Annotated in this window: 49 protein-coding genes (1 of these 49 running past the window's edge); 32 read left to right on the forward strand and 17 right to left on the reverse strand. The window is 47.5% G+C overall.

What is annotated here, in order from left to right; all coding sequences use genetic code 11:
- Positions 1–415: 415 nt before the first annotated feature.
- Positions 416–8,725 (reverse strand): T9SS type B sorting domain-containing protein, encoded by an 8,310-nt coding sequence (locus tag SD450_RS00005; RefSeq protein WP_318342613.1) that lies wholly within the window; start codon positions 8,723–8,725, stop codon positions 416–418.
- Between the two features lie 153 nt (positions 8,726–8,878).
- Here SD450_RS00005 and SD450_RS00010 point away from each other — a divergent pair, with 153 nt between their 5' ends.
- Complete coding sequence (locus SD450_RS00010) at positions 8,879–9,997, forward strand: PQQ-dependent sugar dehydrogenase (protein WP_318343080.1); 1,119 nt, start codon at positions 8,879–8,881, stop codon at positions 9,995–9,997.
- A gap of 2 nt (positions 9,998–9,999) precedes the next feature.
- On the opposite strand, the gene murQ is transcribed toward SD450_RS00010, so the two are convergent.
- Both murQ and SD450_RS00020 read right to left on the reverse strand, forming a co-directional pair.
- Complete coding sequence (gene murQ, locus SD450_RS00015) at positions 10,000–10,812, reverse strand: N-acetylmuramic acid 6-phosphate etherase (protein WP_318343081.1); 813 nt, start codon at positions 10,810–10,812, stop codon at positions 10,000–10,002.
- Positions 10,813–10,817: 5 nt separating this feature from the next.
- Positions 10,818–11,567 carry a DeoR/GlpR family DNA-binding transcription regulator gene (locus SD450_RS00020; protein WP_318342614.1) on the reverse strand — a complete coding sequence of 250 codons (750 nt, stop codon included), beginning with the start codon at positions 11,565–11,567 and terminating at the stop codon, positions 10,818–10,820.
- 223 nt (positions 11,568–11,790) lie between these two features.
- Between SD450_RS00020 and SD450_RS00025 the strand changes: the two genes are divergently transcribed.
- The 9 genes from SD450_RS00025 to SD450_RS00065 all read left to right on the forward strand — a co-directional run bounded on the left by SD450_RS00025 (position 11,791) and on the right by SD450_RS00065 (position 23,011).
- Positions 11,791–11,973: a hypothetical protein gene (locus tag SD450_RS00025; protein WP_318342615.1), complete on the forward strand. Its 183-nt coding sequence runs from the start codon at positions 11,791–11,793 to the stop codon at positions 11,971–11,973.
- A 23-nt stretch (positions 11,974–11,996) separates the two neighbouring features.
- A complete protein-coding gene (locus SD450_RS00030) occupies positions 11,997–14,972 on the forward strand; it encodes a SusC/RagA family TonB-linked outer membrane protein (RefSeq protein WP_318342616.1) in 2,976 nt (991 codons plus the stop codon).
- Between the two features lie 17 nt (positions 14,973–14,989).
- Positions 14,990–16,330: a RagB/SusD family nutrient uptake outer membrane protein gene (locus SD450_RS00035; protein ID WP_318342617.1), complete on the forward strand. Its 1,341-nt coding sequence runs from the start codon at positions 14,990–14,992 to the stop codon at positions 16,328–16,330.
- 92 nt (positions 16,331–16,422) lie between these two features.
- Positions 16,423–17,907: a glycoside hydrolase family 10 protein gene (locus tag SD450_RS00040; protein WP_318342618.1), complete on the forward strand. Its 1,485-nt coding sequence runs from the start codon at positions 16,423–16,425 to the stop codon at positions 17,905–17,907.
- Positions 17,908–17,913: 6 nt separating this feature from the next.
- A complete protein-coding gene (locus SD450_RS00045; protein ID WP_318342619.1) occupies positions 17,914–18,396 on the forward strand; it encodes a GNAT family N-acetyltransferase in 483 nt (160 codons plus the stop codon).
- Entirely contained in the window at positions 18,393–19,673 is a 1,281-nt protein-coding gene (locus tag SD450_RS00050; RefSeq protein WP_318342620.1) for an MFS transporter, read from the forward strand. Before SD450_RS00045 ends, SD450_RS00050 begins: the two co-directional genes overlap by 4 nt.
- Complete coding sequence (locus SD450_RS00055; protein WP_318342621.1) at positions 19,666–21,270, forward strand: glycoside hydrolase family 3 protein; 1,605 nt, start codon at positions 19,666–19,668, stop codon at positions 21,268–21,270. The genes SD450_RS00050 and SD450_RS00055 overlap by 8 nt, the downstream gene beginning before the upstream one ends.
- On the forward strand, positions 21,267–21,932 hold the full coding sequence (locus tag SD450_RS00060) for a class I SAM-dependent methyltransferase (RefSeq protein ID WP_318342622.1): 666 nt from the start codon (positions 21,267–21,269) through the stop codon (positions 21,930–21,932). The genes SD450_RS00055 and SD450_RS00060 overlap by 4 nt, the downstream gene beginning before the upstream one ends.
- Positions 21,929–23,011 carry an anhydro-N-acetylmuramic acid kinase gene (locus SD450_RS00065; RefSeq protein WP_318342623.1) on the forward strand — a complete coding sequence of 361 codons (1,083 nt, stop codon included), beginning with the start codon at positions 21,929–21,931 and terminating at the stop codon, positions 23,009–23,011. The genes SD450_RS00060 and SD450_RS00065 overlap by 4 nt, the downstream gene beginning before the upstream one ends.
- On the opposite strand, the gene SD450_RS00070 is transcribed toward SD450_RS00065, so the two are convergent.
- A complete protein-coding gene (locus SD450_RS00070; protein WP_318342624.1) occupies positions 23,008–24,222 on the reverse strand; it encodes a multidrug effflux MFS transporter in 1,215 nt (404 codons plus the stop codon). The two genes, SD450_RS00065 and SD450_RS00070, sit on opposite strands and share 4 nt — an antisense overlap.
- A 288-nt stretch (positions 24,223–24,510) precedes the next feature.
- Here SD450_RS00070 and SD450_RS00075 point away from each other — a divergent pair, with 288 nt between their 5' ends.
- Positions 24,511–24,831: a GIY-YIG nuclease family protein gene (locus tag SD450_RS00075; RefSeq protein WP_318342625.1), complete on the forward strand. Its 321-nt coding sequence runs from the start codon at positions 24,511–24,513 to the stop codon at positions 24,829–24,831.
- A gap of 91 nt (positions 24,832–24,922) precedes the next feature.
- Here SD450_RS00075 and SD450_RS00080 read toward each other — a convergent pair whose 3' ends face one another.
- Genes SD450_RS00080 through SD450_RS00090 form a run of 3 tightly spaced genes read right to left on the reverse strand, consistent with a single transcriptional unit; the run spans position 24,923 to position 28,403 of the window.
- Positions 24,923–26,464: an acyl-CoA carboxylase subunit beta gene (locus SD450_RS00080; RefSeq protein WP_318342626.1), complete on the reverse strand. Its 1,542-nt coding sequence runs from the start codon at positions 26,462–26,464 to the stop codon at positions 24,923–24,925.
- 4 nt (positions 26,465–26,468) lie between these two features.
- The gene (gene accC, locus SD450_RS00085) at positions 26,469–27,911 is read right to left on the reverse strand and encodes an acetyl-CoA carboxylase biotin carboxylase subunit (RefSeq protein WP_318342627.1); all 1,443 of its coding nucleotides are present in this window, start codon (positions 27,909–27,911) and stop codon (positions 26,469–26,471) included.
- Positions 27,912–27,917: 6 nt separating this feature from the next.
- Positions 27,918–28,403, reverse strand: a complete 486-nt coding sequence (locus SD450_RS00090; RefSeq protein WP_318342628.1) for an acetyl-CoA carboxylase biotin carboxyl carrier protein subunit — start codon at positions 28,401–28,403, stop codon at positions 27,918–27,920.
- Positions 28,404–28,578: 175 nt separating this feature from the next.
- On the opposite strand from SD450_RS00090, the gene udk reads away from it, so the two are divergent.
- From udk to SD450_RS00145, 11 genes are all read left to right on the forward strand, one after another.
- A complete protein-coding gene (gene udk / locus SD450_RS00095; protein ID WP_318342629.1) occupies positions 28,579–29,187 on the forward strand; it encodes a uridine kinase in 609 nt (202 codons plus the stop codon).
- A gap of 2 nt (positions 29,188–29,189) precedes the next feature.
- Positions 29,190–29,522 carry an FtsB family cell division protein gene (locus tag SD450_RS00100; protein ID WP_318342630.1) on the forward strand — a complete coding sequence of 111 codons (333 nt, stop codon included), beginning with the start codon at positions 29,190–29,192 and terminating at the stop codon, positions 29,520–29,522.
- On the forward strand, positions 29,515–30,900 hold the full coding sequence (locus tag SD450_RS00105; RefSeq protein WP_318342631.1) for a methylmalonyl-CoA mutase subunit beta: 1,386 nt from the start codon (positions 29,515–29,517) through the stop codon (positions 30,898–30,900). Before SD450_RS00100 ends, SD450_RS00105 begins: the two co-directional genes overlap by 8 nt.
- The gene (scpA, locus tag SD450_RS00110) at positions 30,893–32,980 is read left to right on the forward strand and encodes a methylmalonyl-CoA mutase (RefSeq protein WP_318342632.1); all 2,088 of its coding nucleotides are present in this window, start codon (positions 30,893–30,895) and stop codon (positions 32,978–32,980) included. Before SD450_RS00105 ends, scpA begins: the two co-directional genes overlap by 8 nt.
- 133 nt (positions 32,981–33,113) lie before the next feature.
- A complete protein-coding gene (locus SD450_RS00115) occupies positions 33,114–33,887 on the forward strand; it encodes a ParA family protein (RefSeq protein ID WP_108423540.1) in 774 nt (257 codons plus the stop codon).
- Entirely contained in the window at positions 33,888–34,796 is a 909-nt protein-coding gene (locus SD450_RS00120) for a ParB/RepB/Spo0J family partition protein (protein ID WP_318342633.1), read from the forward strand.
- Positions 34,789–35,415: a DUF5683 domain-containing protein gene (locus SD450_RS00125; RefSeq protein ID WP_318342634.1), complete on the forward strand. Its 627-nt coding sequence runs from the start codon at positions 34,789–34,791 to the stop codon at positions 35,413–35,415. The genes SD450_RS00120 and SD450_RS00125 overlap by 8 nt, the downstream gene beginning before the upstream one ends.
- Positions 35,416–35,418: 3 nt before the next feature.
- Entirely contained in the window at positions 35,419–36,120 is a 702-nt protein-coding gene (dapB, locus tag SD450_RS00130; protein WP_318342635.1) for a 4-hydroxy-tetrahydrodipicolinate reductase, read from the forward strand.
- Between the two features lie 48 nt (positions 36,121–36,168).
- Positions 36,169–37,911: a signal peptidase I gene (lepB, locus tag SD450_RS00135; RefSeq protein ID WP_318342636.1), complete on the forward strand. Its 1,743-nt coding sequence runs from the start codon at positions 36,169–36,171 to the stop codon at positions 37,909–37,911.
- 17 nt (positions 37,912–37,928) lie between these two features.
- Positions 37,929–38,561 carry a WbqC family protein gene (locus SD450_RS00140; RefSeq protein ID WP_318342637.1) on the forward strand — a complete coding sequence of 211 codons (633 nt, stop codon included), beginning with the start codon at positions 37,929–37,931 and terminating at the stop codon, positions 38,559–38,561.
- Positions 38,554–38,862, forward strand: a complete 309-nt coding sequence (locus SD450_RS00145; protein WP_318342638.1) for a DUF6122 family protein — start codon at positions 38,554–38,556, stop codon at positions 38,860–38,862. Before SD450_RS00140 ends, SD450_RS00145 begins: the two co-directional genes overlap by 8 nt.
- Here SD450_RS00145 and SD450_RS00150 read toward each other — a convergent pair.
- From SD450_RS00150 to SD450_RS00180, 7 genes are all read right to left on the reverse strand, one after another.
- Entirely contained in the window at positions 38,851–39,870 is a 1,020-nt protein-coding gene (locus SD450_RS00150; RefSeq protein WP_318342639.1) for an endonuclease/exonuclease/phosphatase family protein, read from the reverse strand. The two genes, SD450_RS00145 and SD450_RS00150, sit on opposite strands and share 12 nt — an antisense overlap.
- Positions 39,871–39,888: 18 nt before the next feature.
- Positions 39,889–40,752 (reverse strand): rhomboid family intramembrane serine protease, encoded by an 864-nt coding sequence (locus SD450_RS00155; protein WP_318342640.1) that lies wholly within the window; start codon positions 40,750–40,752, stop codon positions 39,889–39,891.
- Positions 40,753–40,755: 3 nt separating this feature from the next.
- Positions 40,756–41,490, reverse strand: a complete 735-nt coding sequence (locus tag SD450_RS00160; RefSeq protein WP_318342641.1) for a rhomboid family intramembrane serine protease — start codon at positions 41,488–41,490, stop codon at positions 40,756–40,758.
- Entirely contained in the window at positions 41,491–43,338 is a 1,848-nt protein-coding gene (mutL, locus tag SD450_RS00165) for a DNA mismatch repair endonuclease MutL (RefSeq protein ID WP_318342642.1), read from the reverse strand. It lies immediately after the preceding gene.
- A complete protein-coding gene (locus SD450_RS00170) occupies positions 43,338–43,622 on the reverse strand; it encodes a riboflavin synthase subunit beta (RefSeq protein ID WP_108423530.1) in 285 nt (94 codons plus the stop codon). Before SD450_RS00170 ends, mutL begins: the two co-directional genes overlap by 1 nt.
- 212 nt (positions 43,623–43,834) lie before the next feature.
- Positions 43,835–44,317 carry a 6,7-dimethyl-8-ribityllumazine synthase gene (gene ribH / locus SD450_RS00175; RefSeq protein WP_318342643.1) on the reverse strand — a complete coding sequence of 161 codons (483 nt, stop codon included), beginning with the start codon at positions 44,315–44,317 and terminating at the stop codon, positions 43,835–43,837.
- Between the two features lie 3 nt (positions 44,318–44,320).
- A complete protein-coding gene (locus SD450_RS00180) occupies positions 44,321–45,082 on the reverse strand; it encodes a tetratricopeptide repeat protein (RefSeq protein WP_318342644.1) in 762 nt (253 codons plus the stop codon).
- A gap of 126 nt (positions 45,083–45,208) precedes the next feature.
- On the opposite strand from SD450_RS00180, the gene recF reads away from it, so the two are divergent.
- From recF to SD450_RS00200, 4 genes are read left to right on the forward strand one after another with little or no spacing between them, the layout of a single operon-like run.
- Complete coding sequence (gene recF, locus SD450_RS00185; protein WP_318342645.1) at positions 45,209–46,288, forward strand: DNA replication/repair protein RecF; 1,080 nt, start codon at positions 45,209–45,211, stop codon at positions 46,286–46,288.
- A gap of 1 nt (position 46,289) precedes the next feature.
- Positions 46,290–46,712 carry a hypothetical protein gene (locus SD450_RS00190; RefSeq protein WP_318342646.1) on the forward strand — a complete coding sequence of 141 codons (423 nt, stop codon included), beginning with the start codon at positions 46,290–46,292 and terminating at the stop codon, positions 46,710–46,712.
- Entirely contained in the window at positions 46,712–47,008 is a 297-nt protein-coding gene (locus tag SD450_RS00195) for a DUF721 domain-containing protein (RefSeq protein WP_072877531.1), read from the forward strand. Before SD450_RS00190 ends, SD450_RS00195 begins: the two co-directional genes overlap by 1 nt.
- Positions 47,009–47,027: 19 nt before the next feature.
- Positions 47,028–47,567 (forward strand): GNAT family N-acetyltransferase, encoded by a 540-nt coding sequence (locus tag SD450_RS00200; RefSeq protein ID WP_318342647.1) that lies wholly within the window; start codon positions 47,028–47,030, stop codon positions 47,565–47,567.
- Positions 47,568–47,582: 15 nt separating this feature from the next.
- On the opposite strand, the gene SD450_RS00205 is transcribed toward SD450_RS00200, so the two are convergent.
- Complete coding sequence (locus SD450_RS00205; protein WP_318342648.1) at positions 47,583–48,002, reverse strand: nucleoside-diphosphate kinase; 420 nt, start codon at positions 48,000–48,002, stop codon at positions 47,583–47,585.
- A 51-nt stretch (positions 48,003–48,053) separates the two neighbouring features.
- A complete protein-coding gene (locus SD450_RS00210) occupies positions 48,054–49,088 on the reverse strand; it encodes an alkaline phosphatase D family protein (protein ID WP_318342649.1) in 1,035 nt (344 codons plus the stop codon).
- 74 nt (positions 49,089–49,162) lie between these two features.
- Here SD450_RS00210 and SD450_RS00215 point away from each other — a divergent pair, with 74 nt between their 5' ends.
- From SD450_RS00215 to SD450_RS00240, 6 genes are all read left to right on the forward strand, one after another.
- Positions 49,163–50,179, forward strand: coding sequence for a DHH family phosphoesterase (locus tag SD450_RS00215; RefSeq protein ID WP_318342650.1), 1,017 nt, complete (start codon positions 49,163–49,165; stop codon positions 50,177–50,179).
- Positions 50,176–50,724: a gliding motility-associated peptidyl-prolyl isomerase GldI gene (gene gldI, locus SD450_RS00220; RefSeq protein WP_318342651.1), complete on the forward strand. Its 549-nt coding sequence runs from the start codon at positions 50,176–50,178 to the stop codon at positions 50,722–50,724. The genes SD450_RS00215 and gldI overlap by 4 nt, the downstream gene beginning before the upstream one ends.
- A gap of 11 nt (positions 50,725–50,735) precedes the next feature.
- Positions 50,736–51,842, forward strand: coding sequence for a peptidylprolyl isomerase (locus tag SD450_RS00225; protein WP_318342652.1), 1,107 nt, complete (start codon positions 50,736–50,738; stop codon positions 51,840–51,842).
- A gap of 87 nt (positions 51,843–51,929) precedes the next feature.
- The gene (locus tag SD450_RS00230; RefSeq protein ID WP_318342653.1) at positions 51,930–53,003 is read left to right on the forward strand and encodes a DUF3810 domain-containing protein; all 1,074 of its coding nucleotides are present in this window, start codon (positions 51,930–51,932) and stop codon (positions 53,001–53,003) included.
- A gap of 64 nt (positions 53,004–53,067) precedes the next feature.
- Positions 53,068–56,007, forward strand: a complete 2,940-nt coding sequence (locus SD450_RS00235; protein ID WP_318342654.1) for an amidohydrolase family protein — start codon at positions 53,068–53,070, stop codon at positions 56,005–56,007.
- 96 nt (positions 56,008–56,103) lie between these two features.
- Positions 56,104–57,372: an amidohydrolase family protein gene (locus tag SD450_RS00240; protein WP_404828215.1), complete on the forward strand. Its 1,269-nt coding sequence runs from the start codon at positions 56,104–56,106 to the stop codon at positions 57,370–57,372.
- A 96-nt stretch (positions 57,373–57,468) separates the two neighbouring features.
- Here SD450_RS00240 and SD450_RS00245 read toward each other — a convergent pair whose 3' ends face one another.
- Positions 57,469–57,671: the 3' portion of a DUF6503 family protein gene (locus tag SD450_RS00245; protein ID WP_318342655.1), read on the reverse strand. Its footprint extends 601 nt past the window's final position; 203 of the gene's 804 nt are visible here — the last part of the coding sequence; the start codon falls outside the window, past its right edge — the gene reads right to left on this strand; the stop codon is at positions 57,469–57,471.

The raw sequence follows: 57,671 nt of genomic DNA on the forward strand, positions 1-57,671 counted from the left end.
TAGATCAAATCTAGGCAGTTCGTTTACCCTGGTCAGTTTCATCCGGCGAAGGTGGGTCACTTTACCCGGCTTATCCAGGGTACCAGACGGAGTCTATCCTGAGCGTAGCCGAAGGGCCACATCCCGTGTTTGACCTTCGGTCAACAATTTCCAATAAACAATACCCAATTTTCAAAACGTCCACTGCTTTAAGCAGTCTGGGTACCAGACGAAGTCCCTGCCTACCGGCAGGCAGGTATCCTGAGCATGACCGAAGGGCCACATCCCGAAATCGGACTGCAAAAATATAAATTTTGATGATATTTTGACCCAGACCCTACAAAACTTTTGTCCATGAATACAAAATAGCCGTACCACCCTTAACGCCAAAATACGCTTCAGTCTTAGTTGTCAATGATTTATAAAATAAATCCTTCTATCTGTAAAGCGTAAAGTGCCCTACAAATCGTTGTTTTTCCCTATCGTTGGCATTCACGACATACCAGTAATCTCCTGTGGGCAGCGGTTTGCCCTCATAGTTACCATCCCACTTTTTGACCTGATCCAATCGCGCCACTACCCTACCATATCGATCGTAAATGATCACGTCGATATTGGGGAAAAACTCACGGTTTTCTGGATACCAGTAGTCGTTCAGGTTATCCCCATCCGGCGTAAAGAAGGGCGGCATTTCGGGCATTCCCTCAAAATTGAACGGCAAGACCAGATTGGCCACACAACCATTGCTGTCCCTCACCATAATATTGATGTTGGAATCCACATTGATATTAAACGTGTTCACATCCCCATAGGATTCTCCTTGGAAGAAATATTCATATCCCCCGAAACCACCTGTGGCAATCGCTGTGACCTCATTGGGCCCGGTTTTCATGGCTTCCAGGGTCAGTGGTTCGTAGGCATCGATCTCAAACTCCACAAAGGTCACACATCCATTGGCATGGTAGATATAGACGGTATGTTCGCCCGGTGGTAAGTCCCCAAAAGTCCTTTGGTTGGTGGCGAGTTGCACATCATCCACATCCAAGGAAAACAACAGGTCGGATAGTTGTGAACTGTCCGCAATACTTACGGTGGCCGTACTGTTCGGGAAAATACCTTCACAACCGTATTCCACAATGGGTTCTGTCACAATATCAATCCCAATGCCTATTTCCGCTATCACATTGGTCTGGCAACCATTGGCATCCCTGATAAAGATGGCATAGGTTTCCCCGCCTTGGAGGTTGTCAAAGAACATGGTATCATTCTGAACAAAATCAGCATCGTCAACAGAATTGATACTGGTATAATAAGGGGCCGTACCCCCAGAAACTTCCAAGGTCAAGGTGCCATCACCATCTCCCATACACACCTCTGGAGTAGTGGAAACCACTGCAGCGATAAGTTCCGTAGGCTGGGTAATCTCCAGTGTTCGAGTAATGGTACATCCCAGATCATCTTGAATAATGATGTCATAGGTCCTTGGACTCAGGTCATTGAATGTTTTTCGGTTCGGATTGTCCGGGTCATCACCTTCAAAGAACTCGCTCAATGTATCCGAAATGGAGTACCTGATTCTACCTGTACCTCCACTGGCCTCGATGATGATCTGACCATTGGTATCCCCAGCACACATAACGGGCACTGCTTCCAGATACTCCAATACCAATGGTGGTTTTGGTTCGATGATTATAGGGTCCGATATGGCCTCACATCCACCACTTTGGGCATACACATAGTAGGTCCCTGCATCCAGGTCCCTAAAGATTCCGGAATTTTGTGATGGGCGGACAATATTGGCGGGCGACACGGGCAAGGTGTTCGCGTTCACCAAGGTGTACATATAGCTTCCAATACCCCCGAATGCCTCGGAACGAATGATTCCGGTGGATTCCCCTGCACAATTGATCGTTGCGTTGGTAAGATCCAAAGCAATCACCAAAGGTGCCGCTGGGTCCAAGGAAATCTGGTTCGATTTTTCAGAAGGACAACCATTGGAGTTCTGAACATCATACTGGAAAGGTCCTGCATCCATAGTAATGTCCACGGCAATCTCCACACTGGTCATGCCGGCGCCAAACGGTGTGAACGCATCTGAAGTTCCCGCCCTGCGGTAAAAATAGTCCACCCCCGGCTCGGGGTTGAGCACCGTAAGTCCCATCCTACCCAGATCACCACAACCAGGAGGCTGCAGTTCCACCAATTCTGCCTCTACAATCTCTGGGTCCGAAATGGTTATCACATCTGTTTGGGCACTACAGTTCCAACCGTCAAAAATGGTGATTCTATAATCCCCCGCCGAAAGGTTGGCAAAGGTCGGTGTGGTCTGGAGTCCACTATTGGTGCCATCGGTGATTCGGTTCAACTGGTACAGATAGTTCCCAGGTCCTTGTCCTCCCGCTTCGTTATAAGCCTCTATTATGGCATCATTGTCATTGTTACAGGCCAATGGACTTACTATTCGAATATCCGCAGAAATAGGTGTCGGCAATGGCAAGTTGATGGTATTGAATCTCTCACAACCTTCAAGATCTCTGATATTCACCGTGTATGTATCTGTGGATAGATTTTCGAATACGGGATTGGTATTGGGATAATCCACCAAAATGGTTCCATCGGATGCCACCAACTGATATTGGTAAGTTCCCCATCCCCCATCGCCAGTAGCTGTGATTTCACCCAAACCGGGCACATTACAGGTCACAGGGGAGGTCTGCAATAGATCAACGGTCAGTTCCCTATCTGGGGAGCGCACTGTGGTCACATTGCTCACCACATCACAGTAGGGCGAATCCAACGCTTCGATACGGACCACCAAGTTACCTGCCGGCACATTTTCGATAAGTTCCGGGGTATTGATGGGCGTATCGGTATCAAAAGTTCCGGTAACCCCCGTTGAAGTTTCCACTCCGGCATTATCGCGTGTGAACACTTCGTAATTGTATTGGCCACTATAATTGTTGATAACTAAACTGATGACCCCATCGGTTCCATTGAAACAGGTCACAGGTTCCACCTCGGCAATCAGGGCCTCTATGGTATTGTATTCGGGCATGTTGATGGTCGTGGTCAAATAGGTACATCCTCCACTGCCCACATCGGTCACGGCAAAAATATAATCCCCAGGTGTGGCGATGTCCCAAGTTACACGGTCACTGCCCCCTGAGCTTCTTGCTGGTTCGGAACCTAAGGGCAATATCTCGACTTGGTAATCTCCTGGACCCTCATTGATGATGATGTCAATGGAACCTGGGCTTACCCCCGTTCCCGAAACATCACAGGTGATGGGGTTCACATCATAACTGAACGTGATGTCCGTTGGCGCATTGATGGTCACGGTCGACGTTTCCTCGCAGCCATTCTGGTCACGGGCGGTAAGAATAATGGTCTGATTGGTTCCATTATCAATCACTTCAAAAGTATTGCTGGTCTGGAAATTGGTCCCATCAAACTGCGGGGTACCATCGTTCATGCTGTAGGTGTATGGCCCAGTTCCGGTTGCAGTGCCTGTACCATCACCATTGGTGTCGGTATAAATGGTTATGGTCGCCGTACTGAACTGATTGCTGGACGGATTACAACTGAATTGGGTATTCACCGCATTGGCCATCAAAAGGGAAGGTTCATCAATGATGATATTATCCGATCTGTCCGTACAGCCCCTATCGGAAACCACTTCGACCTGATAGGTGCCCGGTTGAAGATCATCAAAGACAGAAGAGCCTTGCGGACCTGCCACGATGGTGGAACTGGAACCTTGGTAGAGGATAAATTGTAATGGCGTATCTGTATCCGTGCCAGGCTGAAGCTCCACCGAGATGGTACCGTTATCGGCTCCATTACAGGTCACATCACTACTGGGCGTACCCGAAATTACAGGAGTATCCACAGTGGACACGATAACCTCGGCCTCATCCGAACATAAGGGAGATGTGTTGGAATCCAAGTCGGTTACCAGAATATTGTAATCCCCTGGCATCACATTGGTAAATTCGTTGTTATTCACCTGTGGTGGACCAATGTCCGTCAAAGTGAGGGCATCCCTCAATTGGTATTGAAAATTCCCACTGCCACCAGTGGTGTTCACAGTAATGACCCCATCCCCGGCATTACAAGTAGGGAAAGAGGTCGCATCTGCCGTAATGGCAAAGAAATCGAATACTTCCGCGGTGACGGTGTTGGTACAACCATTGCCATCACGAACCGTGATCACATAGCTCCCTGGATTGGGTACAATGAACGTGGTTCCCGACTGGAAACCGCTTCCAATGTTGTACTGGAACGTATTTTCCGGTTCAGGACCCGTAGTGAGCGGCGATACAATATTGATTTGATATCCGCTTGTGGCCGTACATTGGTTCACCACATCGATCACCGGATTTGGCACACCTGCTTCCTGCGTCACTGTCAGCGTGGTAAACGCGGTACACCCATTGGCATCCTGGGCATAGAAATCATAAGCCGTGGGATAAGGTCCTGGAACCTCAAAAGTGGTTTCCGGTACGAATGTTGTCGGTGCAGGATCTCCCGAAGGCACATAGGCATAAGTGTATGGCCCTGTGCTTCCAAAACCTCTTACGGTCACCAAGGCTCCCGCATTACAAGTGGCTTCCACAAAATTATCGATGGCTATGGAAACAGCACTGATATCAATAAAGACCAAGGTGCTTCCACTACATCCATTGCTATCGTCCGTAACAATGATCTGATAATTCCCCGGAGCCAGTCCGGTCAAGGTTCCATTGTAGGGAATGGTTTCTCCCGTAAATGTTTGGGTCGAAACCATTGCTCCTGTATCGGTATTTTGTACCCTCACAGTAAAGTCTCCAGCTGGTGAAATTCCAGATACCTCAAAATCAATGGAGCCACTTCCTGCCACATTACAGGAGGCTGCCAAGGAGGTAGCGACCACAGTAACAGGATTGGTTGGACCTATGGGATCAATTTCTTCAATATAGGTACAACCGTTGGCATCCCTTACCTCTACAAAGTAGGTCACTCCAGGAACTACCAATCCGGTGACATCAAATATATCATTTCCAGCACCTGACCCCAACTGCCATGTCGGGTCACCCACCAACCTAAACTCGTAGGGTGCTGTTCCTCCAACGGCTTGGACTCGATATGGGAACGAAGTATCAAAACAATCTGTCGGATCTGGGTCCAACGGAATCAAATCCAGTTCATTTTGGTCAATCACCACGGGATCACGGTCCTCACAACCTTGGGCATCGGTAGTGATCAGGGTATAATTGCCTATGGGTAGGTTGGTAAAGTTTACCGAAGTACTGGTGGTTCCTATCGATGACGCCACTGTTCCTCCAAATTCATCTACCACCACATAATCAAAAGGTGCAACCCCATTGCTGATGGATGCCAATATCTCACCGTCGACCGCTCCCGATGAGCACACAGCATCGGCAGGTGTTGCGGTGGCATCCAAAGGATCGCTGGCACCAATGGTCACGGTATAGGCCGGGCTCAAACACCCCCTACTGTCGCGGATGACAAACCCTCCGTGGGTTCCAGGCCCATATCCTGAAAAGATATTCTGGCTACTGAAGGTTGCCCCATTATCATTACTGTACTCATACGGTGGAATACCCTGGGTGGTGTCAGGAATCAATGTTACAATTCCAGAGGTGTTGTCCCCACATTGGGTGTCCGTGCCCACTGCAGATCCTGCTATGAGTTCCGTAGGTGAAATGGTCACCATGTTCGATTCCGTTGTACATCCACGGCTATCGGTGATCAAAAACTGATAGGTGGTGTCCGAAATGATGGAACCATCATTGGGAATACTGTACACAAAGGAGTTTCCAGTGATATTGTTGTTGTCAGAAGTATAGGGTGCCCCATTGATACTGACTTCATAGATACCATAGTTGCCGCCAGAGGTATATCCGTTGCTAATGTTTACCTGGATCTGTCCGGGAGGTCCTGCACAATCCAATTCCTGGGTGATCGTGGCATTGGCCATCACCTGAGGCTGAATGGTGGTTGTGACCGTATCACGACAGTCGTTCGCATCCACCACTTCAATGGTATAGGTTCCCGGAGTAAGTCCGGAAAAGCTATTGCTGGCCCCCAAAGGCCCTCCATTGATCCTGTAGCGGTAAGGGGCCAATCCGCCCGCAGCGTTGACAGCCAAGGTAGATGCATTAAAATTATCATAACAGAAATCCGAGGCTCCGTTGTCCAAAGTCAGGGTGGGTGCATCCAATCTTGTGAGGGTGAAACTATCGGTAACCTCACATCCGTTGGCATCGGTAACCCTCACTTGATAGGTTCCGTCCAAGGAAAGATTGGAAAAGGTACTTCCATTTTTAGGCCCTCTTGTGGAACCATCGGGTTGGATCAAGGTATATCGGTTACCTCCCCATCCGCCAACAGTATTGATCCGGACCGCACCAATGTTTCCATTCTGGCAGCTCATATCCGTCACATCCAAACCTGAGATTGCAAAAGCGGTCGAAGGTTCCTCAATGACCAAGGTGGCCGTATCCGTACAATTGGTCTCTTCATCGGTCACAGAGATCACATAGCTTCCGGCAGTTAAACCCGTAACGGGAATGATGCTTCCATTCTGACCCGTGAAAACGGTACCTCCATCTATGCTATAGCTATAGGTTGAATTGAATCCATCCACCAAAAAGCGACCTTCCCCGTCCGAATCACCAACACAGGTCACTACCTTGGTCTGTTGGGCCTGCACACCGATGGAACTGATATCGGTAATTGCATAATTCTCATCGTAAGAGCATCCTTCATTATCAGTGACCCTAAAAGTATAGGTTCCCAATCCCAATCCGGTAAAGGTATTGTTGTTGCCATTGTTGATGGCACTTGCCGATGGGGCAATGATCTCATAGGTATAAGGACCTGTACCGCCGGTAACGGTCAAATCCAAAGAAGCTGTTGTGGTGATACAGTCCAAACTGGATATACTGAAATCTAGATTGGTGGGCTTGTTCAACGCATTGAACACTATATTGGGAAGTGCCTCAACACATCCATTGGCATCCCTGACCATGGGTGTATAGCTCCCCACTCCCAAATTGGGGAACACGTTATTGGTCCCAAAACCTGCCCCAATACTATATTCGTAAGGAGCGGTTCCCCCTGAAACACCGGAAATGGTAATCTGTCCCCCGTTTTCATTACCACAAGTGGGAAAAGAATTTGGTGTCGCCGTTGCCGTTATGGTCGATGGAGTACCCACGGTGGCCGTTTGTGGTGTTGTGGTACAGGTAAATGAATCCTGTTCGTACCGTAGTACCACATCGTAAGAGCCCGGGGCCAAATTGGAGAATACATTGCTTATCTGAAAGGTTGCCCCATTGTTGATGCTGTATTCAATCTCGTACCCAAATCCATTGGTCACATTGATGGTGACCCTTCCATCGTTGGCACCACCACAATTGGCATCTTCTTCGGTGATGTTGAAAATGGGCGGGGGAATGTTGGGAACATCCACGGAAGCACTTCGTTGGCAACCATTGGCATCTTCCACCAAAATGGAATAGGTTCCCGCTGTCGTCACTGAAAAACTGGTGTTGCCCGTATATGTTGAGCCAAAAGGACCGCCATCCACGCTGAAGCGATAGGGAGCGGTTCCCCCTGATGTGGTCAAATTGACATTCACCGAAGTGGCCCCGCATCCAAAACTGTCCGAAGCCGTGGCCGAAACGGCCAATGGACTTATGCCCCCACCTATCACTATGGGATTTCCATTGATATCGTCGGTAACGGTCTCTGAACAATCATTGGTCTCCACCCGGATGCTATATGTGCCCGGGCTTACGTTGGCAAATGTATAGGTATCGGCACCATTGGGACCAAAAGTATCCACGGTCACGCCGTTCTTCACCAAACGATAGGTATAGAAACCAGGTACGCCGGAAACCTGCACATCTATGCTTCCGAGCTCCCCACTGCAGAGAATATCATTGGCGGTCACATCCACATTGATGTCAAGGTCGTTCACCGTTACCGGGTTTGATGGAAAGACGCAGGCACTGGCCGAAACGTTCTTCAAACGCACATATACCCTGTAGGTCCCTGGTGAAGTGATGTCAAAATAAGGAGTATCCTGATAAGGTCCGGCCGGACTGTTCAAGCTGTATTCATAACCTGCAGGAACATTGGTCACTTCTACCCTGCCCGGATTGCCACAAACAATGTCCTCCTTGATCAATTGTGGGTTCAAGGGGTTGAGTGTGGATTTAAAATAATAGTACTGTCCAGAGTTTACCCTTACTCTGAACTCGCCCGCGGTTGAAAGGTTATATGTAGGTCCCGTGCCCACTGTGTTCCATGTACAGGCAGCATTTATGGTAGGACAATTGTCCACCACCGTAGGGGCACAGCTATTGGGGTCCAACTGCTGCCATTGATAGGTACTGCCGGATTGGCTCAAGCTCAATGTCCTGATGTCACTGGTCCCGCAAAGGAAGAATTTAGCCAGTGTACTTCCATCATTGGGGCAAACCACCTGTTGGTCGCTCCCTTGGATAATGGTCGTGAACATAGCGGCGCTTGTTGGTGCCAAGACAGTTTCAGTGGCCAGCGTTACCTCTGGCACGGACGCCACCTCTTCCTCCCCGGCATCTGCCGCGGATACGGTGGACACAATTCTTGTCAAAATTCCTTTGACGTCTGTTTTTGCTAATACCGTGGAACCAAAGATTGATATGAACACCAGCAACACGGCATATAGCAAATGCCTTGTTTTTTGAGGGAGCATAGGTTAAGTCTTGTTAGCAGAATATGTCAGATTTGGGACCCTAATATTCTAAGTTGTAATTATCTATACTTATAAAATTCTGTTTATCTTACGGCAAATGATTCTTTAGAAATGACCGTTCGTCTATTAAATCTGTTATTTCAACGTAAAATTATAGAAAAAAGTACCTTATTTCCTTATTTTTTCGTTGTACTGCTCAATACATCCTGTGCCCAAAATCCAAATTCCAAGATAAATCTTACAAATAATACGGATTTTACATCTGAAATTGTTGTGGATGGTACTCAAAACCCTTGGGGCATGGTCTTTTTGCCCAACAACAACATTCTCATATCCGAAAAATCGGGAAAACTACTTTTGTACACCTCAGGAAAAAAGGTCGAAGTGGGCAATGCTCCCGAAGTCTATAACCGTGGACAAGGTGGATTGATGGATATTGAACTCCATCCCAATTACAAAAACAATGGCTGGATTTACTTTTCCTATGCCTCAAGCGAGGGCGACAACAAGGGAGGGAACACCGCCATCATGCGGGCCAAACTATCCAACAATAAACTTGTACAGAAAGAATTACTCTACAAGGCCGTGCCCAATACCACCAAGGGCCAACATTTTGGGTCACGTTTGGAATTCGACCGGGACGGATATCTGTTCTTCTCCATCGGCGAACGCGGCGATCGGGACGTGAACCCGCAGGACATTACCAGGGACGGCGGCAAGATCTATCGCCTTCATGATGATGGGAAGGTTCCTGAAGATAATCCGTTCGTGGGCCAGAGCGGTGCCAAGACGGCCATCTACAGCTACGGCCATCGAAATCCGCAGGGATTGGCGCTCCATCCGGAAACCGGACAGTTGTGGGAGCACGAACACGGTCCAAGGGGCGGTGACGAAATCAACATTGTAGAGAAAGGAAAAAACTACGGTTGGCCAGTGATCACCTATGGCATCAATTATAGTGGCACAAAGATTACGGACGAAACCAAAAGACCTGGGATGGAACAACCATTATATCAATGGACGCCCTCCATCGCCCCTTCGGGATTGGCCTTTGTCACTTCCGATAAATATCCCAATTGGAAAAACAGTCTTTTGGTAGGTTCTTTGTCCTTTCAATATTTGGAACGATTGGAAATCAAGGACAATAAAGTGGTGTACCGTGAAAAACTATTGGATGGTATGGGACGGGTCCGAAACGTGCGACAAGGCCCGGACGGCTACATTTATGTAGGGATAGAAGGCAAGGGCATCTATCGGTTGGTACCCAGATGATCCTACTTCAATGCATCTATGGCCCGCTTTACGGAACCGTATTTTTTTAATGCTTTTTCGGCCTCTTCATAGTTCAGCCCCAATTCTTCCATGATATAGCGGGTTCCCCTATCCACCAATTTGGTATTGCTGAGCTGCATGTTCACCATTTTGTTGCCCTCCACGCGGCCAATGCGTATCATGAGCGCCGTTGAAATCATGTTCAGCACCAGTTTTTGACTGGTCCCACTTTTCATTCGGGTACTTCCGGTCAAAAATTCGGGCCCCACATTGATTTCTATGGCTATATCCGAATCTTTGGCCAATGGCGATCCTGGATTATTGGTGATCCCCACGGTCAAGATGCCATGCGTTTTCGCATCCGCAATGCCCCCCAACACATAGGGAGTGGTCCCTGAAGCTGCAATACCGATCAATACATCATTCTCGGTAATGTGATAGTCCAGAAGGTCTTTCCAAGCTTGCCGTGTATCGTCTTCCGCGAACTCAACGGCCTTTCGGATGGCACTGTCACCTCCCGCAATGAGACCGATCACCCGGTCGTAGGGCATCCCAAAGGTGGGTGGTATTTCAGAAGCATCCAGGATTCCCAAGCGTCCACTTGTTCCCGCACCGATATAGAACAGTCTGCCCCCTTTTACAAAACGCTTTGCGGTCTCGTCCACTACTTGAGCCACTTGGGGCAAAACCTGTTCAACAGCGTACGCAATCTTTTTGTCCTCATTGTTGATGTTGGCCACAATGTCCAACGTCTTCATTTCATCCAATCGGTCGTACAAAGACGGTTCCTCGGTAATCTTTATGTGCTTGTCTATCACTATTACAATAATTGTATGTTCATATTTTTAAATGCATCGAGCTTGCTGTCCCATGGCTCCAATTCCGTTATGAGGGCATCGATTTCCTCCACCCCACATATCCTGTACCGCTGCAGTGAACCGATTTTTTCCGATATGCAGGGCGATACTACCTTACGGGCACTATGGATCATGGCTTTTTTCATCTGCACGATTTCCCAATCAAATTCCGTCAATCCTTCCGTAGGATGGATGGAATTGGTGCCCAAAAAACAAATATCCGCTTTGATATCTGAAAGCATGTTGATGGCACTGCCGCCGATCGCTATTTGGGAGTCTGGTGACAGCCTTCCCCCAATGAATATAACCTCAATATTACTTTTTCCCAGCAATTGCACGGCTATCGGCAGGCTTGGGGTAAAGCAGGTCAGTTTCATTTTTGAGGGCAAACGTCTTGCCAGTTCCAAATTGGTGGTACCCCCGCTCAGCAAAATCACCTGTCCCTCTTTGATGAGTCCCAAGGCCTTTTCTGCTATCAATGACTTTTTTTCAAGGGAGTATATTTTTTTTCCGGTGGGGTTGTAATTGTTGAAACCCAAAGAAATAGCACCTCCGTGCACTTTCTTCAGCTGCTTGGCATTGTGCAGTTCCTTTATATCCCTTCGGATGGTATCCACAGAAACATTGAGCAGATTGGCTATGTCTGTCAACAGAACCCTATTGTGGACCCCAACCTCGTTGAGTATAAACTGATGCCTCTCTTCTTTCAACATACAATAGGTAAAGTTAAATAAATCCTAAAAAATTTACCAATATCAGCAAAATACTGCAAAACTATGCATATTTTTAGTGTAATTCAATTAATAACGGCAATATTTAGCAAATCTTGCATGTTTTTGCATATATTTGAAGCTATCATTCCGCTTTTGAGCAAAAAACACATTCATATGCATTGTCAATTTCGAAAGCAAGCAAGATTCAAGAAAATTCCCAACCATGTTCGGGGCCAGGCACATGAAGAATAAAATCAATACCACACGTAATTGTCCGCACCACATGGACAGTGCTGCCTTGGATTATCATCCTGAAAGGATGGTAGGGCAATGGACCACATATAGAAACAAAAAAACCGCAAACAAATACAGTCCCCTCGCCGTGGAGGGTATTGTACACTTTTAACTATAATTAAACTACTCAAATTTATGCGAAAACTACATGACTATTTAGGACGAATGAGGTCCCGACTGGTTTTGATTGTCTTCTTGGCGTCTGCGCTTTCAGCCTTCGCCCAGAATCAATACACCTTTTCGGGGACCGTTACTGAAAGTGGCACGGGAGTGCCGCTTGCTGGTGCTTCAGTGTTCATTGAGAACACTTCGTATGGTTCCGTCACCGATTTTGACGGAAATTACAGCTTTACCGCCTCCTTGGAACCTGGCTCCTACACATTGGCGATCAGTTCCTTGGGATTTTCCACACAGCGAATCGCAACGACAGCGGGCGGAAATTCCTCGATCACTACCGATGTCAATCTTGCCGAGGATTTATTGAGCCTTGACGAAGTGGTTGTCACAGGTACGGGAGCAGGAGCCAACAAAAGGACCTTGGGTAATGCCATATCTTCCGTAAAGGCCCAAGAATTGGTGGACAATGGTGCGACACAGATAGACCAGGCCATAGCCGGTAAGGTCACCGGTGCCTTGGTACAGCAAAACTCTGGTGACCCCGCGGGCGGTATCAGTATCCGTCTTCGTGGGCCAAGTACCATCACAGGTAGCTCGGACCCGCTTTACATCGTGGATGGGATCATCATCAGCAACTCGAGCAACGAGCTCGTGGATCTTGGGGGAAATGCACAGAACCGCTTGGCGGACATCAACCCCAACGACATCGAGAAGATAGAAATCATCAAAGGAGCGGCAGCGGCGGCCATTTATGGATCAAGGGCGAGCAACGGGGTTGTCCAGATCTTCACCAAACAAGGAAGGACTGGCGAGCCCAAGTTTACGTTCATGACCAATACGAGGATCAATGAACTTCGCAAGAAAATTGATTACAACCAAGTCCCCTTGGACTGGGCCGTACCATCGAACCGATTGGACCTTACGACAGTTGAAGTGGATCGTTATGACCTTCAGGATGAGATGTTCGAATCCGGTTTTGGTATCGAAAACTATTTCTCCATGACCGGTGGAACAGAAAAAACATCCTATTACCTGTCCGCTTCCCATTTGGACAATGATGGTATCATAAAGAACACCAATTTCAAGCGATATGGTTTTAAGGCCAATCTTACCCAAAAGGCTTTTGATTGGCTGGATATTACAGGTGGGTTCAATTATGTCAGGAGTGTCAGCAATGATATGCCGAACGGCGGGATCAACAGTGCATATGGTGCCATCACGGGCTTTGTGTTCAGCGACAACTCCATCGACCCGTCTCCCGATGAATCAGGGGTGTATCCCGTTACCTCCCCGGCAGTGCCAAGAACAAACCCGGCTGAGGCTGTGGCTCGGTTTGACTTTGGCCAAAAGACCAACCGCTTCATCACAAGCGTGGCGCTTGACGCGAATTTCACGAAAAATTTGAGCGCTAAATACACCTTGGGATTGGACTATTACAACCAATCGGCCACGGCCTACATCCCGATCAACAACACTTCCCCCAATCCTGATGGGTATGCCAGAAGGGCCGACCTCAACAGTTTCCAGTACAACTCAGACCTTAATTTCACCTATAAAACGGATATTACATCGTCCATCTCCTCCACATCTACATTGGGAGGGTCATGGCAGTATGAGGAACGTGAAAGCATAGGCATCAATGCTACAGGCCTGCCTCCCGTGGTAGAGACTGCCGCTGGCGGAAGCATCTTGGAGCAAGGGGAAAGCCGTTCCCAAATATCCTATTGGGGTGCCTTCTTCCAGCAATCCTTTGGCTTTAACGACAAAATCTACGTGAATGGTGCCGTACGGATGGATGGCGCATCCACCTTTGGTGAGGATGAGCGCAACCAGTTGTACTTTAAGGCAAGTGCCTCCTATGTAATGTCTGATGAGGATTTCTGGAAAAACACTTTTGGTGATGCTTTCAACCTGTTCAAGCTTCGGGCTTCTTGGGGCCAAGCAGGTAACCTGACTGCCTTGAGTGCCTATGCAAGATTTTCCAACTACAACCCATCCGCCTTGACAGGTACTGTAAGTTTGATCCCGAGCACCCAATTGGGCAACGAAACCCTTAAGCCGGAAAGACAAGATGAAACAGAGCTTGGTTTTGACGCTGGACTGTTCAACAATAGGATCGGTATTGAATTTTCTTACTACAAACAAAAGGTTACCGACCTGTTATTGCAAAGGGTATTGGCGCCATCCAGCGGTTTCAGTTCCCGATTCGAAAATGTCGGGAATCTGGAGAACACTGGTGTGGAAGTATTGCTGAGAGGGGCCCCGATCAAGACCAAGGACTTTAATTGGGATCTTACGGCCACTTTCTCAAAGAACAAGAACGAAGTGACCAATGTGGCCGGTGGCGGAAGAATAGCACTTCCCGGTAGCTTTTCCACCAATTATGTGATCGAAGGCCAACCGCTTGGGGTTTTCTACCATGGATTCTATGCGAGGAACGAGGATGGATCCATAGCCCTTGACGATGCAGGATACCCCTTCCGAGGGGAAACCGAGGAAGGCGAGCGCTCCAAAGTTATCGGTGACCCCAACCCAGATTGGTTCGGATCGTTGATCAACGAGTTTACCTATAAAGGCTTTGGCCTCAGGGTACAGTTCGATGCCGTCCAAGGTTACGACGTCTTCAACTGGAACAGAAGATTGCTGGACAACGTTGTCTTTGGTGGTGGTTACAATGTAGGACAGGAACTTTTGGGCAACAGACCTAAGGGCTATGGAAGTGCACAAGCGGGTATTTTTGAGGAATTTGTGGAGGATGGATCTTTCGTGAAACTCAGGGAAGTTGCATTGAGCTATACCTTCAAACCCAGATGGGAGCACATAGACAATGTGAGGTTCAGTTTGGTGGGCAGAAACTTGATTTCATGGGACGATTACTCCGGATGGGATCCAGAAGTAAGCGCAGCAGGGCAGAGCAATGGAGTACGCGGATTCGATTTTGCAACAGTACCGATACCAAGGACCTATCAATTGGGCGTAAACGTTAGTTTCTAATCCTAAAAAAATTGACAATGAAAATTTACAGATATAATACATTAAAACTGATGTTCCTGCTAACGACCCTGTTGGCTGTTACATCGTGCGAAACAGACTTTGATAACCCGAACGCGGCCTCAGCCGATCAGGTTTACGATTCAAGGGAAGGTATTTTGGCCGCCTCGATAGGTATGCAGGAACTTTATTCCACGACAGGCATGCGATGGATGATAGAGACCCCAGCCATCACCACAAGGGAGGTTGGGATCACAAGCACCTTCCAAAACCTCATCGATCTTGAAAACGGCGGGGATATCCCCAACAACACTTCAAACATCGAAGGGCTATGGGCCACCATGTTGCGAGTGATAGGTATTGCCGAGAATATTGCCACCGAAGCCGAAAGCTTGGAAATAGAGGTAGGAACACGAAGTGGCCTCATTGCATATGCAAAATTGTTCCATGCCATGAGTATCGGTGCCATGGCCCAAAACTACGAGCAGGTGATTGTTGCCACTTCAGATGACAACCCTCCTTTCGTGAGTAGGATCGAAGGCTTCAATACCGCCGTTGGCTTGCTGACCGAAGCACAAACGCTTCTGGCCGCGACACCCATTTCTGCTGAATTTGAAGCGGAAATATTGAGAGGAGAGATAGATTTGGAGAATACCATTGGGGCAATGCTGGCCCGATTTAATCTCTATGCCGGCAATTATGATGCCGCCATCGCGGCAGCATCCGCTGTTGACCAAACCTCCGGTTCTGTTTTCTCCTACGATTCCCAGAACCTGAACCCGGTGTGGGCCAGGGTCTATCAAAATGGTGTGGACAACTTTAAGCCAAGGGATAATTTTGGCCTACCGGAAAGCTTTGTCTTTGACGATGCCGATGGCAGATTGGCCTTCTATCTGATTCCTTTGGATGAATTGAACCTAAACCAATTGCCCATCGAGGACCTGGCCGGTTTCTTTGATGGTGAAAATGGTTCGGAAGCAATCCCGGTCTATTTGCCGGATGAAATGAACCTCATCATAGCAGAGGCCAACCTAAGAAAAGCCTCTCCGGACACAGGTGCGGCAATCGCGGCCTTGAATCTGGTATTGACGGACAATGACGACATCTTTGGCGTAAATGCCAATGTGGCTGCCTATAGTGGGGACACCTCTGTGGATGCCTTGTTGGATGAAGTCTATAAAAACAGAAGGGCCGAATTGTTCCTTACTGGAGGTAGTCTTGAGGACAGCAGAAGGTTTGGAAGACCAGAGCCCACCCCAACGGTACAAAATTTTGATGAGGAAAGGAACAGGAACTTTTATCCCTATCCGCTGACGGAAAGGGACAACAATACGAACACTCCTCCCGATCCGGCCATATGATGAAATTTCATTTGAGTTGTTAGTTGTTTTGATTCAATTTTAGCAAAAAGGCCTACATTTAGTGCATACGTAGGCCTTTTTTATTCCATTTCATGAAAAGATTTCTCTACTTGATCCCTTTTGCTTTTCTGATTTCCTGTGCGGTTTCCAAAGCACCCAAGGAGGAATTCAGGGGGGTATGGATAGCCACCGTGGCCAACATCGATTGGCCGAAACACCCATTCGATGATGTTGAAAAGAAAAAGAAGGACTTCATCGCCATACTGGACTTCTACGAAAAACTGAACTTCAATGCGGCCATTGTGCAGGTGAGGACTGCTGGGGATGCCCTCTATCCCACCCAACTGGCCCCGTGGTCCAAATACCTATCGGGCGAACAGGGAGAAGCTCCCGAAGGTTTTGAAGAGCCACTCCAATGGATGATCGAGGAAACCCATAAAAGAGGCATGGAGTTCCACGCTTGGCTCAACCCCTATCGCGCCACATTCGACCTGGACACCTTGGCCCTCTCCAAATCCCATGATTTTTACCATCATCCCGACTGGATGCTCAAGTACGGTAAAAAATACTACTATGATCCCGGCCTTCCCGAAGTGCGGGAAAAATTCAACCAGATCATTGAAGAACTGGTCATCAACTACGAACTGGATGCCATCCATTTCGATGATTATTTCTATCCCTATAAAATTGAAGGGGAAACTTTTGGGGATGCCGAAACTTTTTCCAAATACGGATTGCCCGGACAATCCTTGGAAGATTGGCGACGAAGCAATGTGGATTCCCTGGTGAAAAACGTACACGCCACCATCAAAAAGAACAAACCTTGGGTACAGTTCGGCATCAGTCCGTTCGGGGTCTGGAAAAACAAAAGTACCGACCCAAAAGGTTCCGACACCCAGGCCGGGCAGACCACCTACGAAGACCTGTATGCGGACCCTTTACTCTGGGTGCAGGAAGGTTGGTTGGACTATTTGGCCCCACAAGCCTATTGGAGCATGGATTACCCCGTGGCCTCGCACAAAAAAATCGCTTCTTGGTGGGCCGATGCCACCCCCAATACCAACCTGTACATGGGCAATGGCACCTATAAGATCAACAACAATGCTGATAAGGCTTGGAGCAAGAAAAACGAAATTCCAAAGCAATTGAAACTTGCACGTGATCTGGAAAATATTGATGGCAATATCTTCTTCAGTGCCAAATCATTGATGGGCCAGCATGAAAAGGTCAACCAAAAACTGGAAAAGAAATTTTATGGCCTGCCCGCAGAAAATCCGGGACCCATCAACCAGACGGTAAGAGATGTACAATTGCCCGCAATCGTTTCTTTGGAAAAAACAGGGCAATCCGTGGAAATTTGTATCGACCATACCGATCGTATTCCTCGTTTTCTGAACCTTTACCTTGTAAAAAATGGAAAATCACAATTCCTTGGGAAAAAATATCTTTCAGAAAGTGATATGGAAGGTTGTTTTCAATTCAACCTATCGCCAAAACAGCTCCGAGGTGAACTCGAGATAAATATCAGTGATGCCTTTGGCAATAAATGCGCCATGCAACCCCTGAACATCAAATAGCCCGATATGCACGACATGCTTGTTCGACTTATGGACCTCCCCGATACCTCCAAAGAAGAAAAAGAACTTTCGGAGAAAGAGGGCATCGTTTTCAAAAGGCCCATCCCTCCCGAAAAGAGCATTGTGGTCCAGTGGGTCGGTCAGCATTTTAGTACGAACTGGGCAGATGAGACCGAGGCTGCCTTCACGGCCTTGCCCGTGAATTGTTTTATTGCCCAACGGGAGCAGGAAATTTTGGGTTTTGCCTGTTTTGAGAGTACCGCAAAAAACTTTTTTGGCCCTACGGGTGTCCTTCCTTCCGAAAGGGGCAAAAACTTGGGCAAGATCCTCTTGGTGAAATCATTGCTCGCCCTGAAGGAATTGGGATATGCCTACGCCATTATCGGTGGGGTTGGCCCTGCCAGTTATTACGAAAAAACCGTAGGTGCCACCATTATCGAGAAATCGGAAAAAAGCATCTACCAGAACCTATTAAAACATCCCAAATGAATGTAGTTCCAAAAGACAAAAACGCCTGGCTGTGGATTCCCTTTTTATACTTTACCCAAGGGATTCCCTACATTCTGGTGGTCACGGTCTCCGTGATCATGTACAAGCGTTTGGGCATCGGCAATGCCGAAATAGGACTGTACACCAGTTGGCTCTATTTGCCTTGGGTCATCAAACCCTTGTGGAGCCCCATTGTGGACCTGAACGGCACCAAACGAAAATGGTTCCTGGGCATGCAATTGGTCATCGCCCTTGCATTTTTGGGAATCGGGCTGTTCCTGCCCTCCAATTCCTTTTTCACCATCACCTTGGCGTTTTTCTGGATGGCCGCCTTCGCCTCCGCCACCAACGATATTGCTTCGGATGGCTATTACATGATCGGCCTTACCCAGAAAAAACAATCGTTCTTCATTGGGCTCCGCAGCACTTTTTACCGATTGGCCATGGTGACCGGGCAAGGGCTCTTGGTCATTTTTGCTGGATTTTTGGAGAACAGATATGGTGACAACACCAAAGCATGGTCCATTACCATGATCAGTGCCGCCGTTTTGATGATCGCCCTCACCATTTCCAACTTTTTTGCCACGCCCAAGTTTGAAGAAACTGCACCCCAACCCAAAGAAAAACAAGTGGGTTTTTTTGAAGTGTTCGCTTCCTTTTTCAAGAAAAAACAGATAGGCTGGGCACTCCTGTTCATCCTCACCTACCGCTTGGGCGAATCCCAATTGGTAAAAATGGCCTCCCCCTTCCTTTTGGATAAACTCGAGGTGGGCGGACTGGCCTATTCAACGGAAGCCGTGGGCACCATTTATGGCACGGTGGGCATCATCATGCTATCCTTGGGCGGAATCTTGGGCGGAATCCTGATCTCGAGAGATGGTCTAAAAAAATGGATGCTGCCCATGTTACTGGCCCTGAACCTGCCCAATGCCCTGTATGCACTTTTGGCGATAACCCAGACCACCAGCATGTTTGCCGTGGTGGGCACCGTGGTGATCGAGCAATTTGGTTATGGCTTTGGTTTCGCTGCATTTATGATGTACCTCATCTATGTGGCCGAAGGGGCCTCCAAAACATCGCACTATGCCATCGCCACCGGATTCATGGCCCTCGGGATGATGCTCCCTGGTATGCTCAGCGGATACATACAGGAATGGTTGGGATATGGCGGCTTTTTTACCTGGGTCGTGATCGCCGCCCTGCCCGCATTTGTGGTACTGCGCTTTTTGAAATATCCTGCGGATTATGGCAAAAAAACTATCGACACCAATGACTGATACCCTTCCAACTTATACGCTTCCAAAGAAAGAATTGACCCTAAGACAAAAAGTAGGGCAATTGTTCATGCCCGCCGTTTTCATCAACGATACTGAGGAAGAAGTCCAAAAAATGGAAAGGCTCATCAAAGAATACCATGTTGGGTCTATCTGCTTTTTCCACAGTAGGGCCAGTGCCGCCACCAATTTTGAAGGGAAGAAAAAAGTGGTGCACAATGCCAAAAGCTACGATCGGTTAAAAGAACTCATTGCCCGCTATCAGAAAGCCGCTGAAGTTCCGCTTTTGGTAGCCATCGATGCCGAATGGGGGTTGGCCATGCGTATTGAGAATACCCCCCAGTTTCCCTACGCCATCACCTTGGGCGCCCTGAACGGGGATGAAAACCTCATCTATCAAGTAGGACAGCATATCGGATGGGATTGCAGGACTGCTGGCATTCAGTGGAACCTTGCCCCAGTAGTGGACATCAACAACAATCCTGAAAACCCCGTCATCGGCTATCGTTCGTTCGGGGAAAACAAAGAAAAAGTGCTGGCCAAATCCGAAGCTTTCATTCGGGGAATGAAAAGTACCGGGACGCTGAACTCCATCAAACACTTTCCCGGTCACGGTGATACGGCTACCGATTCCCATTTGGGACTGCCCGTCATCGATAAATCATTGGCCGAGCTAAAAGAGAACGAACTGTTCCCTTTTCAGGAACTCATCAACATAGGAGTGGACTCTGTGATGGTGGGCCATTTGTTGTTGCCTCAATTGGACGCCGAAAATCCATCGACCACTTCATCAAAAATCATCACTGATCTCCTTCGGAAACAAATGGGTTTTGAAGGTGTGATCATTTCAGATGCCTTGAACATGCATGCCGTCTCCAAAAAATATCACCAAAAAGGAAAATTGGAAGAGGCCGCTTTTGAAGCAGGGATGGACGTACTGTGCTTTAGTGAAAATGTTGCAGAAGGGATACAACTGATAATGGACACGGCCTCTGAAGGTCGAATCAACGAAAGTTTTGACCGAGTGTGGCAATTGAAGAAAAAAGCCTTTTCCCCTGAAAAAGAGATGGTCGCACCCAATGACGGCTCCGCATCTGTATTGAACCGTAAGATAGCCCTCGAAAGCATCACGGAGCTCTATGGAAACCCAAACGACATTCAAAAATTCAAAGCAGAGGGATTCCTCAACATATCCTGCAACAACGGGAAAGAAAACATCTTTTCCCAAAAATTGAAGGACGAATTTGGGATTGAAACTCTGGATATTGCTTTGCAAACGGACATCATCGACCAAAAGATCAAGACCACCAAAAATGTGGTTCTCTCCTTATTTCCTCCTGCCGTGAAACCCAAAGACCAGTTTGGGTTTGATGAAAACGTATTGGAAACCGTCAAAAAATGGGTCGAGGAAAACAACACCTTGATCTATCTTTTTGGCAATCCCTATGTTTTGGACCTTTTAGGATTGAAACCGACCTCGAATGTGGTTGTGGTGTATCAGGATTTTCCTGAATTTCAAGAAGTAGCAATCGAGCATTTCAAAGGAACGGTTTTAGCAAATGGAACACTTCCCATCCAACTCAAAACGTTTCAAGCATGAACGAGGACATTTTAAAATCGTGGGAGAAAAATGCTTCGGAATGGGTCAAGGTCATTCAAAGCAATAGCATTCCATCAAGGAAATACACCAATGTGGCCATTTTGGATACCATCAGGCAATTGAAAGGCAAAAAAATCGTGGATATTGGTTGTGGTGAAGGTTGGCTGACCCGCGAAATGGAGAAAATGGGATGGCAGGCCACCGGACTGGATGCCATAGAAGGTCTGGTCTTGGAGGCCAGAAAAAATAGCGAGGCGGATTTCCATGTTTTCACCTACGAAGACATTATCGAAGGAAAACCCATACCTAATGCTCCTTTTGATGCCGCGGTGTTCAATTTTTGCCTTTATCTAAAGGAAGGACTGCAGCAACTATTGGCCCACACATTGCAACAGCTTTCACCGAAGGGTACCCTGGTGATACAGACCCTTCACCCTTTCTTTTTGCTACAGAATGGATTGCCCTACGAAAGCCAATGGCTGGCCGACTCCTGGAAAGGGTTGCCCGGCAACTTTACGGATGGTCATTCGTGGTACGCACGTACATTCAAAGATTGGATCTCGGAGCTGAACCAATTGAAAAACATCAATACCCACTGCAAAGAAATAACCAACGACGAGGGCAAACCTGTTTCTTTGATCCTTAAACTAGAAAAACGATGAGCAGCTATAACGTATTGGGGTTGATGTCAGGCACATCATTGGATGGTCTGGACATGGCCCTTTGCCATATCTGGGAAGAAAATGGCCATTGGAACTTCACCATCAAACACACCAAGGATATTGCCTACTCCGATGAAATGAGGGAACAACTCAAAAATGCCATTTACCTATCCGAAAAAGACCATGCGCAGTTGCACAGGGATTATGGTATTTGGTTGGGGGAACAGGCCAGAAGTTTTATGGAAGAATTTGGTCCAGAGATAGATTTTATTGCCAGTCACGGGCATACGTCCCACCATAGACCGCACGACGGCATCACTTTTCAATTGGGTGATGGACAACTTTTGGCGAATACCAGTGGAAAAAAAGTGGTCTGCGATTTCAGGACCAAAGATGTGTCCCTAAAGGGACAAGGTGCCCCCTTGGTCCCTATTGGTGACAAATTGTTGTTCCATGAATATGATTTTTGCCTGAACTTGGGTGGAATCAGTAATATCTCTTTTGATAAAGAAGGGGAACGGATTGCCTATGACATCGGGTTGGCCAACATGCCCTTGAATTATATTACCCATAAAATGGGCCTGGCCTACGATGAAAATGGAAAATTGGCCCGTTCCGGGAAACTGAACCACGGTCTTTTGCAACAACTGAACGCCTTGGCGTATTATCAGCTTCCCTATCCGAAGTCCACAGGCTATGAATGGTTCACTGGCGAGATTGTTCCCTTGATCGAAGCTTCCAAAAGTGCCGAGATTGACCTTTTGCACACCTTTATCCACCATAATTGCGAACAGATTGCCATTTCGGTCCATAAGCATCAAAGCAAATCCCAAAATAAATTATTGGCAACAGGTGGAGGGGCCCTCAACCAATTCTTTATGGATACCCTCCAAGAAAAGCTGGGCTCCCATACGGAAGTGGTCGTCCCGAGCAGAACATTGATTGCTTACAAAGAAGCCTTGGTCTTTGCATTGATGGGCGTGCTCCGTTTGGAAGGCCAGACCAATGTGTTGCGTTCCGTCACTGGTGCCACATCAGATTCTTGCAGTGGGGAGATTTTCCTTCCCAACCAGGGTTAAACAGCGGCCAGTCTTTTTCTTCGAGGCTTTCGCACCATAAGAAAAATGGCAAGGGAGCAAAGTCCGCAGATGGCCAAACCAGCAAAAAGAGGCCATACACTATCTTTCACAAATTCCCCGATGAAGGTCGCAATGGGAATGGAGAGCAGGGTGGACACAAAACCATTGATGGCCGCCCCGATTCCTGCAATATGTCCTATGGGCTCCATGGCAATGGAACGGAAGTTACCCCACATAAACCCAAGACAGAAGAACTGCACGGACAGAAACCCGACCAACACATAGATGCTTGGATTGGGCGAGTTCAGGTACAAAAAGGAATACAGTAGGGCCACCGAACAGAACACGATGGTAGCCATCAAGGAAAGTTTTCGCATCCCGAAACGCATGACCAAGGTACCGTTCAAAAAAGTGGAAAGCCCAATGGAAATGGCCAAGCCAGCAAAAATATAGGGGAACATCTCCTTCAGCGCATATTGGTCCTCAAAAATATGCTGGGCCGAGCTCAAATAGACCAAGAATGCCCCGGTGACCAATCCAGAGGTCAAGGTAAAGGCAACCGTTTCCCTATGTTTTACAAATTCCTTGAGACCATCGATAAAGACATGGCCCGAAAACGGAATCTTGTATTCGGGGTGTAAGGTCTCTGGCTGTCGCTTCCAAAACCAAATGGCCACCATGAGGGCAAAAAACAATTGTACGTAAAAAATGGCCTGCCATCCTGCGGCATCCAGTATCAATTTGCCTATGGCAGGGGCCACAACCGGCACGAGAATGAAGAAAGCCACCACAAACGACATGATCTTGGCCATGTAATCACCTTCATAGGTATCACGGATGATGGAAATGGAGATAGTTCGGGGAGCGGAAAGTCCTATCCCCTGAAAAATCCTGCCAACGACCATGACTTCCAATGATGGGGCATAAAGACAGATGATGCTGGCCACCAAAAAAATGGTGAACCCAACATACACCACAGGTTTTCTGCCAAAACTATCGGATATGGGCCCAAAGAACAATTGCCCCACACCCAAGCCCAAGAAAATCATGGTGACCAACAATTGATTGTCCGTTGGATCCAAACTGTTGATGGCCTCACCGATATTTGAAATCGCGGGCAGAATGGCATCAATGGCCAAGGCAACTATGGACATCAAGGCGGCCATCATGGCCACGAATTCAAATTGGGGTTTTTGGGTTTCTTTTTGCATGGCGCAAAATTAGGCATAGCCCACGGACCAAGAAAGCTTTTAAGATAGGTTTAATGTTATATTCATATAGGTTTTGTCAATAAATACATTTTTATCCCTTTTCCAAATCTTCGTATCGATTTCAAAAATTTCGTTAGGTTTGGGTTGTCAGATCGAGCGCTGTCAAAATTAATTTCTCAAAAATTTCATCAGGTTTGGAATGTCAGGTCGAGCGCAGTCGAGACCCATTACTGAAATTTTGTTAGGTTTGGGATGTCAGGTCGAGCGCAGTCGAGACCCATTTATGAGATGAATCTTTATTTTGTTTACATATTGAAATGTTCCGATGGATTGTTCTATACTGGCATCACAGATGATATTTCCCGGAGATATGCTGAACACCAAAATGGTTTGAACAAATCTGCATTTACTTATCGAAGAAGACCCGTACAACTCGTTTTTCAACAAGAATTCAATGATGTTTTGCAGGCCATCTATTTTGAAAAGAAGATAAAGAAATGGAGCGCCCAAAAGAAATTGGCCCTGATCAATGGAGACTATGATCTGCTAAAAATTTTGGCCGAGTGCAGGAATGCCACACACCATACATATAATCCTGACTTAGATTGAGGTCTCGACTGCCTGCCCGTCCGGCAGGCGGGCGCTCGACCTGACAGTTGACAACTATATTAATGAAACTCGTGTCAAACCACTACAAAGCCTACAACGGAATGTTCCCATGCTTCTTCCATGGGGTCCGCACTTCCTTTTTTTCCAACATGGCAAAAGCCTTCAACAGTTTGCGCCTTGTGTCCTTCGGCAAAATCACCTCATCAATGAAACCTCGTTCCGCAGCTCGATAGGGGTTTGCAAATTTTTCCGCATATTCGGTCTCTTTCTCCTTCAGTTTGGCTTCGGGGTCGTCTGAATCGGCAATCTCACGCCTAAAAATGATCTCACTGGCTCCCTTGGCCCCCATCACGGCAATCTCGGCACTGGGCCATGCAAAATTGAAGTCGGCCCCAATGTGCTTGGAATTCATCACATCATAGGCACCACCATAGGCCTTTCGGGTAATCACCGTCACCCGTGGCACAGTTGCTTCGCTCAGGGCATAGAGCAATTTGGCCCCATGCATGATAATCCCGCTCCACTCCTGGTCCGTTCCCGGCAAAAATCCAGGGACATCCACCAAAACGAGCAATGGAATGTTGAAAGCATCACAAAAACGGGTAAAACGGGCCGCTTTCTGTGAACTTCGCACATCCAACACCCCTGCCAAAAACATGGGTTGATTGGCAATGATTCCGATACTTCGCCCTCCCAAACGGGCAAAACCTGTGATGATGTTTTCCGCAAAGTCCTTGTGGATTTCATAGAACGTATCGTTGTCGATGACACCATGGATCACGTCGTGCATATCGTACGGCTTGTTGGGGTTGTCGGGCACAATGGTGGAAAGCTGCTCCCGAAGCTCATCGCCAAGCTCATACGGTTTTATTTTGGGCCGTTCGGTATTGTTCTGGGGCAGGTAATCCAACAATCGTTTGATATCGTCCAGGCAAGTGGCATCGTTGGAAGCCGTCCGGTGTGCCACGCCCGACTTCGCTGCGTGTGTGCTGGCCCCTCCCAATTCTTCGGAAGTGACCTCCTCATTGGTCACCGTTTTCACCACATTCGGGCCTGTGACAAACATGTAACTGGTATCCTCCACCATCACGATAAAATCCGTCATGGCCGGGGAATAGACCGCACCACCGGCACAGGGACCCATAATGGCCGAAATCTGCGGAATCACGCCCGAAGCCTGTACGTTTCGGTAAAAAATATCGGCATAGCCTCCCAAAGACCTTACTCCTTCCTGGATCCTTGCCCCTCCAGAATCGTTCAGCCCCACAATGGGCGCCCCGACCTTCATGGCCAAGTCCATCACCTTGCAGATTTTTTCGGCATGGGTCTCGGACAAAGCACCACCAAAAACCGTAAAATCTTGGGCATACACATACACAAGCCTACCGTTCACGGTGCCATACCCTGTCACCACCCCATCCCCGTAGCAAATCTCCTTGTCCATTCCAAAATCAGTGGTCCGATGGGTGACCAAGGCGCCCATTTCTTCGAAGGAACCTTCATCCAAAAAGTAATGGACCCGCTCACGGGCCGTCAATTTCTTCTTTTGATGCTGTTTTTCAATCCGTTTCTGCCCGCCCCCCAAAAGGGTTTGGGCCATTTTATCCTGAAGTGTCTTTATTTTGTCGTCCATGGGTTCAATTTGATGGCAACCGTACTTTTTTTTTGTCTTCCAAATACTGATAGAGTGCGACCAGTGCAGCTACTTCGGCTTGTTTGGCATTGCGCTCTTTGATGTCGTCGGGGGCATAATGGTTTTTTACAAAGTGGGTGTCAAAATTGCCTGACCGAAAGGCTTCATGGGCAAAGACAAAACTCCCGAAAGGCAATGTGGTCTGTACGCCCTTTACCTTATATTCCTTGATGGCGTCCAGCATCAGCGCTATGGCCTCTTCCCTAGTTTTACCATAGGTAATGAGCTTGGAAAGCATGGGGTCATAGTAGATGGGCACGTCCATACCTTCCTCAAAACCATCGTCCACGCGGATACCTTGTCCGCTGGGAGGTCTATATATTTCCAAGGTGCCCACGCTCGGCAAAAAATCGTTCAAGGGGTCTTCCGCATACACCCGGAGTTCCACGGCATGCCCTTGGATTTTCAGGTCCTCCTGCTTCATGGGCAGTTCTTCCCCACGGGCCACCCGAATCTGCAATTCCACCAGATCCACTCCTGTGATCATTTCGGTAACGGGATGTTCCACTTGCAAACGGGTGTTCATTTCCAAAAAATAGAAATTGTGGTCGGCGTCCATCAGAAATTCCACCGTACCGGCCCCGATATAATCGCAGGCATTGGCCACTTTGGTCGCTGCCACGCCCATTTTTTCCCTCAGTTCTGGGGTCAAGATGGAGGAAGGGGCCTCTTCCACTACTTTTTGGTGCCGTCTTTGCACACTGCATTCCCGCTCAAAAAAGTGAAGGACATTCCCGTGGGTGTCCGCCATCACCTGTACTTCGATATGTCTGGGGGACTTCACATATTTTTCCAAGAAGACCGAACCATCCCCAAACGCAGAGGTGGCCTCGCTGATGGCGCGTTTCATGCCCGATTCCAGTTCCTCCTCCTTCTCAACAATACGCATTCCCTTGCCCCCACCGCCTGCGGATGCCTTGATCAATATGGGATAGCCCACCTCCTTTGCAATTTTCTTGGCTTTGGCCACATCGGTAATGGCCTCGTCTATGCCGGGGACCATGGGAATATCGTAAGCTTTGACCGCCTCTTTGGCCGCCAATTTGCTCCCCATCATTTGGATGGCCTTGGATTTGGGGCCAATAAAGGTGATCCCGCTTTTTTCAACAGCTTCGGCAAATTCTGCGTTCTCGCTCAGGAAACCATATCCGGGGTGGATACCATCGACACCGAGCGCCTTGGCCACTTCAATGATCTTATCTCCTCTCAAATAGGATTGGTTGGAGGGCGCCTCGCCTATGCAAACAGCCTCATCGGCAAACTTCACATGGGGTGCGCTCCTATCTGCTTTTGAAAATAGGGCCACGGTTTGGATACCCATTTTTTTGGCGGTTTTCATCACACGGACCGCAATCTCGCCGCGGTTGGCAATCAGTATCTTTTTCATATGATGTTATTCGAACGCTATCAACAATTGTTTTTTATCAACCGTATCACCTTGCTTCACGGCCACCTGTTTGATCACTCCTTTTCTCGGCGAAGTGATGATGTTCTCCATTTTCATGGCCTCCAAGACCAACAGTTGGTCCTCTTCGTCCACTTCTTGCCCTTCCTTTACCAAAATATCCAAGATAAGGCCTGGCATGGGGGCGGAAATGGAGTCGATGTTCTTGGCCCCGTTGGTGGCAAAACCCATTTTCAGAATGAGTTCATCCAATGGCGTGTGGACGGATGCCGAGTATTCACTTCCATTGACGGAAATGGTATAGGTGCCCGCATTGAAATCGGATTCCAGGATTTTTACATGGTAGGATTGCCCGTCTTGAAGCAAATGAAAGGCAGTCTTGCCAGTTTTGATCAAATCCAATGCCGCAATCTGTTCTTGGGAAAACGTAAACCCAGCATTGTCGTCCACTTTTACCGAGTACGAACCATCCATAGATATAACCTTTAGTTAGTTTGATAAATATAAGGGTATTGGTTTGGAATTGCACAAGACATTCCCGTTATCCTAGGCTGTGATTTGTGGATGGGCATGATTTTGCCATCATACTGACATTTGAATGGGCAACAGATATATTCAAATGTTTATTTTTGGGGTTAAATTGGTTCGTATGCTGATCTTAGGGATTGCCGGGGGCACCGGTTGTGGAAAAACGACGGTCGTCAATCAAATTGTTGACCAACTTCCTGAAAACGAGGTAGGTGTTATTTCACAGGACTCGTATTACAACGACCTTTCCCACATGGACCGAAAGGAGCGGGGAAAAGTCAATTTTGACCATCCGAACTCCATTGATTTCGACCTTTTGATCTCCCATATGATGCAACTGAGGGAAGGAAAGACCATCCAGATGCCGGTATATTCCTTTGTGGAGGAAACACGTTTGGAAGAGACGGTACCGACCCCTCCCCGAAAGGTGATGATCGTAGAGGGGATTTTGGTATTGAGCAATCCAAAGCTCCGCGATCTGTTCGACATCAAAATTTTTGTGCATGCCGACTCCGATGAGCGGTTGATCCGCAGGTTGCAGCGCGACATCAGGGAACGGGGGCACGACCTGGACAAGGTGCTCACCCGCTACCAGACCGCCGTAAAGCCCATGCACGAACAGTTCATTGAACCTTCCAAGGAGTTTGCGGACATCATCATCCCGAACAACCACTACAACACGGTGGCCGTGGATATTGTACGGACCATCATCAACAATAAACTGGCATAGCCATGGGCCTGAAGGAATTAAAACAGAAAAAATGGTTCAAAGTCTTTACCAATACGTATATTTTGGTACTGACCATTTTTGTGATATGGATGGCCTTTTTCGACACCAATTCCCTATTGATCCACCTAGAGTTGCGAAACGAGATCAAAAAACTGGAAAAACAGAAGGATTTCCTCAAAGAGGAGATTGCGAAGGACAAGGAAATCCTCAAAAAGATGTCGGACAAAAATGAATTGGAAAAACTGGCCCGCGAAAAATATTACATGAAAAAGGAAAACGAGGAAATTTTCCTGATTGAGTACGAGGACAGTTTGAAAAACAAACAAGATGACTGACAGTGGCCTATTTGACGAATTTCCCGAAGTTTCCGCAAAACAGTGGAAACAGAAGATCCAGTATGACCTAAAAGGGGCCGACTATAACGACACCCTCGTCTGGGAATCGTTGGAGGGCATCAAGGTAAAGCCCTTCTACCACTCGGAGGACATGGAAAGCACCAAGACCTTTCCCCTTCCCGAAGGCCATACGTGGCAAATTGCGGAGACCGTCTATGCCGGAGACCCTAAAAAAGCAAATGCAAAGGCCTTGAACGCCCTCAAAAAGGGAGCTGGCAGCTTGATTTTTACCATTCCCGACCCAAAAACAGATTTCTCGGCCCTTCTCGCCCAAATCGATTTGGAGACAACCCCGGTCCATTTCAATTTCGGGTTTTTGGAAGTGGAACCCATCAAACGGCTGTTGTCCATCACTGGTGGCCAACAAGCCAATATATTTCTCCACTTAGACATCATTGGGCATTTGACCAAAGATGGAAACTGGTTCCACAACCTGGAAAAGGACCATGACCTGCTCAAGGAAATCTACGCATTGGGCAACTTTCCAATATTGGGTGTCGATGTTTCCCATTATCAGAACGCAGGTGCAAACAAGGTGCAACAATTAGCATATGGATTGGCCCATGCCAATGAGTACCTGAACCATTTTGCGCATGTCATCCCGAGCGCAGTCGAGGGATCTTTTCCAATCGTGTTCAAAGTGGCCGTGGACGGCAACTATTTCTTTGAAATAGCAAAATTGAAAGCATTGCGTTGGCTCTGGAACACGTTGGCCGTTGCATACGGTCTGAAAAATGATTGCCATATCCTTGCCGTGCCCACCAAACGGAACAAGACCCTGTACGATTACAACGTGAACATGCTCCGTACCACTTCCGAATGCATGTCTGCCGTACTGGGCGGTGCCGATACGGTATGCAACCTTCCTTATGATGCCATTTACCATAAGGACAATGAATTTGGCAACCGTTTGGCCCGAAACCAATTGCTGTTGCTGAAAGAGGAGAGCTATTTTGACAGCACTTCAAATGCTTCGGAAGGAGCTTACTACATCGAATCGCTCACCCAACAACTGGGGGAAAAGGCCTTGACACTGTTCAAACAGATAGAGGCTTCAGGGGGATTTTTGGACGCCTTGAAAAAAGGAACCATACAGCAAAAAATCAAGGAAAGTGCCGCAAAGGAACAACAGCTTTTTGATGAAGGGAAGATCATATCATTGGGAACGAACAAATACCAGAACCTCCAAGATCGTATGAAAGATGACCTGGAGCTGTATCCCTTTGTGAAGACCCAGCCCCGAAAAACGATCATTGAACCCATCATTGAAAAAAGATTGGCCGAAGCTATCGAACAAAAACGATTGGACAATGAGTAGAAAGGACCTTCAACATTTGGAATTGAGTTCAGAGTTGGGTGAAACTCATAACTCAAAACCCATAACTCCTAACTATAGGCATGCCAATTTCGCTGCCGGCATCTCCCCCTTCCTTCGGGGCCCCTACTCCACCATGTACGTGAGCAGACCATGGACCATCCGTCAATATGCTGGATTTTCCACTGCCGAAGAGAGCAATGCCTTCTACCGTAGAAACTTGGAAGCAGGGCAAAAAGGACTTTCCGTTGCCTTTGACCTGCCAACCCATCGCGGATATGATTCTGATAATGAACGTGTTGTAGGAGATGTGGGCAAGGCAGGGGTCGCCATAGATTCTGTGGAGGACATGAAAATCCTCTTCGATGGCATTCCGCTGGACCAAATGTCCGTTTCCATGACCATGAACGGCGCCGTGATACCCATTATGGCCTTCTACATTGTGGCGGCACTGGAACAGGGCGTGCCCATGGAAAAACTTTCGGGGACCATCCAAAACGATATTTTGAAGGAGTTCATGGTACGGAACACCTACATCTACCCTCCCACGCCCTCGATGCAGTTGGTGGCCGATATTTTCGAGTTCACCAGCAAACATATGCCGAAGTTCAACAGCATCAGCATTTCCGGTTATCACATGCACGAAGCTGGTGCCCCTGCGGCCATGGAACTGGCCTACACCTTGGCCGATGGGACCGAATACATCCGGACCGGGATCAAGGCCGGCATGAAAATAGACGACTTCGCCCCCCGACTTTCCTTTTTCTGGGGGATAGGGATGAACCATTTCACGGAAATTGCCAAAATGCGTGCAGGCCGCATGCTTTGGGCCAAACTGGTGCAGCAATTCAGACCGAAAAATGAAAAATCGTCCATGCTGCGTGCCCACAGCCAGACCAGTGGCTGGAGCTTGACCGAGCAAGACCCCTTCAACAATGTGGCAAGGACCACCATTGAGGCCATGGCAGCGGCCTTGGGCGGAACACAGAGCCTACACACCAATGCGCTGGACGAGGCCATTGCCCTTCCCACGGATTTTTCTGCGCGTATTGCACGGAACACACAGATCTATCTTCAGCTTGAAACCCATATCACGAAAACAGTGGACCCTTGGGCCGGTAGCCATCTTGTTGAAAAACTGACCCAAGAAATCGCCGAAGAGGCCTGGGAACTCATCACGGAAATTGAGAAATTGGGTGGAATGACCAAGGCCATCGAGGCGGGCATCCCCAAAATGCGCATTGAGGAGGCTGCAGCCAAAAAGCAGGCCCGGATAGACAGTGGACAGGATGTTATTGTGGGCGTGAACAAATACAAATTGGAGAATGAGGACGAGCTCCAAATTCTGGAAGTGGACAATGTAAAGGTCCGCAAACAGCAAATGGAGCGTCTGCAACACATCAAATCCACCCGAAATACCGTTGCGGTCGAAAAAGCTCTGGAAAACATAAGGGCTGCGGCCAAAAAAGCAGTGCAACAGGAGACCGACCGTGAAAATTTGTTAGCTTTAGCAGTGGAAGCGGCCAAAGAACGTGCTACGCTGGGGGAAATCAGTGATGCCATGGAGAGTGCCTTTGGACGCTACAAAGCAAAAATCCAATCCTTTTCCGGAGTGTATTCCAAAGAAATCAAGAACGACGAAAGCTTTGAAAAAGCCCGAAAAATGGCCGATGAATTTGCCATTCAGGAAGGCCGTCGCCCCAGGATCATGGTGGCCAAAATGGGTCAAGACGGACATGATCGCGGGGCAAAGGTGGTGGCCACAGGCTATGCCGACCTCGGTTTTGATGTGGACATAGGCCCCTTGTTCCAGACCCCTTCGGAAGTGGCCAAACAAGCCGTGGAGAATGACGTGCATGTACTGGGCATCTCGTCCCTGGCCGGAGGCCATAAAACCTTGGTCCCGGAAGTGGTCCAAGAACTGAAAAAAATGGGACGGGAGGATATCATGGTGATCGTGGGCGGTGTTGTCCCCAAACAGGATTACCCACACCTGTTGGAACACGGCGCCGTAGCGGTGTTCGGGCCCGGCACCAAGATAAGTGATGCCGCCATTGAAATACTCAACATTTTGATGGGCTAATGGCTTAACGATCTAATACAGATAACTTTAACTTTCTTTAACGCCCAAAGCGGCCGTTATTCACCCCTTGTTAACAAAATACATTTTCTGGCATCTTAAATAATCGTATTTTTAGCACCTAACTTACTATGAAATGGGCAAGATTATTGCTATCGCGAACCAAAAGGGCGGTGTGGGCAAAACGACCACTACGGTAAACCTTGCAGCCTCCCTTGGCGTATTGGAAAAGAAAGTATTGTTGATCGACGCCGACCCCCAGGCCAATGCAACATCTGGCCTTGGCATCGATGTGGATTCCGTGGAATATGGCACCTACCAACTTTTGGAACATACCATGAGCGTGGACGAGGTCATCATCCAGACAGATTCCCCCAATGTTGATCTAGTTCCCGCACATATTGACCTTGTGGCCATCGAAATAGAATTGGTGGACAAGGACAATAGGGAATACATGATGAAAGAAGCCCTCAAGGACCTTGGTGACCGATATGATTTTGTCTTGATCGATTGTGCCCCATCCCTGGGCCTTTTGACCTTGAATGCCCTTACCGCGGCAGATTCGGTCATGATTCCCATCCAATGCGAATATTTTGCGCTGGAAGGTCTTGGTAAGCTATTGAATACCGTAAAAAGCGTACAAAAAATACATAACAACGACCTGGACATCGAAGGTATGCTACTGACCATGTACGATTCCAGGCTCCGTTTGTCCAACCAAGTTGTGGAAGAAGTGAAAAAACATTTCGCCGATATGGTGTTCGACACCATCATCCAAAGAAATGTGAGATTGAGTGAAGCCCCAAGTTATGGAGAGAGCATCATAAAATATGATGCCAGCAGCAAAGGTGCCTCCAATTACCTTAACTTGGCCAATGAAATTTTGAAGAAAAACAAGGAGAAAGTTTAAATGGCGAAAGCAACTAAAAAACAGGCTTTGGGAAGAGGCCTGTCCGCCCTATTGAAAGATCCCGAGAACGATATCCAATCCGTTTCGGACAAAAATGCGGACAAGGTGATAGGAAATGTGGTGGAACTGGACATCGAATCCATAGAGATGAACCCGTTCCAGCCCCGATCCAACTTCAATGATGAAGCTCTTGAGGAATTGGCCAGTTCCATTCGGGAATTGGGTATCATCCAACCCATCACCGTTAGAAAACTGGATTTCAACAAATTCCAGTTGGTGTCCGGGGAACGAAGGTACCGTGCCTCCAAACTGGTCGGACTGGAGACCATTCCTGCCTACATCCGCATCGCCAATGATCAAGAGTCCTTGGAAATGGCCTTGGTGGAAAACATCCAAAGGCAAGATCTTGACCCCATAGAAATAGCACTTTCCTACCAGCGACTCATCGACGAGATCCAGATCACCCAGGAAAAACTGAGCGATCGCGTTGGAAAAAAACGCTCCACCATCACCAATTACCTGCGCTTGTTGAAACTGGACCCCATCATCCAAACAGGGATGAGGGACGGGTTCATCAGCATGGGACACGGCAGGGCACTCATCAACATCGACAAGAAAAAGGACCAGATCTCCATCTACGAAAAAATTGTTTCCGATGGCCTTTCCGTCCGCGATACCGAACAATTGGTGAAAGCCTACAAGGAGCCCGAAAGCCAAACGGCGGCACCGAAGAAAAAAGGCAGCAAGGATGTTCCTGGATTTGTATCCAAAAGCATTGAAGCCATCAAAGAACACCTTTCCGCTAAAGTGGACATTTCCGCTTCCAGCAACGGAAAAGGCAAGATCGTGATTCCTTTCCATTCCGAAGAGGAATTCAAGCGAATAAAAAAATTGTTGACAGGTGAATAAAAACCTTCTCTTTTTGTTCTTTGCCTTGTTGTTTCTGCACATTGGTTTTTCCCAAGAAAAAGAGGAAACAGTCAAGGAAGAACCCCAACCCCAAGAAGTGGATTCCCTGGCCCAAAAAATGGAGGGCGAAGGCATCACTTTTGAGGAGGTGACCAAAAGGGAACGTGTGAACCCGCTTGCTCCCAGCAAAGCTGCATTCTATTCGGCCGTACTTCCCGGTCTTGGGCAAATCTACAACAAACGCTACTGGAAAGCTCCCATTGTCTGGGGTGCCATTGGAACCGGAATCTACGTGTATTCCTATAACAACACCGAATACAAGAGGGCCAGAAACGCCTTCAAACGGCGGTTGGCAGGCTTTACCGACGATGAATTTTTTGGCCGTATTTCCGACGAGGCCCTAGAGGAAGCACAAGAGAATACCCAAAGGGACCGGGACCTGGCCCTTGTGATCACCATTGCGCTCTATGCCCTGAACATCATAGATGCCAATGTGGACGCGCACCTGAAGCAATATAATGTTGACGACAATCTCGCGGTTGATTTTCAACCTTATATAGATGTAAACCCCGTGACCAACCAACCCAATTATGGAATGGCCCTGGTCGTAAAATTTTAATATATGAACATTGCGCTGTTCGGTTATGGCAAAATGGGAAAGATGATTGAGCAAATCGCCCAAGAAAGAGGCCATACCATTGTGGCAAAAATAGATGTTGGCACGGCAGATGTGGATTATGGCGCCATGGATGTTGCCATAGATTTCAGTACGCCCGGTGCCGCCTTTGAAAATATCACCAACTGTTTCAAAAACGATGTTCCGGTCATCAGTGGAACTACTGGCTGGCTTTCGCAGTATGATGAAGCCGTGGAACAATGCATGGAAAACAAAGGAGCCTTCATCTACGCATCCAATTTCAGTTTGGGTGTGAACATCTTTTTTGAACTGAATTCGTATTTGGCCCAAATGATGGCCCAATTGGAGCAGTACAAGGTTTCCATGGAGGAGATCCACCATACCCAAAAGCTGGATGCACCCAGCGGAACTGCCATCACCTTGGCCGAAGGGATCATTGGGAACTCTTCGTACAGGGATTGGAAATTGGACACAGCGGATGAAAAGACCATTCCCATCAAATCAATCCGGGAGGGCATGGTGCCCGGCACCCATAGCATTTGCTACGAAAGTGATGTGGACAGCATCGAGATAAAGCACACGGCACACAACAGGCAGGGTTTTGCCCTTGGGGCCGTGATCGCAGCGGAATGGATCCAAGGTAAAACAGGTGTCTTTACAATGAAGGACGTGTTAAACCTAAGCTAAAAAACGTAACAACAATTTAGGCGATCAGTCTAACAAAGAAAATATAATATGGACGGTACACAGTGGATCATTTTTATCCTGATCATCCAGATCATCCATTTTTTGGGTACTTGGAAACTATATGTAAAAGCAGGGCGAAAGGCTTGGGAAGCCGCCATTCCTGTGTATAACGGGATTGTATTGATGAGAATCATCAGCAGGCCCAAGTGGTGGGTCATCTTGTTGTTCATCCCCATCATCAATTTATTGATGTTTCCTGTGGTTTGGGTGGAGACCATCCGAAGTTTTGGCAAGAGCTCCCTCTTGGACACGTGGTTGGTCATCCTTACCCTTGGGTTTTACATTTATTACATCAACTACGTAGAGGATGTTACCTATATCGAAGACCGTAGCCTAAAACCAAAAACCGGTCTGGGCGAGTGGGTCAGTTCCATTGTCTTTGCCATCGTGGCCGCAACCTTGGTGCACACCTATTTCATCCAGCCCTATGTAATTCCGACGGGATCTTTGGAGCGCACCCTCCGTGTCGGGGACTTCCTTTTTGTGAGCAAGTTCCATTATGGTGCCCGGGTGCCCATGACCACCTTGGCCGCCCCAATGGTGCACGATACACTTCCCGTTCTTAAGACGAGGTCCTATGTGGCCGATGTGAATCCCGAAACCGCCAAGACTTCGTGGATCAACAAACTGCAATTGCCTTACATGCGCTTGCCCGGTTTTGAAGAAGTGAAGAAGAACGATATTGTGGTCTTTAGTCTGCCCTCGGATACTTTGTATCAGTTTTTCAAAGCACAAAAAGCGGTCATAAAACCTATAGACAAGAAATCCAATTATGTGAAGCGTTGTGTAGGAACGCCTGGGGATTCCCTTTCCGTGGTTGATGGCTTTGTGCACATCAATGGAAAAAAATTGCAGCTTTCGGACAGGGCCAAACCCATGTACAATTATGAGGTGTATGCCAAAAATGGCGTGTCCAGTCGCTATTTGGAGGAAGTGGATGCATCAGACTATTTGCGCAAATACATTGCCACCAGTATAAACGAAGCCCAGTATAATGCCTTGGCACCTTACGCCATGGGCGCCAACCGTACAAAGGATGGCAAAATAGAACTGATTACACAAGAAAAAGGAATCCCTACCGAAGTCATTCGACAATTGAGGCTTTCCTTGACCGAGGAAAAACCTTTGTCACGGATTGCCAACATGACTGCCGAAATGGTGGAAAAACTACGCCAAAACCCAGCGATTGACTCGGTGGTGATGACCGTTGAACCCAAAGGGAAATATGGAGGAGCCTTTCCGCAAAAACCCAACCTCTATCCGTGGAACAATGACAATTTTGGGCCCATTTACATTCCAAAAGCGGGAGCTACGGTGGAAATCAACTCCAAGACCATTCCCTTGTACAAAAAAATCATCAGGGACTATGAGCACAATGATGTGAAGGTGACAGGAAACAAGGTCTTCATCAATGGACAGGAAGCCAACTCCTACACCTTCAGACAGGATTATTACTGGATGATGGGGGACAACCGTGACCATTCCGAGGACAGTAGGACCTGGGGCTATGTGCCTGCCGACCATATTGTGGGCAAACCCGTTTTCCTATGGATGAGTTTTGACAATTTCACGGAAGGCATTGCCAATTGGAGACCCCGATGGGAGCGTGTCTTCACCACCGTGGGCGGCAGTGGGGAACCTGTTTCCTACCTCAAATATTTTCTGATCTTGTTGGTTGGATGGTTTGTGTTTGATTTCTTCCGAAAGCGAAAGAAGAAAAAGGCTGAATAACCCTTAATCCGTTTCCTTTGAAAATATTGCTCCACCCCACCTATTTTCCGAACGTGGCCTCATTTGCCGCCATGGTGCAAAATGATGTGGTCTGGGAAACCAAGGACAATTTTCAGAAGCAGACCTACCGAAACCGGTGCTACATCTGTACGGACAAGGGAAAACACATGCTCAACATTCCCATCAAACATGTTGGTGGTGATGAGGGCAGGCAAAAATATGCCGATGTGGAAATGGACAACAGCTATCCCTGGAAAAAACAGCACTGGCGCACCTTGGAAACAGCCTACAGAACATCCCCTTTCTTTGAATTCTATGAAGATGAGATAAGACCACTGTATGAAGGAACCGATATCTCTTTGTTTGATTTCAACCTAAAGACCATTGAGGTGATCAGCAGCTGTATCGGGGTTGATCTGCCTTACACAAAGACCGAGAAGTTCCAAATGGAGCCTATCGACCTTGTTGATGCTCGTTTTTTGGTAGAGGCCAAACGAAAAGGAAAAATACACTTGGAGCCCTACCCACAAGTGTTCGAGGAGCGGCATGGGTTCATTCCCGACCTGAGCATATTGGACCTTTTGTTCAACGAGGGTACCAATGCCCTTACCTACCTGAAGAACCAAACTTTGGATTTGTCCCATGCTTAGGCACATGGTCCATTATAGCATCCATTTCTTGGTGCCCATCCTTATTGCCGTCTGGTTTTTTAAGGGCAACCGATTAAAAATTGCATTGATCTTATTGGCAGGCATTCTTATCGATGTGGACCATCTGCTGGCAGACCCTTTATTCGACCCGAACCGTTGCAGTATCGGTTTCCATCCTTTGCACAGTTATTGGGCCATTTTGGTGTATTGCATCCTTCCCTTTTTCAAACCCACTAGGATCATTGGTCTAGCGCTCATCATCCACATTGTGGCGGACATGCTGGACTGTCTATTGATGTGAATTGAGGCGTAGCGTGGCCATCACAGGATAGTGATCGGACAGCCTTTTGTTGAAATTTTCATGGTCAAGAACTTCAAAATCAGAATCGCTCAAGATATAGTCTATCCTGATTGGGAATTTGAACAGGTCATAAGTTCGACCAAACCCCTCTCCTTTTTCCAAAAAAGTATCTTGTAAATCGCCTTTGGCCATTTTATAGATATTTGAAAATTGGGTGTTATTGAAATCACCACAAACGATGTTCGTGAAAGGACTCTTCTCAATATGCTCCCTAAAAATTTTTGCCTGTTCCAGTTGCTTGGTGAACGTATTCACCAAACGCCTGTATGCTTTTTCGGATTTGTCGCCATTGGAAAAGGAAGCAGCTCTCGGGACAATGTTGAAGGACTGTAAATGGATGTTATATACCCGTATGGTGTCCGCTCCATGCACTATATCTGCATAGATGATATTGTTGATGGTTCCTGGCAGATCCAACGAACCATTACCGATTATCGGATATTTTGAAAAAATGGCCTGTGTTGTACGCCTCGCAGGGTATGGGGTTTCACTTCTGTAGGGATATTGGCGCAATTGACGATGGCGATTCCTATCATACTCTTGGATACAAAGGATATCAGGATTCTCTTTCTTGATAAATTCAATTATGCTATCCCCTACACCGGGTTCCTTGATCCATCCATTTTTATTAAAGCCCCAAACATTGTAGGTCATTATTTTCAGATCAGTGGGCTCATCTTTTATCGTATCACTTTTGGAAAAGCCGTAGAAAAAACCAAAGGAAATGTATCCTACGAGCAATGCCGATAAAGAATAAACCGCCCTTTTTCTTTTTCTGAACAACCAGTACAGCAGAAACAAGATATTAAGTATGAAAAGAAAAGGCACAAAGAGGCTCAGGACGGAAAGGACTGGTATTGGCTGAAACGGCAAAAAAGAAAAAATGGATATGATGCCCAATAAAAGCGCAATCAAAATATTGATGGCAAGAATTATCCTATCCAGCATTGATGTTGATTTTATGTATCAATCTTCCTTACCTGCTTTAAACAAAAAGTCCTTTTCTTCTTTGGACAGGCTCTCATAACCCGACTTGCTGATCTTGTCCAAAATGGTATCGATCTTGCGTTGTCTGGCCTGCCTATCATAATCTGCCTGGGTATCCGCGGCAGTATTTTTTCTATATACGGTCTTCATCGGAGCCTTTTTCTCTTTTGGCTTGAACAGTTGTGCAATGGAGTTTCTCAACTTGGTGAAGCCAGCACCAATATCATTGCCCTTGAAGAGTTGACGGGCATACATATACCCTAGGAAAGCACCGCCCAAATGGGCCAACCGTCCTCCAATATTCGCGCCATAGGGTATCTGGATCAGATCCACCAAAACGAAGAACGCCCCCACATACCATAGTTTGATGTTGAAGAAAATTACCCTGACCTCCTGATTGGGGATGTACGTACACACAAAGATCAGTACGGCCGTCACCCCCGCCGATGCACCAATAAGGGCCGTATTGGTGTTCAACAGCGTTGGGAACACATTGTAACTGAGCAGAAAGACCAGTCCGCCCACGATGACACCCAAAAAATATACGTTGATGAACTTTTGGGCATCAAAAAGGTTCAAGAAGATGCGACTGGCAAAATAGAGCATGAGCATGTTCCAAAAGATATGCCCCAATCCTGCATGAAAAAAAGAATAGGTGACCAGAGACCACGGCTGCCCTACAAATTCCAAAAAATCCTTGGGCAAATGAAACCAGTGGGACACCGAATAGCCCAGCAAGGCTGTTGACAATCCGTCCAGAAGAAAAATCAGGACGTTGACAGCGATCAGTTTCTCAGCAATGCTGAGTCGGGCAAATTGATATTGAAGTCCGCCATTCGTCATAGATCAATCCCATCTGTTATTGTTGAACTGGTTCTTTTTCCAGTACCACATCATTATAAACCCGATCAGGGCACCGCCAATATGGGCGAAGTGTGCCACTCCCGTGTTCACGTTCCCTATTCCAAAAATCAGGTCCACAGCAATCAAAATGGGCACAAAATATTTCGCCTTGATGGGAACGGGCAGGAAGATGAGCATCAACTTGGCCTCGGAATACATAAAGGCGAAGGCCACCAAAATACCGTATATGGCCCCTGACGCCCCTACTGCCGGGGTATTGAATGCCGTCAACATACTGTCGATTGTACTTTTTGGTACCAAATCATACCACCCTGGGCTGTATTTTCCCTGGGCCAAAATATCCAAAACCTGCGTTCTTGCAATGCCTGCTCCTTCCAGAGCATTCAAACCCTCGTTGAAAAGAAAATAATTTACTCCGGTGTGCAATGCGGCAGACCCCAGTCCCGCTGAAAAATAGAAGAACAGGAACTTGTTCCTGCCCCACATTTGTTCCAAAGGTGTCCCGAAAGCCCACAAGGCGTACATATTGAACAAGATATGCATCAGGCTCCCGTGCATGAACATGTGCGTGACGACCTGCCACCATTCAAAATTATTGTTCTTGGGAAACCAGAGCGACATCCATTGGTACATTTGGTCCCCATATAGTTGTGTGGCAAAAAACAGGATCACATTGATGATCAACAAATGCTTTACTGCCTCGGTCATTCTACCCATCTAACTGAATTTTTTATCGATATCCCCTTCGGAGATAATGGTGTACGTTAATTTTTGGAACGGACTCAAAGAGGGTTCCTTACATGCGAACAGGTTGTCCAAAAGGGCCAATTGCGATTCTTGATCCAAAACCTCGCCGGTCCGTACCGCCAAATTCTTGGAAAGCACTTTGGCCAAGACCTCTGCCTGCGAAACAGAACCATCACTGAACCCCTCAGTATAATCTGCGATGAGGCGATCCAATACCGTGCCAATCCCACTTTCAGGGACCACCAACGGCACACCTGTCACTTTTACAGTCTCCTGTTCCAGACTTTCAAAGGCAAAACCGATGTTTGTCAGGCTTTCCTGGATCTCGTTCAGAACGGCCAGTTCCTGCTTGTTGAAGGTCAGCTCCATAGGAAACAACAGTTGCTGGCTCAGACCTTCCTTCACCGTGATCTCTCCTAAAAATTTTTCAAAAAGGATGCGCTCATGCGCCCTGTTTTGGTGGATGACGAGCATTCCGGACTTGACCGTGCTCACCACATACTTCCGTCGGAGCTGGAAGGTAGAGGCCAAATGCCCTGTCCCATCTTCCGGATACAAAGTGCCCTGCTCCTCGCTTTCCGATTCGATGACCACACTACTGAAACCTTCAAGATCGGTGCTTTTTTCCAATCCTTCGTACAGGCCCTCCCAACCCTTGGCACTGGTTTTTTGATAAGTCCCACCACCCGTGTTTCTTCGCTCCGTGGTTTGCTGGAAGGGATTGAAACTGGCATCCACGGTAATCTTGGGCAAGGTCGCCCCCTTTTCTTTGTACGAATAGGGCGTATCCAGATTGGGGTCATGCTCAAAATCGAGTACCGGGGCCACATTGAACTGCCCCAAGCTATGCTTTATGGTCGATCGGAGAATGGCATAGAGCGTGTTCTCGTCATCAAACTTCACTTCTGTCTTTGTGGGATGGATGTTGATGTCGATGGAAGACGGGTCCACTTGCAGGTACAGAAAATAGCCCGGATACAGGTCCGATTTGATCAAACCTTCAAATGCGGCGACCACGGCATGGTGCAAATAGGGACTTTTGATGAATCTTCCATTGGCAAAAAAGAACTGCTCCCCCCTACTCTTCTTGGAAAATTCGGGTTTGCAGACAAATCCTGAGATCTTGACCACCTCCGTTTCCTCCTGCACGGGCACCAATCGGCCATCCATCTTACTGCCAAAAATATGGGCAATACGCTGACGGTGCTTTGCCGATGGCAGGTTGAAGATGTCAGAACCATTATTGTAGAAATGGAACTCGATATCCGGATGCACCAAGGCCACCCTATGGAATTCGTCGGTGATGTGACGGAGCTCCACTTGGTCGGACTTCAAAAAATTTCGTCTTGCGGGTATGTTGAAGAAGAGGTTCTTCACTGAAATGGAAGTCCCCTTTGGGGCCGCCACAACCTCTTGGGAAACAATTTTACTCCCTTCTATTTTTATGTGTGTCCCCACCTCATTGGAAGCCGTCCGGGTCTGCATATCCACATGGGCAATGGCCGCAATGGAGGCCAGGGCCTCTCCTCGGAAACCCTTGGTCTGCAAATTGAACAGGTCCTGCGCTGACGATATTTTGGAAGTCGCATGGCGCTCAAACGAGAGTCGGGCATCGGTTTCGCTCATCCCAACACCATCATCGACCACTTGGACGAGGGTCTTTCCGCCATCCTTGATAATCAATTTGATGGTCTTGGCCCCGGCATCGATGGCATTTTCCAAGAGTTCCTTGACCACGGAGGCAGGCCGTTGGACCACTTCCCCTGCCGCAATCTGGTTGGCAACATGGTCTGGCAAAAGTTTGATGATGTCAGCCATTAGGGATTCAGGAATATCGATAGGTCGAAGTCGATGATAAAAAGGAACAACAACACCAATATGCCCACAATGATGAGAAGGCGCAGTTTCAGGTTCTTGTCCCCTTCTGTTTTCAAATCGTCCATTGCCGATGAAAACTTGTTCTTGAGCCCTCTATTGGTATGTGCCGTACTTCGAAACTTATCCAGTTTGTGTTCTATTTTATACGGATTGCCCTCTCCCTTGTAGTAGCGTGGGGAATAATCAAATGATTTATTTTTCCTAAGTTTTAAGGGGTTTCGCATAACATCCTTCTCCGTATCACCTCAAAGGTACTCAAAATAGAAAAAAAGCGTTGGACGGTGCTGCCAAAAAATGTTAACAGGGGAGAGACAAGCTCAAGTACAAGTCAAAGATTCAAATTCAAAAATACAACCATCCAAAAGTTCAACTTGATAAAGGACGGCCTATCTATGTTCTTGAACTTGATACTTGTACTTGATATTTGTTCTTGAACTTATTTCCCCAATACCGCCATCTGGATGGCCGCTATGGCCGCTTCCGTACCCTTGTTGCCGTGTTTGCCCCCACTTCTGTCCTTGGCCTGCTGAAAATTGTCATCGGTCAGGACACAGAAAATGACAGGAACGTTATAGGCCACGTTCAGATCTTTGATGCCCTGTGCCGTGGCACTGCACACAAAATCGAAATGGCTGGTCTCCCCGCGGATGACACTGCCTATGGCGATGACGGCATCCACTTTTTGGGTGTCCATCATTTTTTTGCAGCCAAAAGTGAGCTCAAAACTGCCTGGAACATCCCACACCAATATGTTTTCGGGAAGTGCCCCACAATCCAAAAGGGCTTCTTGGGCTCCTTCACATAGGGCTCCGGTAATCTCTCCGTTCCACTCCGAAACAACAATCCCAAACCGAAGGTCCTTCGCATTTGGGATTTTGTTTTTATCGTAAGTGGATAAATTTTTATTCGCTGTGGCCATAGTTTAGTTTTGGGCCATTCCGATCAGGGCTTCGACGCCATTGGCTTCTTGGGCGTTCGGATACTCCTCCTTGATGCGCTCAAAATATCCCAATGCCTTGTCTTTTTTCCCCAATTCCATGGCAACCACTCCTGCCTTGTACAGAAATCTTGGTGTGGTGAACTCATTTTCACTATGGGCAATCGCCTTTTCGTAGTAATCCAAGGCGTCTTCGGGCTGGTTCAACTGTGAAAAAGCATCCCCGATGCCGCCTTTGGCCATGGCACCCATGATATCGTCATCCGATGAAAAGCTTTCCAAGTGGGAAATGGCTTCATCGTATTGCTGAAGGTTCAAATAGGTCATTCCCGCAGAATATTTGGCCAAATTGGCCGCCTTGGTACCGCTATATTCCTCAATGATGTCCAAGAAACCATATTTCCCCTCGGCACCGTTAAGGGCCAACGTAAACAGGGAATCCTTCTCAGTCTCACTGTTCAGCGCTTGGTCAAAATATTGTTGTGGGTAAAAAAGCTCGTTGGCCGCAGAGGCCTCTTTCGGCTTTTGGATGAACTGGTGGTAACCCAAATAGGCGAGCACCCCGATGGCAACGGCCCCAATGACCCCCAAAATATAGTTTTGGTTCTTTTGTACCCATGCCTCGGTGCGTGACGCACTTTCGTCCAGCGTGTTGAATACTTCCGCCGTTGTGCTGTCGTGTTCTTCTACCTGAGCTTCTTCCGCCTTATTTTTTGGCTTAAAGCCTCTCTTCTTGTATGTTGCCATCCGTCATTTAATTGGTCGCGCAAAAATAAAGTTTTTATCCAAAACCAAAAGGTAATTTATTCGTTATTTTTGGAACCCTTTATGGAACACCAATCGGAAAAACCCACTTTGTCCCTTTAGATTTTTATGTTTTTAAGACATTTATCTTTAGTCAATTACAAAAACTTCGACTCCAAGACCTTGGAGTTCGACCCCGTCATCAACTGCTTGGTGGGCGATAACGGCGTGGGAAAAACGAATATTCTGGATGCCATTTACCACCTCTGTTTTGGCAAGAGCTATTTTAATCCGGTGGCCACGCAGAACATCAAACACGACACTGAATTTTTTGTGGTGGAAGGTGAGTTTGAAAAGGAGGGAAAAACGGAAAAAATCATCTGTAGTTTCAAAAAAGGGACCAAAAAGGTCATCAAACGCAATGGAAAACCCTACGAAAAGTTCTCCGAGCACATTGGCTTTTTGCCCTTGGTGATCATTTCCCCTTCGGACCGTGACCTCATCCTCGAGGGCAGCGATACCCGCAGGAAATTCATGGACGGTGTTATTTCGCAGTCGGACAAAGTTTATCTACAGAACCTCATCAAGTACAACAAGGTTTTGGTACAGCGCAATTCCCTGTTGAAGTACTTTGTGGCCAATCGCACCTTTGACCCGAACACCCTTTCCATTTACAACGAACAATTGCATGGACTGGGGACGGAGATCCACAAAAAACGTAAGGAATTCATGGCGGCATTTGTGCCCATTTTCAAGGAGCAGTACAGTCATATCTCGGAAAAGGAAGAACAGATCATGCTCTCCTACGAAAGCCCGCTCTCCGAAGGTCCACTCTTGAAACTTTTGGAGGCCAATGTGGAGAAAGACCGTGCCCTGCAATACACTTCGGTGGGAGTGCACAAGGACGACCTGGACTTTACGATCGCGGGGCATCCCATCAAAAAATTCGGGAGCCAAGGCCAGCAGAAATCCTTTTTGATCGCGCTGAAACTGGCCCAGTTCCACTTCATCAAGGAACAGGCGAACACCACGCCCATCCTGTTGCTGGATGATATTTTTGATAAACTGGACGAGAACCGGGTCTCCCATATTGTGGGCTTGGTGAAGAACGACAATTTCGGTCAGATCTTCATCAGCGACACGCATGCGGAGCGTACGGAAAATGTGGTGAAAACCATCCATCAGAGCTATAAAATCTTTACCTTGTAACATGCGACGGATTCTCCCTTTTATATTGCTATTGATGCTCATGGGCTGCAAAAAAAACGCTGTGGCCGAAGCGGACCTACAGTACCTGAACGGATATTGGGAGATTGCCGAAGTGGAATTTCCTGATGGCTCCAAAAAGCAGTACTCGGTCAACCCCAGCATCGATTTTATCAAATTGGAGGATGGCGAAGGGTTCCGCAAAAAAATGCAGCCCCAGTTTGATGGTTCCTACGACACCTCGAACGATACGGAGTTCTTCACCGTATCGAAAAACCAAGAGACCTTTACGCTACGCTACAAAAACGAGTTCAGCGAATGGGAGGAAAAATTGGTGTCCGTGGATTCCCTTTCGTTTTCGGTGACCAATGAAGAAGGGGTCACCTATTCCTACAAGCGGTTCCAACCCATCCAAATTCCGAAGTAATGGCCAAAAGGAACAACTCCCATTTGCCATTGAGCGAAGCCTTGAACGAGTTCATCAAGGAAAACAAGCTCCAAAAAGGCATGGACAAGGTGGATGCCCGAGAGGCATGGACGAACTTGATGGGCAATGGGGTGAACAACTACACCACGGCCGTGGAACTCAAGAACGAGACGCTCTACGTGTCGCTTTCCTCCTCCGTGCTCCGGGAAGAACTCAGTTTGGGCAAGACCAAGATCATTTCCATGATCAATGAGGAACTGGGCCGGGAACTGGTCAAGAAATTGGTGCTTCGTTGATGTTGATCCTTCATTTCCCATGAAAGTCATCCTGTCCACAGAACGGCTCGTCATTTCAGAAGCAGAACTTTCAGATGCCACATTCATCCTGGAATTGCTGAACAGTCCCAAATGGATCCAATTCATTGGTGACAAGGGAATACAAACGATGGAAGACGCGGAGAACTATATCCGGAAAAATCTGATAAATTCCTACCGGGCCAATGGTTTTGGATTGTATAAGCTATGCTTTAAGGAATTCATGGTCCCCATAGGCCTTTGCGGATTCTTGAAACGTGACTATCTGGATCATCCGGACATCGGTTTTGCCCTATTACCGAATCATGAAGGAAAAGGTTTGATGTTGGAGGCCGGCAAAGCGCTTATGGAACACGCCCGATCCAATTTGGGTTTTGATGAAGTGCTCGCCATTGTCCTTCCATCCAATGGTCGATCGCGCCAACTACTGGGAAAGTTGGGGTTTCAAGAAATGGGAAAAGTGATGCCGATAGGAAGCCAAGAGGAACTGCTGTTATTTTCCAATAAAAAAAGCCCCTCCAATGGAGCGGCTTCTTCTTGATATCTTTGGTTCAAATCAGAACACTTCCCTTCCCGAAAAATGGAAAGCACCTTCAATCGCTGCGTTCTCATCACTGTCCGATCCGTGGATGGCGTTCTCACCGATGCTGGCAGCATACAATTTGCGGATAGTTCCCTCGGCAGCTTCGGCCGGGTTGGTGGCACCGATCAAGGCACGAAAATCATCAACGGCATTGTCCTTCTCCAAAATGGCGGCCACAATGGGACCCCTGGTCATAAACTCGACCAATTCACCAAAGAAAGGACGCTCTCTGTGGATACCGTAGAATTCCTCGGCATCCCTTTTGCTCAATTGGGTGTACTTCATGGCCACGATCTTGAATCCGGCAGCCGTTATTTTTTCCAAAATCGCACCGATGTATCCGTTCTCAACAGCATCTGGCTTGATCATGGTAAACGTTCTATTTCCCATCATTTACTTTAAAATTTTGCGCAAAAGTACAGTTTTTGGAACAACGGGCAAGGCTTAATAGGTTTGTTTTAACTCCTGGAGCACAGCCCCATTGTCGCCCATGATCTTCATGTGGGCCTCTTTATCCTTGAAATTTAGGTCGATGATCCCGTAACTTTTATTGGAAACCACCTCACCTACCCTATGGCTATTGGGCTCCCCGCTGAAGGAGGCATAGGAATGGGTGAGCCCACTGCTCGTAAAATCCACCAAGGGATAGGGCAATCCAGTGACAGTGGCCCTTGAAAATTCAGAGATGTGACGGTCCCCTGACAAAATGATGACCCCCTTCGCCCCTGATTCTACGATCATGGTTTCCAATTTTTCGACCTCATGCGGAAAATTGCCCCAAGTTTCAAAACCGTGCTCCCCGGACAATATCTGGATACTGGACATGATCAGGTTAAAATCCGCATCGGAATTGGCCAACTCGCCCTGCAACCACTCCCATTGGGCATCCCCGAGTATGGTGGCGCCATCCTCGGTATTGGGCTTATATCTTCTTTTGGGATCTTCGTCCCTGATCAGGTCACTTCGGAAATATCGGGTGTCCAAAACAATGACCTTCACCTTGCCATTGTCCGTTTTAAACTCATGTGCGGCATATACCCCTTCGCGATTCCTTCTTTCACTATCCAAAGGCACTCCCATAAAATCCAAGAACACCTGCTGACTTTCTTTTTTCACGGCAAATCCCGAGCCGCCATCATTGATTCCAAAATCATGGTCGTCCCAAGTCCCGATGATGGGAACCTCGGCCTTCAATCGGGCATAGCCCTGAACCGTATCCTGCATCGCATAAATGGCCCTGATCCTGTCCACATCGTCGGTATCGGCATAGACAATATCCCCGCCCCAAATCCATACATCCGGGTTTTGGGCCAGCACATCGTCCCAAAACGGGTTGGGTTCCTGGGGCATGTTACAGGAGCCAAAGGCCACCACAAAATCAGGCCGTTGCTTTTCTTTTTCCAATGGTTGTTTCCCTTCTTTCCTTTTGCATCCCATAAAAAGGACCACAAGGACCAGCAAAACGGAAGTGTGCTTCATCGTCAGTGTTTAGAGGTTCAAAAATAAGGATATTGCCAGTTACCTCTATATTATATTATTGTATATTTGGCCGCATGAATTCAGCGGATATCACGACAGTAAAGTCGATACTTTCCCAACCTCAAAAAATTGTGATCGTCCCTCATAAAAACCCCGATGGCGATGCTATGGGCTCTTGCTTGGCACTGTATGGGTTTTTGAAGGGAATGGGCCACACGACCCATGTGATTGCCCCGAACGATTACCCCAAGTTCCTGAAATGGATGCCCGGCAACGAGACGGTCATCAATTACGAATGGGAGACCCAAAGGGCCCAGCGATTGTTGGATGAATCCTCCTTGATCTTCACTTTGGATTTCAACGACCTGTCCAGGGTTGGACAGATGGAATCAGCACTAAAGCAAGCGAAGGCCGATTTCATCATGATAGACCACCACCAACAACCCGGTGATTATGCCACGGTGACCTATTCCGATGTCAGCATGAGCTCCACCTGCGAAATGGTCTATAATTTTATCGACTTCTTGGGCGGAGCCGAACGAGTGACCAAGGAAATCGCCACCAACCTCTACACGGGCATCATGACCGATACAGGTTCTTTTAAGTACCGCTCCACATCGAGCAAAACCCACCGCGTAGTGGCTGAATTGATAGACCGGGGCGCGGAGAACATGGAGATCCACAGGCAGGTGTTCGACACCAATTCGCCTTCCAGACTACATTTATTGGGCGTTGCCCTGAGCAATATGGTCATCTTGCCCGAATATCGGACGGCATACATCACCCTTACCCAGGAGGAACTGGATGCCCATGATTTCAAGAAAGGTGACACGGAAGGATTTGTGAACTACGGACTTACCTTGGAGGATATTGTTTTTGCTTTGATCTTCATTGAAAACAAAGAAGAAGGCATCATCAAAATCTCCCTGCGTTCCGTTGGGGACTTTTCGGTGAACGAATTTGCCCGAAACCATTTTCAAGGAGGTGGGCACGACAATGCCGCAGGGGGCAAAAGTGACCTGGGCATGGAAGAGACCATCGAACAGTTCCGTACCATCCTGAAAACCTATAAAAGTCGATTGAACCCATGAGAATTGTCCTTTTGTGCATAGCTGTAATCGCCTTTGCCAGTTGCAGAGGCCCCGAACCACGAAAACCAGTGGAAGTGAAATCCGGCAGTTTTTACAAGGAATCCATAGAACGGAGCAAGCAATTGTTGGCCAAGGAAGAGGAAATGATCAAAGAACTCATGGCCAAGGACACGCTGCACGAATACATTACCAGTCCCAATGGCTTCTGGTATTATTATGAAACAAAAAACGATACGGCCACCTATTTGCCAAAAACCGAGGACCAAATCTTGTTTTCCTATAATTTGATGTCCTTGCAAAACGACACCATTTACACCGCCGAGCAGATAGGCCCAACATCGCACGTAGTGGACAAACAGCAATTGTTCCCAGGACTCCAAAATGCAGTGAAACTACTCAAAATCAACGAGAAGGCCACTTTTATATTCCCATCATTGCAGGCCTATGGCTATCAAGGAGACAATAAGGCGATTGGCCCACGGACGCCATTGAAATCTTCGGTGGAACTACATACGATCATTATCCATAAAGACAGTTTAAACTAAATCCATACACAATGAAACAATCACTTTACATCATAACCCTGTTCTCCTTAGTCATCTTGGGGTGCAAGTCCAGCCAGCATGCTGATCTGGGCGATGGCATCTTTGCCGACATCCAGACCACCAAAGGAGACATCATCGTCAAACTGGAATACGAAAAGACGCCCGTCACAGTGGCCAACTTCGTGTCCTTGGCAGAAGGTAACAACCCCTTCGTGAATGACGAGTACAAAGAAAAAAAGTTCTATGACGGCATTGTTTTCCACAGAGTCATCAAAGATTTTATGATCCAAGGCGGAGACCCTTCGGGAACAGGCAGTGGAAATATCGGATATACGTTCAAGGATGAGATCCATGACTCCCTGACCCATTCCAAAAAAGGGATCATTTCCATGGCCAACCGAGGTCCAAAGACGAATAGCAGCCAGTTTTTCATCACGCACAACGAAACCCCATGGCTCAATGGAAAGCATACCGTTTTTGGGGAAGTGGTCAAGGGAATCGAAGTGGTGGATTCCATCGCCAACACCGAAACAGGACCTGGCGATAGGCCAAAGGTAGATGTGGTGATGAACAAAGTGGCCATTGTCCGAAATGGCAAGGAGGCCAAAAAATTCGATGCCGTGAAAGTGATGAGCAACTATTTTGAAGAAGCAAAGGCTGAAGAAGCGGCTTTCAAAAAAATGAAAGAGGATTGGGTCGCTGAATTTACTGCACAAATGGCCAATGCCGAAGAGACCCCTTCCGGCCTGAAAATAGTCAAACTGAAAGAAGGAGAGGGCGAACAGCCAAAAGTAGGCCAAAAAGCAATGGTAAACTATGCTGGATGGTTAGCCAATGGGGAACTGTTCGACACGAACATTATGGAAATTGCCGAAAAGTTCAACCAAGTGAACCCTGGCAAAAGAGATCGCGGACTTTACAGCCCCTACCCTATGGATTACAGCCCGGACGCCCAATTGGCCGCAGGCTTTAGGGAAGGATTGCTTACCATGAAAGTGGGCGACAAACTGCGTTTGTTCATCCCACCACATTTGGGGTATGGCGACAATGACTATGGTCCTATCCCTGGAGGTTCCACATTGGTCTTTGACCTGGAGGTTGTGGGCATCCAAGAATAAAAACCAGCGATTGAACATAAAAAAAGCCGTACTTTTCCGTGCGGCTTTTTCATTGATGCACACACCTATTTTCGCTTTGTTATATTGATGGGACAAAAAACGAAAACAATCCTAGCCATTGCGCTTCCAGTCCAAATCGTATTGGTCAAATGGATGGGCAGCCATCCCCTCTTCGTCGAGAATTATTACAGTAATGGGATTTATCCTTACATCTCCCAATCGCTGCGGACGCTCTTCGGATGGATTCCATTTTCCATTGGAGATTTGATGTACACCGCCTTGGCCGTGATGGCCATCAGGTATTGTTACCTCCATTGGAAGACCATCAAAAAGAAGCCGCTCCTTTTTCTCAAAGACATCTTGGTGGTGCTCTCCATTGCCTATTTTGCCTTCCATATCCTTTGGGGGCTCAACTATTACCGCCAGCCCATCACATGGCGGTTGGGCATAGCACGCGAATATACCCTTGATGAATTGGTGGATTTTACCGAATATCTGGCTGAGAGGGCCAACCACTATCAAAATGAAATCACCGGGGACAGCCTTTCCCCTATCCAAGTGCCCTACCCCAGAAAGGAAGTCTTCGAGAAAACGGAAATGGCGTACCGTCTCTTACAAAAACAGTATCCCTATTTTCATTATGAAACCCCAAGCCTGAAATCATCCCTGTACAGTCTTCCCTTGACTTATATGGGATATGGGGGCTATCTCAACCCTTTTACCAATGAGGCACAGGTAAACGGCATGATCCCCTTGTTCCGATTGGCGGCCGTGAGTGGACACGAAGTGGGACATCAGTTGGGCTATTCCGCTGAGGATGCCACCAATTTTATAGGTTTTTTGGTCACATCGCAGAGCGACGACCCCTATTTCAAATATGCAGCATACAACCATGCATTGGGGTATTGCCTTGTGGACCTGTACAATAAGGATGAATCCAAGTACAATGAAATTTTGGACGCCCTCAACCCTGGTGTGAAAAAAAATTACAAGGAATTGGCAGATTTTTGGAAAAAATATGAGAATCCGATGGAGCCGGTCTTCAAGGCCGTGTTCAACACTTTTTTGAAGGTGAACAACCAAAAAGAGGGAATCAAAAGTTACAACTCGGTCGTTGGATTGATGATCAACCACCAAAAACAGCTGGGGAGCCAGGAATGAAACTTGTGCGATAGGTACACTTCCTTTATATTTAGACGAGCTAAACTAATTCAATTATAACTTTATGAAAATTAAACTCTTGGCACTGTCCTTTCTTTTGGGCAGTATTTCTTTGTTCGCACAAGATTATTTTCCAAAAAATGACGGTGTAAAGACAAAGAACAACAACTACACGGCATTCACCAATGCCAAGATCTACATGACCCCCACCCAGGTCATTGAAAAAGGTACCCTACTGATCCAGAACGGCAAGGTGGTCCAGGTCGGAAAATCTGTGAGCATTCCCAAAAATGCAGTGATCGAAGACCTTGATGGAAAGTCAATTTACCCCTCTTTTGTAGATATTTTTTCAAGTTTCGGGGTCAAGATGCCAGAAAGGGCAAGTGGTGCCGGAAGATCTGCCCAATATGGTCCTGAAAGGGAAGGATTCTATTGGAACGACCACATCATGCCGGAAAACAATGCCGTGAACAATTTCACCTACGACTCCAAAAAAGCCGAAGAGCTCCGAAAAGCAGGTTTTGGGGCGGTCAATACCCATATCCAGGACGGTATTGCTCGAGGAACTGGGCTATTGGTCGCATTGAACGATGAAGGTTCCGAGGCGCAGAGAATCCTTTCGGACAAGTCCGCACAATACTTTTCCTTCGAAAAAAGCGTGGCCAAAAGGCAATCCTATCCAGGTTCCTTGATGGGTGCCATGGCCTTGATGAGACAATTATACTATGATCTGGACTGGTACAGCAAGGGCAATGTGGACACCAAGGACCGCTCTCTGGAAGCCTTGGCCGCCAACAATGGATTGACACAGATCTTTGCTGCCGGAGACAATGGAAATGTGCTTCGGGCCGATAAAATCGGCGACCTTTTCGGCATCCAATACGCCATTTTGGGCGGGGGTGATGAATATGAGCGCATTGAGGACATCAAGGCCACCAAGGCCAAGTTGATCCTTCCCTTGAATTTTCCGGATGCCTTCGATGTGTCCAACCCCTATCAGGCCGAATATATTGCCTTGAAAGATATGCGGCATTGGAACTTGGCGCCGTCCAATCCTAAGGTATTGGCAGATAACGGTGTGGAATTCTCCATCACGTTGCACGAATTGAAATCGCCTTCCGACCTGAAGGAAAAATTGATGAAGGCCATCACCTATGGTCTTTCCAAGACCAAGGCTTTGGAAGCCCTGACCACTGTGCCTGCGGGCATTTTGGGCATGTCCGGCCAAATCGGGTCCCTACAGACCGGTAGCCAGGCCAACTTCCTGATCACCTCTGGCGAAATTTTTGATGAGAACACCATCCTCTACGAAAACTGGGTACAGGGAACCAAGAACATCATCCAGTCCATGGATTTGGTGGACATTCGCGGGAATTACAATCTCAATGTGAATGGAAATAGCTATACCGTGGCCCTTACCGGTTCCATTGACAAGCCCAAGGCCGAATTGAAAAAAGGTGATGAAACTGTCGATTCCAAGATTGACTTCTCCGACAATTGGTTGAACCTTTCCTTTTCAGACGATAACATAAGTTCTTACCGTATGATTGCCCGGGTTGTCCCAGGCTCGAACACAATCAGCGGCAAGATGGTGCTTCCCAACGGAAACGAAACAACGGCCAGCCTGACCAAATCATCACCTTTTGAGGAGAAATCCGAAAACAAGAGTGCCGAGAAGCCAGAATTGGTGGCACTCTCCTACCCTAATGTAGGTTTTGGATACAAGGAAAAGCCCAAACAAGAAAACATTCTTTTTAAGAATGCAACGGTATGGACCGGAGAGGCCATTTTGGAAAATACCGATGTGTTGATCAAAAATGGAAAAATAGAAAAGGTCGGGAAAGACCTTCGCGCAGGAGGGGCCACCGTGGTGGATGCCACTGGAAAACACCTTACCGCCGGGGTCATTGACGAGCATTCGCACATTGCCGCTTTGGCCATCAACGAAGGAGGCCATAATTCTTCCGCGGAAGTGCGGATGAAGGATGTCATCGACCCAACGGACATGGACATCTACAGAAACCTTGCAGGCGGTGTCACTACGATCCAACTGTTGCACGGTTCCGCCAACCCGATTGGGGGCCGTTCCGCCATCCTACGCTTAAAATGGGGGGAAAACGCAGATGGATTGGTATTCCCCAATGCACCAAAGTTCATCAAATTTGCACTGGGCGAGAACGTGAAACAGTCCAATTGGGACAGTTTTTCCCGTTTTCCACAGACCCGAATGGGCGTCGAGCAGGTATATACTGACTATTTCCAGCGTGCCAAAGAATATGATGCAAAAAAGAAGAGCGGACAGCCCTTCCGTTATGATGAGGAAATGGAAACCCTTGCCGAAATCCTGAATGGCGAAAGGTTCATCAGTTGCCACTCCTATGTGCAGAGTGAAATCAACATGATGATGAAGGTGGCGGAAAAGTTCAACTTCCGTATGAACACCTTTACCCACATCCTGGAAGGGTACAAAGTGGCCGATAAAATGGCCGAGCACGGAGTTGGAGGTTCCACTTTCAGTGATTGGTGGGCCTACAAATATGAAGTGAACGATGCCATTCCCTACAATGCCGCCATCATGGCCAGCCAAGGGGTTACCGTGGCCATCAACAGTGACGATGCCGAAATGTCCAGAAGACTGAACCAAGAGGCGGGGAAAACCGTCAAGTATGGGGGAATGTCCGAAATCGAGGCTTGGAAAATGGTCACCCTTAACCCTGCCAAACTGTTGCATTTGGACGACCGTGTAGGCAGCATCCAAGAAGGCAAGGATGCCGATGTGGTGCTTTGGACAGACCATCCGCTATCCGTATATGCCAAGGCAGAAAAAACCTTGATCGAGGGTAAAGTCTATTTCGATTTGGAAAAAGACCAAATGCTCAGGGAATCCGTGAAAAAGGAAAGAAACCAATTGATCGGCATGATGCTGAACGAAAAGAAAAATGGTGGAAAGACCCGTACACCTGCCCAAAGCAAGAAAGAACGATTTGAATGTGAAACCCTTTAAAGTAAGATAATGAAATTTTCAGATATAAATTCAGGCAATCATTGTCCCCTTGAGGGGACTTTAGGGGTGTTTTTGAGGCGCATTGCCTTCGTGGTCATGCTAGCTTTGAGTTTTACAACTTCCGCCCAACAGACCCCAGCCCCCAAACAGACCGAACAAGTTGCCATCTTTGGGGCGACCGCCCATATTGGCAATGGAGAGGTCATAGAAAACTGTACCATCATATTTGCGGATGGAAAGATCACGGCCATAGGTTCCGACCTTATGGCACCGACCATTGGCACCATGATAGATGCCAAAGGAAAACACGTATATCCGGGCATTATAGCACCATCCAAATCCCTCGGTCTGGTAGAAGTGGATGCCGTAAGGGCCAGTGATGACCAAGATGAAATCGGGGAAATGATCCCACACGTCAGGAGCATCATCGCCTACAACGCAGAATCCAAAGTGGTGGAAAGTATGCGTCCGAACGGGGTTTTGTTAGGTCAAGTGACCCCTCAAGGTGGAACCATTTCAGGCACATCGAGCATTGTACAGTTCGATGCGTGGAACTGGGAGGATGCCTCTGTCAAGACGGATGATGGCATCCACTTGAACTGGCCGTCCTTCTTCAGGAGAGGAAGATGGTGGATGGGAGAAGACAGAGGCTACATTCCCAACAAGGAATATACAGGACAAGTAGGCGACATCGAGGTGTTCTTCCAAAATTCCAGTGCCTATGGAAACTCCGTGGAGAAAGAAAGAAACCTTCCCTTTGAAGCCATGCAGGGCCTTTTTGATGGTTCCAAAAATCTGTACATCCACGCCAATGGCGAAAAGGAGATGATGGATGCCGTGGCGACCGCAAAAAAAGCGGGAGTGAAGAATGTGGTGATCGTAGGTGGATATCGTGCCAATAAAATCGCTGACTTCCTAAAGGAAAACAACGTTCCCGTATTGGTGAATCTCACCCATTCATTGCCCGAATATGACGATGACGATTACGATCTTCCCTATAAATTGCCCAAATTGCTCGTGGATGCCGGACTTTTGGTCGGGTTGCAAAATGAGGAGGCCGCCAATTTCCAGACCAGGAACCTACCCTTCTACGCAGGACAAACCGTGGGCCAAGGACTGGACAAAGAGACCGCTCTGCAATTGGTGACAGGGAACACCGCAAAAATACTGGGCATCGACGACATGTACGGCACTTTGGAAGTTGGCAAAAGTGCCACCTTGTTCATTTCGGAAGGAGATGCTTTGGACATGCGCACTAACAAACTATCCAAAGCGTATATCGATGGCCGGGATGTTTCATTGGAAACCCATCAGACCGAACTTTGGAAAAGGTATATGGGCAAGTATGAAGACGAAGGGAAGTAATAATTAACCCGACCTGCCTTAGTATTGAAATTTGTCAGGTTGAGCGCAGTCGAAACCTAAAACATTCTCGACTGCGCTCGAATTGACAAACAATTCCTAACTCTTACTCAAAGGAATGAATTCCGCCCCTTCAGGCTTGGCATACATACTTTCCAGTTTGGCATCCTCGGACAGCATCACATTCTCAAAGACCACGGTACTCTTTGCATCCAATATGGTGCGTCCTTCATAATTGTACCAGGTGATGGCCTTTGGAAGCAACACGCCATTGACTTCCTGCCATTCGTTGTAATGAATCC

It is taken from the genome of Flagellimonas baculiformis, assembly GCF_033441575.1.
GTDB classification, from domain to species: domain Bacteria; phylum Bacteroidota; class Bacteroidia; order Flavobacteriales; family Flavobacteriaceae; genus Flagellimonas; species Flagellimonas baculiformis.

Bases quoted from the DNA above. Each gene is read 5' to 3' on its own strand.
- SD450_RS00005 (WP_318342613.1), bottom strand. From the start codon at position 8,725: ATGCTCCCTCAAAAAACAAGGCATTTGCTATATGCCGTGTTGCTGGTG.
- SD450_RS00020 (WP_318342614.1), bottom strand. From the start codon at position 11,567: ATGTTGAAAGAAGAGAGGCATCAGTTTATACTCAACGAGGTTGGGGTC.
- SD450_RS00025 (WP_318342615.1), top strand. From the start codon at position 11,791: ATGTTCGGGGCCAGGCACATGAAGAATAAAATCAATACCACACGTAAT.
- SD450_RS00030 (WP_318342616.1), top strand. From the start codon at position 11,997: ATGCGAAAACTACATGACTATTTAGGACGAATGAGGTCCCGACTGGTT.
- SD450_RS00035 (WP_318342617.1), top strand. From the start codon at position 14,990: ATGAAAATTTACAGATATAATACATTAAAACTGATGTTCCTGCTAACG.
- SD450_RS00040 (WP_318342618.1), top strand. From the start codon at position 16,423: ATGAAAAGATTTCTCTACTTGATCCCTTTTGCTTTTCTGATTTCCTGT.
- SD450_RS00045 (WP_318342619.1), top strand. From the start codon at position 17,914: ATGCACGACATGCTTGTTCGACTTATGGACCTCCCCGATACCTCCAAA.
- SD450_RS00050 (WP_318342620.1), top strand. From the start codon at position 18,393: ATGAATGTAGTTCCAAAAGACAAAAACGCCTGGCTGTGGATTCCCTTT.
- SD450_RS00055 (WP_318342621.1), top strand. From the start codon at position 19,666: ATGACTGATACCCTTCCAACTTATACGCTTCCAAAGAAAGAATTGACC.
- SD450_RS00060 (WP_318342622.1), top strand. From the start codon at position 21,267: ATGAACGAGGACATTTTAAAATCGTGGGAGAAAAATGCTTCGGAATGG.
- SD450_RS00065 (WP_318342623.1), top strand. From the start codon at position 21,929: ATGAGCAGCTATAACGTATTGGGGTTGATGTCAGGCACATCATTGGAT.
- SD450_RS00070 (WP_318342624.1), bottom strand. From the start codon at position 24,222: ATGCAAAAAGAAACCCAAAAACCCCAATTTGAATTCGTGGCCATGATG.
- SD450_RS00075 (WP_318342625.1), top strand. From the start codon at position 24,511: ATGAATCTTTATTTTGTTTACATATTGAAATGTTCCGATGGATTGTTC.
- SD450_RS00080 (WP_318342626.1), bottom strand. From the start codon at position 26,464: ATGGACGACAAAATAAAGACACTTCAGGATAAAATGGCCCAAACCCTT.
- accC (WP_318342627.1), bottom strand. From the start codon at position 27,911: ATGAAAAAGATACTGATTGCCAACCGCGGCGAGATTGCGGTCCGTGTG.
- SD450_RS00090 (WP_318342628.1), bottom strand. From the start codon at position 28,403: ATGGATGGTTCGTACTCGGTAAAAGTGGACGACAATGCTGGGTTTACG.
- udk (WP_318342629.1), top strand. From the start codon at position 28,579: ATGCTGATCTTAGGGATTGCCGGGGGCACCGGTTGTGGAAAAACGACG.
- SD450_RS00100 (WP_318342630.1), top strand. From the start codon at position 29,190: ATGGGCCTGAAGGAATTAAAACAGAAAAAATGGTTCAAAGTCTTTACC.
- SD450_RS00105 (WP_318342631.1), top strand. From the start codon at position 29,515: ATGACTGACAGTGGCCTATTTGACGAATTTCCCGAAGTTTCCGCAAAA.
- scpA (WP_318342632.1), top strand. From the start codon at position 30,893: ATGAGTAGAAAGGACCTTCAACATTTGGAATTGAGTTCAGAGTTGGGT.
- SD450_RS00115 (WP_108423540.1), top strand. From the start codon at position 33,114: ATGGGCAAGATTATTGCTATCGCGAACCAAAAGGGCGGTGTGGGCAAA.
- SD450_RS00120 (WP_318342633.1), top strand. From the start codon at position 33,888: ATGGCGAAAGCAACTAAAAAACAGGCTTTGGGAAGAGGCCTGTCCGCC.
- dapB (WP_318342635.1), top strand. From the start codon at position 35,419: ATGAACATTGCGCTGTTCGGTTATGGCAAAATGGGAAAGATGATTGAG.
- lepB (WP_318342636.1), top strand. From the start codon at position 36,169: ATGGACGGTACACAGTGGATCATTTTTATCCTGATCATCCAGATCATC.
- SD450_RS00145 (WP_318342638.1), top strand. From the start codon at position 38,554: ATGCTTAGGCACATGGTCCATTATAGCATCCATTTCTTGGTGCCCATC.
- SD450_RS00150 (WP_318342639.1), bottom strand. From the start codon at position 39,870: ATGCTGGATAGGATAATTCTTGCCATCAATATTTTGATTGCGCTTTTA.
- SD450_RS00155 (WP_318342640.1), bottom strand. From the start codon at position 40,752: ATGACGAATGGCGGACTTCAATATCAATTTGCCCGACTCAGCATTGCT.
- SD450_RS00160 (WP_318342641.1), bottom strand. From the start codon at position 41,490: ATGGGTAGAATGACCGAGGCAGTAAAGCATTTGTTGATCATCAATGTG.
- mutL (WP_318342642.1), bottom strand. From the start codon at position 43,338: ATGGCTGACATCATCAAACTTTTGCCAGACCATGTTGCCAACCAGATT.
- SD450_RS00170 (WP_108423530.1), bottom strand. From the start codon at position 43,622: ATGCGAAACCCCTTAAAACTTAGGAAAAATAAATCATTTGATTATTCC.
- ribH (WP_318342643.1), bottom strand. From the start codon at position 44,317: ATGGCCACAGCGAATAAAAATTTATCCACTTACGATAAAAACAAAATC.
- SD450_RS00180 (WP_318342644.1), bottom strand. From the start codon at position 45,082: ATGGCAACATACAAGAAGAGAGGCTTTAAGCCAAAAAATAAGGCGGAA.
- recF (WP_318342645.1), top strand. From the start codon at position 45,209: ATGTTTTTAAGACATTTATCTTTAGTCAATTACAAAAACTTCGACTCC.
- SD450_RS00190 (WP_318342646.1), top strand. From the start codon at position 46,290: ATGCGACGGATTCTCCCTTTTATATTGCTATTGATGCTCATGGGCTGC.
- SD450_RS00195 (WP_072877531.1), top strand. From the start codon at position 46,712: ATGGCCAAAAGGAACAACTCCCATTTGCCATTGAGCGAAGCCTTGAAC.
- SD450_RS00200 (WP_318342647.1), top strand. From the start codon at position 47,028: ATGAAAGTCATCCTGTCCACAGAACGGCTCGTCATTTCAGAAGCAGAA.
- SD450_RS00205 (WP_318342648.1), bottom strand. From the start codon at position 48,002: ATGATGGGAAATAGAACGTTTACCATGATCAAGCCAGATGCTGTTGAG.
- SD450_RS00210 (WP_318342649.1), bottom strand. From the start codon at position 49,088: ATGAAGCACACTTCCGTTTTGCTGGTCCTTGTGGTCCTTTTTATGGGA.
- SD450_RS00215 (WP_318342650.1), top strand. From the start codon at position 49,163: ATGAATTCAGCGGATATCACGACAGTAAAGTCGATACTTTCCCAACCT.
- gldI (WP_318342651.1), top strand. From the start codon at position 50,176: ATGAGAATTGTCCTTTTGTGCATAGCTGTAATCGCCTTTGCCAGTTGC.
- SD450_RS00225 (WP_318342652.1), top strand. From the start codon at position 50,736: ATGAAACAATCACTTTACATCATAACCCTGTTCTCCTTAGTCATCTTG.
- SD450_RS00230 (WP_318342653.1), top strand. From the start codon at position 51,930: ATGGGACAAAAAACGAAAACAATCCTAGCCATTGCGCTTCCAGTCCAA.
- SD450_RS00235 (WP_318342654.1), top strand. From the start codon at position 53,068: ATGAAAATTAAACTCTTGGCACTGTCCTTTCTTTTGGGCAGTATTTCT.
- SD450_RS00240 (WP_404828215.1), top strand. From the start codon at position 56,104: ATGCTAGCTTTGAGTTTTACAACTTCCGCCCAACAGACCCCAGCCCCC.